A 57,671-nucleotide genomic window follows, 5' to 3' on the forward strand; every position below is an offset into this window, starting at 1 on the left:
TCACGCTCGCGACACCTGCCGCCAGCCGCCATCGGGGAGACCGCCAGACAGGAGGGGGGAAGGAGAAAAAGAAGGAGGGAGAGAAGGAGATAGAGACGGAAGTACAGGCATGAAAAAAGGCACACGGGATACCCCGTGTGCCTCTTCATGTCAGGCTCGCGCCGAGGCGCGGCGAGACTTACTCGGCGACGATAACGACGCGCACGCTGGATGCCACTTCGGCATGCAGCTGCAGGGCGATGTCGTATTCGCCGGTCTTGCGCAGCGGACCTTCCGGCATGCGGACTTCGCTCTTGGCGATGTCGATGCCGGCCTGAGCGATGGCTTCGGCCAGGTCGCGCGGACCGATGGAACCGAACAGCTTGCCGTCTTCGCCAGACTTGGCGACCAGCGAGAGCTCGATCTCGGCCAGCTGCGCGGCGCGCGCTTCGGCTTCGGCCTTGCGCTCGGCGGCCTGAGCTTCGAGCTCGGCACGCTGGGCTTGGAAGGCTTCCAGGTTTTCCTTGGTTGCCGGTACGGCCAGGCCGTAAGGCATCAGGTAGTTACGGCCGTAACCGGGCTTGACGGTGACCTTGTCACCCAGGCCGCCCAGCTTGCCAATGTTGTCGAGCAGAATGACTTCCATCTCGTGAACCTCTTGTCAGACGCTGCGGGCCAGACGCGTGCGGAAGTCCGCAAACGTATCGATCAGAGCCAACAGCAGCACAATCAGAATCGTGGGCCAGGTAGTGATCAGTAGCGCATAGAAAGCCACCAACCAGAGCCCCTTCATCCCCTTGAGACCAATAATTCCGTGAATCAGCGCAATGCCCGCGATCAGCAGGGGACCCCAGGCGAGAATCGCCAGCCCCGGCAGCGCCAGCAGCGAACCGAGGACACCCAGCACCACCAGGGTCACCAGCTCCCGCGGCGCAAGACGCAGGACGTGGAACTCCTCGCGGAAGCCGCCGGGATTATAGAGCCCGGCCTGCCAGCTGCGCGCCATGGCCAGGCAGGCGACGCCAAGCAGCAGCACGATGATGCCGCTGACGCCACCGACGACCAGGGTCGCGAGGGCCTCGGTGGAGATGCCCTGACGGGTCAGCTCCTCCAGCATCCGCTGTGCCTCCGGCGAGCTCTGGCGCAGGGCCTCGAGCAGTGCCTCGCTGCCCCCGGCTGGCATGAAGACGCCCAGCTGGACCAGCGCGGCGCCGCCAAGGGCGCCGCCGATCAGCGCCTCCGACCAGCTCAGGCGCTCTCTCAGCACCACGGCCATCAGCGTCACCAGCAGCAGGGTTGCCAGCGGGATCACATCCCCCTGGACCCACCACCAGCCGGCCGGCAGCCCCGCAGCCAGGATCACCGGCAATGCCGATGCCATTCCCTGGCGCAGGGTCACCAGACCCGCAATGGCGGCGCTCAGCCAGAACAGCCAAGGCACCAACCCCGCCAGCGCAACACCTCCGGCGGCGTAGGGCAGTCCCCGCATCATCCAGCGGGCAATCGACAGCATCACGCGAACGGCTTACTGGTGGCTATCGGAGTACGGCAGCAGAGCCAGGTAGCGAGCGCGCTTGATGGCGCTGGACAGCTGACGCTGGTAGCGTGCCTTGGTACCGGTGATGCGGCTCGGAACGATCTTGCCGGTCTCGGTGACGTAGGCCTTGAGAGTGTCCAGATCCTTGTAGTCGATCTGCTTCACGCCTTCAGCGGTGAAACGGCAAAACTTACGGCGACGGAAAAAGCGTGCCATGTAAAATCCTCCTGGCGGTGCGTATCAGTTAGCTTCGGCGGTTTCGGTACGTTCGCGCGGCTTGTCTTCGCGACGCGGACGCTTTTCTTCCGCCGGCTTCATCATCGGTGAAGCTTCGGTGATGGCTTCCTTGCAACGCACGACCAGGCTACGGATGATCGCGTCGTTGAAGCGGAAGATGTTCTCGATTTCTTCGAGGGTCTCGCCGCTGCACTCGACGTTCATCAGCACGTAGTGAGCCTTGTGGATCTTGTTGATCGGATACGCCAGGTGGCGACGGCCCCAATCTTCCAGACGATGAACGCTACCGCCGCTCTCGGTGACGAGGCTGGTATAACGCTCGACCATCGCCTGAACCTGTTCGCTCTGGTCCGGGTGGACCATGAACACGATTTCGTAATGACGCATAGTGTCTCCTTTCGGTTTGACAGCTTCCATAGGGCCATCGCGAAGCTAAACCTTCACGGCACCTGGGGAAGCAAGGAGTGATTAAACGGGTGTGGTGTCTGGCCGCAGTCCGACCAAGCCGGACAATTGTAGTGACCGGCCGGCTAGCTTGCAAGCTGGCGCTGTCGCAGGGCCTCGAACAGACAGATGCCGGTGGCCACCGAGACGTTGAGGCTCGACACGCTGCCTACCATCGGCAGCTTGACCAGGTTATCGCAGGCCTCGCGAGTCAGCCGGCGCATGCCCTTGCCCTCGGCTCCCATCACCAGCGCACAGGGCACGGTGAAGTCGCCATCGAAGACGCTGGCCTCGGCCTCGCCGGCGGTGCCGGTGATCCAGACGCCCTGCTCCTTAAGCTTGCCCATGGCCCGCGCCAGGTTGGTGACCTGATAGACCGGCACGCTCTCGGCGGCCCCGCAGGCGACCTTGCGCACGGTGGCATTGAGCGGCGCGGCCTTGTCCTTGGGCACGATGACGCCATCCACACCGGCGGCATCGGCGCTGCGCAGACAGGCACCGAAGTTGTGCACGTCGGTGACGCCATCGAGAATCAGCAGCAGCGGCGGCGTGTCCTTGGTCCAGCCCTTGAGCCTGAGCCACAGAGACTCCTCGCCCTCGGCGGCCAGGGGCGGACAAAAAGCAATCACGCCCTGATGGGCCGCGCCCTGCGCCAGCGCATCGAGGGCATCGCGAGGCTGAGACTGAACGCGGGAGCCGCGGCCACGAGCCTCGTCGATCAGGTCGGCGAGCCGCGTGCCCGCACTCCCCTCCTGCACCCAGAGTTCGCGGGGTGCTTCGCCCCGCGCCAACAGGGCGCGCACCGCGTGCACGCCATATACCGCATCTAGGCCAGCAGGCGCCTTGGGCCCCCGCTGACCGGGACGTCGTTTCATGATCGGCTATTCCTGATATATCAAAGCATGCCGGCGCCGGGGCATTCACCCCGGCGCCCGATCTCAGCGCTTGTTGCCACCGCCGCCTCGCGGCTTGCGGGGCCCGCGGCGACGGCCCTTGGGCTTTTCAGACTGAGGCTTGTCACCTTGCGGCTTGTCGGCCTTCGCGGCGGCCTGCGCCTGAGGCTCGGTACCCGGTTTGCGGCGCGGCGCGCGCTTGTGGCGGGGCTTCTCGTCGACCAGATCGAAGTCGATCTTGCGGTCGTCGAGATCGACCCGTGCCACCTGCACGGTCACACCGTCGCCCAGTCGATAGCTGACGCCAGAACGCTCGCCCTTGAGGCGATGCTTCTCGGCCTCGTAGTGGTAGTAGTCGGAGGGCAGCGAGGTGACGTGCACCAGGCCCTCGACGTAGACCTCGTCGAGGCGTACGAAGATGCCGAACTGGGTGACCGAGGCGATGGTGCCCTCGAAGACATCGCCGACCTTGTCGGACATGAACTCGCACTTGAGCCAGTCTTCCACGTCGCGGGTGGCATCGTCGGCGCGCCGCTCGGTCATCGAGCAATGCTCACCGAAATGCACCATCTGCTCGAAGGAGTACGGCGACCAACGGCTGGGCGGTTCCACAGAGGCGCCCTCGGCCCGTAGCACGGTCGCGGTCTGGCGCGGCCCGCGGATCACCGAGCGGATGGCGCGGTGCACCAGCAGGTCCGGATAGCGACGAATCGGCGAGGTGAAGTGGGCATAGGCCGGGTAGGCCAGGCCGAAGTGACCGTCGTTCTGGGGCGAGTAGACCGCCTGGTTCATCGAGCGCAGCATCACCGTCTGGATGATGTCGGCATCCGGACGGTCCTTGATGACCTCGCGCAGCGCCTGGTAGTCCTGCGGGGTCGGCTCGTCGCCGCCGCCCAGGGACAGGCCCAGCTCGTTGAGGAACAGGCGCAGGCGATCCAGTCGCTCGGGCGTCGGCGGCTGGTGGATGCGGTACAGCGCCGGCAGGTCGTGCTTGTCGAGGAAGCGCGCGGTGGCGACGTTGGCCGCCAGCATGCACTCCTCGACGATCTTGTGGGCGTCGTTGCGCGAACGCGGCACGATGGCATCGATCTTGCGCTCCTCGTTGAAGAGGATCGCCGTCTCGGTGGTCTCGAAGTCGATGGCCCCGCGTTCGCTGCGCGCCGAGCGCAGGATCCCGTAGAGCTCATGCAACTGCTCGAGCGACGGCACCAGCGAGGCGTGCTCCTCCCGCAGCGCCTGGCCCTCGGGGCTCTCCGGCTCCTGCAGGATCTTGCCGACCTTGTTGTAGGTCAGGCGGGCATGGGACTGGAAGACCGCCTCGTAGAAGCGATAGCGGCTGATGGCGCCGGTCTTGGAGATGTTCATCTCGCAGACCATGGCCAGCCGGTCGACCGCCGGATTCAGCGAACACAGGCCGTTGGACAGCAGTTCCGGCAGCATCGGCACGACCTGACCGGGGAAGTAGACCGAGTTGCCGCGTGTCAGGGCCTCCTGATCCAAGGCGCTGCCGGGGCGGACATAGTGCGAGACGTCGGCGATGGCGACGAGCAGCTTCCAGCTGCCCGACTTGGTCTGATAGGCGCAGATGGCATCGTCGAAGTCCTTGGCGCTCTCGTCATCGATGGTCACCAGCGGCAGGTGGCGCAGGTCGATGCGATGCGCCTTGTCGTCCTCGGCCACCTCGGCGGACATCGAGGCGATCTGCTCGTCCACCTCGGGAGGGAACTGATCCGGGATGTCATAGCTGCGGATGGCGATGCCGATCTCCATGCCCGGGTCCATGCGCTCGCCGAGCACCTCGATGACCTCGCCCACTGGCTGCTTGCGGGTCTCGGGCTGCTGGACGATGCGCGCCGAGACGACCTGGCCGTCCTGGGCGCCACCGCTGGCGCTATGGGGAATCAGCACTTCCTGAGAAATGCGGCTGTTCTCGGGAATCAGCACCGCGAACTCGTCATTGTTCTGACGATAGATGCCCACCACCGTCTGGGTGTTGCGGGCGATGACCTCGGCGATGGTCGCCTCGTCACGGCCGCGGCGATCGCGGCCGCTGACCCGCACCAGCACATGATCGCCGTGGAATACACGGCGCATCTGTCGCGGCGGCAGCACCAGATCCGGCTTCTTGCCGTCATCGCGCAGGATGAAGCCGAAGCCGTCACGGTGCCCGAGCACCTTGCCCTTGATCAGGTCGAGCTTGTCGATCAGCGCATAGGCGCCACGACGGTTGCGCAGCACCTGACCGTCGCGCTCCATGGCCGCCAGGCGGCGACGCACGGCCTCCTGCTGATCCTCGTCGTCGAGGCCCAGCAGCCGACTCATGTTCTCATGAGTGATCGGCTTGCCCGCCTCTTCGAGGCGGCGCAGCAGGTATTCGCGGCTGGGTACCGGATTGTCATACTTGTGGGCTTCACGTTCCGCGTGGGGATCGTCGCTGAGCGTCCACTGAGTCATACGCAAGGCGTCCTTGATAAGGGAAAAACGATGCACCACGGACGTGAGGCAAGAAATCGCATCTTCATTAACATCGCGCCAGTATAGCGTCGCAGCGAGCCCGACCCAACCATAACCGTGGCCGCGCCTCAAGTCGCCCGGGGTGGCCGGCCGGTGCCGCCGGCAAAGAAAAATCCGCGTGCCACCGGGCCCAAGTCTTGCATTGTCTCATGGAATCGGTATTATACCGCTCACGTTGCCCGGGTGGCGGAATTGGTAGACGCGCTAGCTTCAGGTGCTAGTGTCCGTATGGACGTGGAGGTTCAAGTCCTCTCCCGGGCACCAACGATGATTTAAGGCTCTCGCCGCGATCATCACGGGATGCAAATCCCATCGGCAGCGACCTGTCGAAAGAAGTACCAGCAGTACCCGTTGATCATTCAGCGGCACAATATGGCTCGTGTTCGCCCAGGTGGCGGAATTGGTAGACGCGCTAGCTTCAGGTGCTAGTGTCCGTAAGGACGTGGAGGTTCAAGTCCTCTCCTGGGCACCATCGATAATGTCTTTTTCAAGACGGACTCGATGACCCGGCAAGCGAACACCGGCCAGCATGATGCGCCCGGGTGGCGGAATTGGTAGACGCGCTAGCTTCAGGTGCTAGTGTCCGTATGGACGTGGAGGTTCAAGTCCTCTCCCGGGCACCAATTCGCATCATGTAGTATCACCTTCCCGAGACGCCGGTTCCGGCGAACCCGCTGCCCAGATGGCGGAATTGGTAGACGCGCTAGCTTCAGGTGCTAGTGTCCTTATGGACGTGGAGGTTCAAGTCCTCTTCTGGGCACCATCGGTTTTCCCCGCTTTTCCCTGTTTTTTCGTACTATTCCCCATCGCTCTAACATCTTGCACGCCTGGCCGAAATGGACCGCACCAGCCGCTCTCGCCTGCGGGTATTCTGCGTGCTCCTGTTACGCGGCTTGCTTCTGACCGACCCTGTCTTCTCGTCGTACGGCCATGTCGCCGCGCCTTGTCGTGCGCGCTCGCCAGGATTCCAGGAATGGGATTACTGGAAGCGACCGGGGCGCCGCGCCACGACCTGTAGCGCCCAGCCATCATCGCTGATACCGCCTTCGAGACGCGCCGCCACCGACGCTGGCAGCTGCGGGAAGAAATCCAGGCCGGTGCGAGCCTCGATCTCATCGACGCTGGCCAGGAAACGATCCAGCGGCTCGTTCCCGCTGACATCCTGGGGCATGATGAAGGCCAGCACTCGCGGCGATTCGGACGGCACCACCAGGATCTTGTAGAAGGCCTCGGGGACCTGGGTGAAGCCCACCCGGCGAAAGACGCCGTCGAGAAAGTCATCGGCGTAGATAGGGCCGGTGATGACCTGCAGGGTGCCGAAGCGCGGCACGAAATGATCCATCACCGCCTCCTCCAGCCGCTGCCAGAGCTGGCGGTTGAGGTTGGGGCGCTGCGGCGACATGTTGCTCATCAGAAAGGTCTGACGCTGCGCCTCGCGGCCGTGCACGGCCGCGATGGCATAGTTGGGCGCCAGGTGGCCGCGATCATAGCCGCTGCCTCGGTAGCTGTCGGTGGTCACCGGCCACAGCGTTCGCCAGTCGCGCTGAAAGCCCGGGCGGTCGCCGATGCGCGCCGCCCCGTCATCGGTGAGCCAGTAGCTGGCCCACAGCGGGTTGACCCGCAGGTCGGACCAACCCACCAGGAAGCCGTCATTGCGCAGCACCCGGTGCAGATTCAGCGGGCTTGGGGTTTCCCAGGTCGTCACGCCCATCCAGCTCAAGCGATTGCGATACTCGGCCTCCTGGCTGTACCAGAGCCCCGTGGCCACTACCACGAACAGGCCCGAGATCATCAGGCGGCGCAGCCCGCTGCGCCCCATCGACAGCAACTTCCCCATTCACTCCCCCGTCACGGCTCTCGCCCGATCCTCGCCAAACCGCCCATGCCGGCCGCCCCGGCACTGCGGCCTTAGGCGGCGGAGTATACCAGCGGCGGACCGAGCGCACAGGCGACACCGCGCGTGCGGCCGATTGCCGCGCGCGGTGGTCTCGATTCCCTGTACTCATCGCCATGCACTAAAATGAGTGACGAACTCCGCACGCCACCGCCGGTCCCAAGAGAGGCAACGCGGAAACGAAGCAGTCGCCGCGAGTCCCGCCATTCGGCCTCGCGCAAACCAGAGGCGGCCGAAGCCGCCCGATGACCGTGATACGGGCCCAGTCCCTGGCAGGACATCCTTGGCAGGACAATCGAGGGGCCCGAAAAAGAAGATCAACCCGAAGGAGACACCATGGCTAATCAGAGTCGCCGCGACTTTATGCGCAACAGCCTACTGGGCCTCGCGGCCCTGCCGCTGGGTGCCGGCATCCTGTCACGTCAGGCCCTGGCGCAGGACCTGCCGCGCCTGGACCCGGAAAACCCGCAAGCCAAGGCCCTCAACTACGTCGTCAAGGCAAGCGATGCCAGCGATCACCCGGCCTATGCCGAGGGCGAGAAGTGCTCCAACTGCATGTTCTACAACGCCGACACTCAGGGCTGCCAGCTGTTCCCACAGAACAGCGTGGAAGCCGAAGGCTGGTGCCAATCCTGGACCGCCGCCTGAGCCCGCCTGCCGCCTCGGCGGCAGGCCCCTAACGACACAACCCGCCATGAAGGGCGGGTTGTGTCGTTAGGGGCTGGTAAAACAGCGTCGCTTGCGCATGCGGTCGGACCCGCATCGTCCTATTTTCCTCCTCTCCCTCTCCCTCTCCCTCTTTCCCACCTTCACGCTTCACCCATCATCGAATATGGGCGAACACTATTTCCTCCTAGGCTTCACCTCAGACTTCGCTCCAGGCGCCGCGCTGATACCCAGCCTACGGCTTCTCGTCTTCGGTCAACTATCGCGTCACTCCTGCCCGGTTTCATTGGGCAGCGGCCACTGATAGCGACGCGCCACTTCGTCCTCCTCGATCGACTCGAGGCGAACCGGGAAGCCCCACAGCTGATGCAGGTGGCGCATCACCGGATAGACGCTCTTTGCCAGCGGCCGACGGCGGTCCTGGACGTGGCGCAGGGTCAGCGAGCGATCCCCCCGGATATCGGCCGCGTAGACCTGGATGTTCGGCTCACGGACCGACAGCGCGTACTGCACCGACAGCGCCTCGCGAATGCGCCGATAGCCTCGCTCGTCATGAATCGCCGCCACCGTCAGCATCTCGTCCTGATCGTCATCGATCACGTTGAAGAGCTTGAGATCGCGAATCACCTTCGGTGACAGGAACTGCTGGATGAAGGACTCGTCCTTGAAATTCCGCATCGCGAAATGCAGCGTCTCGAGCCAGTCACTGCCGGCAATATCGGGGAACCACTCCCGGTCCTCGGCGGTGGGGGACTCGCAGATGCGGCGAATGTCGGTAAACATCGCGAAGCCCAGCGCATAGGGGTTGAGGCCGTTGTAGTAGGGACTGTCGAAGGGCGGCTGATTGACCACGGCGGTGTGCGATTGCAGGAACTCGAGGATCAGACCCTCGTCGACGAGCCCCTCGTCGAACATCCGGTGCATCAGGGTATAGTGCCAGAAAGTCGCCCAGCCCTCGTTCATGACCTGGGTCTGGCGCTGGGGATAGAAATACTGGGCCAGCTTGCGCACGATGCGCACGATCTCCCGCTGCCAGGGCGCGAGCAGGGGCGCATTCTTCTCGATGAAATAGAGCAGATTCTCCTGCGGCTCCGGCGGGTAGCGGCCGGCCTGGTGAAGGTCCAGCGGATCGTCATCGTCCATCCGGTCGCCGGCCACCTGCTCCTGCTCGGCCAGCGGAATCGTCCGCCACAGCATGTTCACCTGCGCCTGCAGGTACTCCTCACGCTCGGCCTGGCGAAGCGCCTCCTCCTCGGGGGAGATCGGCGAGGGCCGCTTGTAGCGATCGACCCCATAGTTCTGCAACGCGTGGCAGGCATCCAGCAGCTGCTCCACCGCCGCCACCCCGTGACGCTCCTCGCACTCGGCCACGTATTTCCGCGCGAACACCAGGTAGTCGATGATCGAGCCGGCATCGGTCCAGGCGCGAAACAGGTAGTTGCCCTTGAAGAAGGAGTTGTGCCCGTAGCAGGCATGCGCCATCACCAGCACCTGCATCATCAGGGTGTTCTCTTCCATCAGATAGGCGATGCAGGGATCGGAGTTGATGACCAGCTCATAGGCGAGCCCCATCTGGCCACGACGATAGGCCTGCTCAACGGACAGGAACTGCTTGCCGAAGGACCAGTGATGGTAGCCCACCGGCATGCCCACGCTGGCGTAGGCATCCATCATCTGCTCCGAGGTGATCACCTCGATCTGATTAGGATAGGTATCGAGGCGATATTCATCGGCGAGTCGGGCGATCTCGCGCTCGAACTCGGCGAGCACCTCGAAGTTCCAGTCCGAACCGGTGGCGAGGGGAGTCTGTCGGGTCTTGCTCATGCTGCCTCCTGGAGCCGCTCAGGCCTCGACCTTGCGAAACAGCTCACGAAAGACCGGATAGATATCTCCCGGCTCGACGATCTGGCGCATGGCGAATCGAGAAGGAAACTCCTGCTCGACGGCCTCATACTCTTCCCACAGCGCCTGATGGGCATGGGGCGTGATCTCGACATAGGTGAAATAGGCGAGCCGCGACATCAGCGACTGGGACAACAGCTCCCGACAGGTGGTGGAGTCGTCGTCCCAGTTGTCGCCGTCGGAGGCCTGAGCGACGTAGAGATTCCAGTCGGCGGGCGGGTAACGGTCACGAATGATCTCGTCGACAAGGGTCAGGGCGCTGGACACGATGGTGCCGCCGGTCTCCCGGGAATAGAAGAATTCCTCCTCGTCCACCTCCTTGGCCGCGGTATGGTGGCGCACGAAGACCAGCTCTACCTTCTCGTAGTTGCGCTCGAGAAACAGGTAGAGCAGCAGAAAGAAGCGCTTGGCGATGTCCTTGTGGGACTGGGTCATCGAGCCCGAGACATCCATCACGCAGAACATGACCGCCTTGTTGGATGGCGTGGGCTGATTGACCACGTTGTTGTAACGCAGGTCATAGGTGTCGATGAAAGGCACGGCTTCCAGACGCTTCTCCAGGCGCTCGATCTCGGCCTTGAGCTCCTGGATACGCGAGGGGTTGCGCAGCACCGGGTCCTTGCGCTCCTCTTCCGCCAGAGCCTCCACGGCCTCGCGCAGGGCACGGCGAATCGGGGCTCGCATGGCGATGCGCCTGGCCTGCGCCTCGCGCATCGAGCGCACGATATTGATCCGCGACGGCACGCCGTCGCGGGTGATGCCGGCCCGCACCGGCTTCACTTCCTCGAGATCCATCAACTGCTTGCGCTCGAGATGAGGCAGCTCCAGGCCATCGAAGACGAAATCGAGAAACTCGTCACGGGTCAGGCTGAAGGCGAACTCGTCCATGCCCTCCCCCTGATTCGACGCCCCTCCCTCGCCGCTGCCGCCACCGCCCCCACCGCTAGGCCGACGCAGCCGATCCCCCTCGTCGAATTCGCGATTGCCGGGACTGACGATGGAGCGATGACCGCCCTGGCCGTGCTGAAAGACCGGCTCGGAGATGTCCCGGGCCGGAATGGAGACCTTCTCGCCGTGCTGCATGTCGGTGATCGAGCGCCGATTGACGGCCTCCTCCACCGATCGCTTGATGTGGGTGCGATAGCGATCGAGGAAGCGCTGCCGATTGACCGCACTCTTGTGCTTGGCATTGGCTCGTCGATCGATGAAATAGCTCATGCTGCCCTCCCGGCGCCTCGCGCCGCTGGCCGGGCCGTCTTCCGGCCCGGCAATACGCCCCTCGGCGCCGCCTCCTCCCGTGTTGCGTGGCGGAGGCCTACTGCGACTTGCGCACCCGCAGGTACCACTCCGACAGCAGCCGCACCTGCTTCTCGGTGTAGCCGCGATCGACCATCCGGGCCACAAAGTCCTCGTGCTTCTTCTGATCCGATTGAGACGCCTTGGCATTGAAGGAGATCACCGGCAGCAGCTCCTCGGTATTGGCGAACATCTTCTTCTCGATCACGCCCCTGAGCTTCTCGTAGGAGCCCCAACTGGGGTTCATGCCGTTGTTCTGCGCTCGGGCCCGCAGCACGAAATTCACCACTTCGTGGCGGAAATCCTTGGGATTGGAGATACCCGCCGGCTTCTCGATCTTCTCGAGCTCCTCGTTGAGCGACTGGCGATTGAACAGTTCGCCGGTCTCCGGGTCGCGGTACTCCTGATCCTGAATCCAGAAATCCGCGTAGGTGACGTAGCGATCGAAGATGTTCTGGCCGTACTCGGAGTAGGACTCCAGATACGCGGTCTGAATCTCCTTGCCGATGAAGTCGACGTAGCGCGGCGCCAGGAACTCCTTGATGAAGCGCAGATAACGCTCGAAGACTTCCTTGGGCAGCTGCTCCTGCTCCAGGCGCTGTTCCAGCACATAGAGCAGATGCACCGGGTTGGCGGCGATCTCGTGGGTATCGAAGTTGAAGACCTTAGATAGGATCTTGAAAGCGAAACGGGTCGAGAGACCTGTCATGCCCTCGTCGACCCCGGCACCGTCGCGATATTCCTGGATCGACTTGGCCTTGGGATCGGTGTCCTTGAGGTTCTTGCCGTCATAGACCCGCATCTTCGAGTAGATACTGGAATTCTCGGGCTCCTTGAGCCGGGACAGCACCGTGAATTGCGCCAGCATGCGCAGGGTGTCGGGCGCACAGGGCGCCTTGGACAGCGAGGAATGCTCCAGCAGTTTCTGGTAGATCTTGACCTCTTCGGTCACCCGCAGGCAGTAGGGCACCTTGACCATATAGACCCGGTCGAGGAAGGCCTCATTGTTGCGGTTGTTGCGGAAGGTCTGCCACTCGCTCTCGTTGGAGTGCGCCAGCACCACCCCGTCGAAGGGGATCGCGCCCATGCCTTCGGTGGGGTTGTAGTTTCCCTCCTGAGTCGCCGTCAGCAGCGGGTGCAGCACCTTGATCGGTGCCTTGAACATCTCCACGAACTCCATCAGGCCCTGGTTGGCCTTGCACAGCCCGCCGGAGAAGCTGTAGGCATCCGGATCATCCTGGGAGTAGAGCTCGAGCTGGCGGATGTCGACCTTGCCGACCAGCGAGGAGATATCCTGGTTGTTCTCGTCGCCGGGTTCGGTCTTGGAGATGGCGATCTGGTTGAGGCGCGACGGGAAGAGGCGCACCACCCGGAACTGGGAGATATCGCCGCCATACTCCTTGAGGCGTTTGGAGGCCCAGGGCGACATCACGCTCTTCAGGCAGCGCCTGGGAATGCCGTATTCCTTCTCGAGCAGCTCGCCGTCCTCCTCGGGGGAGAACAACCCCAGCGGCGACTCGAAGACCGGCGAGCCCTTGATGGCATAGAAGGGCACCCGCTCCATCAGGAGCTTCAGGCGCTCGGCCAGAGACGATTTCCCGCCCCCCACCGGGCCCAACAGGTAGAGGATCTGCTTGCGCTCCTCGAGTCCCTGGGCGGCATGCCGGAAGTAGGCCACGATCTGCTCGATGGCCTCCTCCATGCCGTAGAACTCGGAAAACGCCGGGTAGCGCCGAATCACCTTGTTGGAAAAGATACGGGACAGCCGGGAATCCTTGGCAGTGTCGATCACCTCGGGCTCCCCGATCGCCACCAGCATGCGCTCGGCAGCCGAGGCATAGGCGGTGGGATCGCTACGACAGAGCTCCAGGTACTCCGTGAGACTGAGTTCCTCCTGTTTCACGCGTTCGTAGCGATTCTGGACATGATCGAAGATGCTCATCGAAGCCTCCTTAAGCACGATACCTCGACGATGACGGGACCTGTCAGTTCGAGGGGGCACATCTATCAGCGTAGACAGATTTAGTTGCCTGAGACTTCCGGCATGCTTCAACGCAACGACCTTCCCACGCTTCTGCTCAATAAGAGCCCATAAGCGTGAGCAAGGTTCGTTGAATGTCGATGGAATTTTGAACGCTAGGAGACAAGACGCCGACCACCGGGAAGCGACGGTCGGCAGGAACGCGGTCGGACCAGGCCAGGATACGGCTCAGGCCTGGCCCAGGGCGTCGCGAATATCGCTAAGCAAGGCGTCGAGCAGCTCGGTAGTGGTATTCCAGGAGCAGACGAAGCGCGCCCCGCCGGCACCGATGAAGGTATAGAAGGTCCAGCCACGCGCCTTGAGGGCAGCGATCGCGGCCGGCGGCAGGCTGACGAAGACGCTGTTGGCTTGGGTGGGGAACATCGCCTCGACCCCGGGCAGCCCGATCAGACCATCGGCCAGATAGCGGGCCATGGCGTTGGCGTGTTCGGCATTGGTCCGCCAGGCGCCACTCTCAAGAAGCCCCAGCCAGGGGGCGGCGATGAAGCGCATCTTGGAGGCCAGCTGACCCGCCTGCTTGCAGCGGTAGGCGAAGTCCTCGGACAGATCCCGATTGAAGAACAGGATCGCCTCCCCCATCGCCATGCCGTTCTTGGTACCCGAAAAGCACAGCGCATCGATGCCGACCTGCCAGGTCAGCTCGGCGGGCGACATGTCCAGTGCCGCACAGGCGTTGGCGAAGCGCGCGCCGTCCATGTGTAGGCGCAGGTCATGCTTGTCGGCCATGGCGCGGATCGCCCGCAGCTCCTCGAGGCTGTAGAGGGTGCCGACCTCGGTGGCCTGGGTCAGCGAGATCACCCGGGGCTTGGGGTAGTGAATGTCACTGCGCTTGGTGACCAGTGCCTCGATGCCCTCGGGGGTCAGCTTGCCATGGTCGCCCGGCGAGGTCAGCAGCTTGGCGCCGTTGGAGAAGAATTCCGGCCCGCCGCACTCGTCGGTCTCGATATGGGCGAGCTCATGGCAGATCACGCTGTGATAGCTGCGCCCCATGGCGGCCAGGGTCAGCGAGTTGGCGGCGGTGCCATTGAAGACGAAGAAGACATCGCAGTCGTAGTCGAAGAGTTCGCGGAAACGATCGGTCGCCCGCTCGGTCCAGCGATCGTTGCCGTAGGCGAGATCATCGCTGCGATTGGCCTCAAGCAGGTATTCCATGGCCTCTGGACAGATCCCGGAGGTGTTGTCACTGGCCAAGTAGCGCGGAGTGCAGTCGGGTTCCATCTGAGGTGTCCTTACACACAGTATTCACGAAGGCGCATTGCGACGGGGTCATCGCAACACCCTGGCAGTCGGCGTGGATGGCACGCTAAAGCCAGTCTACCACCCTCGCGAGAGGCTGCACCTGCTGGCTCCCATCGCCCATTACACGGCAAGACCAGGGGGGGCACGGCAACGCTAGAGACGCGCTGCCAGCCGCGTACCCTGGTCGATGGCCCGCTTGGCATCGAGCTCGGCGGCCTCGTCGGCACCGCCGATCAGATGCACGGCCACCCCTGCGGCCTCGAGCGGAGCGAAGAGCTCGCGCACCGGCTCCTGGCCGGCACAGACCACGATGCTGTCGACCTCGAGCAGCCGCGGCTCGCCCGACACGCGCATATGCAGCCCGGCATCGTCGATGGCCAGGTACTCGCAGCCGGCCAGCATCTCGACGCCGCGATGGCGCAGCGAGGCCCGATGCACCCAGCCCGAGGTCGTGCCGAGTCCCTTGCCCGGCTTACTGGCCTTGCGCTGCAGCAGGGTGACCCGCCGCGCTGCCGGCGGCCGCTCCGGGTCGGTGAGCCCGGCCCCCTCGCGGGCCGCGAGATCGACGCCCCACTCCCGGCACCAGCCGGCCAGCGCCTGACCCGGCGCCTCGTCCTGCCTCACATGGGTCAGCAGCTCGGCGACGTCGAAGCCGATACCACCGGCACCGATGATCGCCACTCGCGCCCCGATCCGCTCGGGGTGGCGGATTGCCTCGGGATAGTCGAACACCTTGGGGTGCTCGCCGCCCGGAAGCGTCAGCGGGCGCGGGCGTACGCCGCTGGCCAGCACCACGGTGGCGAAGCCCGCAAGCGCCTCCAGGTTCGCCTCGGTGTTCAGGCGCACCTCGACACCATGCTTGTCGAGCATCACCCGGAAGTAGCGGAGCGTCTCGTCGAATTCCTCCTTGCCGGGAATCCGCCGGGCATGGTTGAACTGCCCGCCCACCTCGCCCGCCCGCTCGAAGAGTACGACCCGGTGGCCGCGACGGGCGGCGGTGACGGCCGCCGCCAATCCTGCCGGGCCGGCGCCGACCACCGCGATATCCTGCGGCACTTCGGCCGGCGTGATCGCCAGTTCGGTCTCGTGGCAGGCCCGCGGATTGACCAGGCAGGAGGTCAGCTTGCCCTGGAAGGTATGGTCGAGGCAGGCCTGGTTGCAGGCAATGCAGGTGTTGATCTCGTCACGACGCCCCGCCCGGGCCTTGGCCACCCAGTCGGGATCGGCCAGGAAGGGTCTCGCCATCGACACCAGGTCGGCATGGCCCTCGGCCAGCACCCGCTCGGCGACCTCGGGCATGTTGATGCGGTTGGTGGTGATCAGGGGCACCGACAACTCGGCCTTCATGCGCCGGGTCACCTCGGTGAAGGCAGCTCGCGGCACGCTGGTGACGATGGTCGGCACCCGCGCCTCGTGCCAGCCGATGCCGGTGTTGATCAGATCCACGCCGACGGCCTCGAGGGCGCGCCCCAGTGCCACCACCTCCTGCCAGCAGCTACCCTCCTCGACCAGGTCCAGCATCGACAAGCGGAAGATGATCAGGAAGTCCGCGCCCAGCGCGGCCCGGATGCGCCGCACGATCTCCACCGGAAAGCGCATGCGCGCGGCGAAGTCACCGCCCCAGCCATCCTCGCGCCGGTTGGTGCGCCGGCACAGGAACTGGTTGATCAGATACCCCTCCGAGCCCATCACCTCGACCCCGTCGTAGCCCGCCTCCCTGGCGAGGCGAGCGCAGCGCACATAGTCCTCGATCTGTGCCTCGACCTCGTCGCCCTCCAGCGCCCGCGGCGTGACGGCGTTGATCGGGGCGCGGATCGCCGAGGGAGCGACCGGCGCGGAGGAGTAGGCATAGCGCCCCGCGTGCAAAATCTGCAGGCAGATCCGCCCGCCCTCGTCATGCACCGCCTCGGTGACCGGCCGATGGGCGGCGGCCTCCCGCGCGTCGGTAAGCTTGGCGGCGCCCTCGAACACCGCCCCTTCGGCGTTGGGCGCGATGCCACCGGTGACGATCAGCCCCACCCCGGCTCGTGCGCGTTCGCCGTAGAAGGTTGCCAGGCGGGCGAAGCCGTCGGGCGCCTCCTCGAGATTGGTGTGCATCGAGCCCATCAGCACGCGATTGGGCAGGGTCAAGTTACCCAGCGTAAGCGGCTGGAAAAGATGCGGGTAGGTGGTCACGGCGAGTCCTCGCAGGGTGCACGGCTGGATTTCAAACAACCGTATGACAAGCCCGACCGGAGCCGCAAGACGGCCAAGGTCGACCATCGGTGGCATGGCGCGACAGATCCAGAGCACAACAGGGGCGAAACAGGGGCGAAACAGGGGCGAAAGGAGGGGAGACAGGCGCCGAGAGGCGCGAAGAAAAACGGAGGGCTAGAAACGACAAAACCCCAAGCGACAAGGCTCGGGGTTAATATCGGGTATCGAAATGGCGGACCGGACGGGACTCGAACCCGCGACCTCCGGCGTGACAGGCCGGCATTCTAACCAACTGAACTACCGGTCCGCGTGGTGGGTGATACTGGACTCGAACCAGTGACCCCCAGCATGTGAAGCTGGTGCTCTAACCAACTGAGCTAATCACCCACATATTCGACAGGCTGCATGCACTTGAATGATCGATGGCGGACTGGACGGGACTCGAACCCGCGACCTCCGGCGTGACAGGCCGGCATTCTAACCAACTGAACTACCAGTCCATCGAACAACAAAACAACATTTGCCTTGGTACTGCACTTGCAAGGGTACTGCCAATAAGTACTGCGTGAGAAAAGTGGCGGACTGGACGGGACTCGAACCCGCGACCTCCGGCGTGACAGGCCGGCATTCTAACCAACTGAACTACCAGTCCACATTTTTCTCGACGTCTCCAGGGCATCTCGACGAGATGGTGGGTGGTACTGGGCTCGAACCAGTGACCCCCAGCTTGTAAGGCTGGTGCTCTTCCAACTGAGCTAACCACCCTTGGGGACGTGGCGCTGCATTCTACAGGGCGCCGGATCAAAGTCAACGCCTGCCGCGCAAATAATTCACTCGATGCGGGTTCGAATTTCACAGGGCATTCATCGACTTGCGCGCCTCATGGGCCACAGCCCCCGTCAGCCGTGGGCGCCAGCCCTATCGACATGGATTGTCCCCTTCCGCCGACCGGGTCGCCGCATAAGCCTACGACGAGGCGAGAACCATTCGTTCGGCGATCACCCGGGCCGCTGCATGGATCAGGTCGGCCTGGGTCAGGCCGCTGCGCCGGGTCGGCAACCAGTCATGATCGCCCGCCTCCAGGAAATGCACCTCGGCGCAGCCAGGCAGCGTGTAGCCTTCCACCTCGTCGCGGCGCCCGAAGGGGTCTCGCGTGCCCTGCAGCACCAGCGTCGGACAGTTAAGCGCCGGCCAATGCGCCAATCGCGTCTTTTCGGGCTTGCCCGGTGGGTGGAAGGGGTAGCCACACAGGGCCAGGCCAGCAATGCCGGGGGCCTCGTCCTGCCCGCCTCCTCGCTGGGCGGCCAGCAGGCTCGCCACGCGCCCGCCCATCGACTTGCCGCCGAGCCAAGGCGCGGGCAGCCCAGCCTGCGTCAAGGTGTCGCACCAGCCGGCCAGTTCGTCCACCAGGTGTTCGATCTTCGGCGGCGGCCGCCGGCGCCCCTCGCGGCGCATCTGCTGCATATAGGCGAATTCGATCGCCAGCACCTGGACGCCGGCCGAGGCCAGCGCCTCGCGCAGCGCGACAAGAAAGGCCGAATCATGACCCGCGCCGGCCCCGTGCGTCAGCAGCAGCCGACCATGGCGAGGGGACCCGCTCACCTCGACCGGCCCCCGGCCCTCGACCCACCAGGAGCCCGTCTGCCCTTGGGCAAGGCAGCGCCCGAAGGCGGTCGGCGTGAGCAACGAGGTGCTGGCATCTATGGGGTAAGCCACTTACCCTCCTTATTAATGACTAACATGTGGACGAGCTTCGTGATGCGGGGGTCGCGAGCGCTGGGCTAGAATCACGCCCGGACTCTTGACCTGCATCATTATGGCGGCGACATGCCTCGGGCACACTGCGGCCGGGAACGTCTCCCCAACACCGCGTTCGATGGGAACCTGACATGAACACAGCATTTGAGCACCCGACCTACAACTACAAGGTGGTTCGGCAGTTCGCGATCATGACCGTGGTATGGGGCATCGTCGGCATGAGCCTGGGCGTGATCATTGCCGCGCAGCTGGTCTGGCCGGAACTCAACCTGGGGCTGCCCTGGACCAGCTTCGGCCGCCTGCGTCCGCTGCACACCAACGCGGTGATCTTCGCCTTCGGCGGCTCGGCCCTGATGGCGACTTCGTACTACGTGGTGCAGCGCACCTGCCAGGTTCGCCTGTTCTCCGACCGGCTCGCCGCCTTCACGTTCTGGGGCTGGCAGGCGGTGATCGTCTCCGCGGTCATCACCCTGCCGCTGGGGTTCACCACCTCCAAGGAGTATGCCGAGCTCGAGTGGCCGATCAACATCCTGATCGCGGTGGTCTGGGTCAGCTACGCCATCGTCTTCCTGGGCACCATCAAGCAGCGCAAGACCTCCCACATCTACGTGGCGAACTGGTTCTATGCGGCCTTCATCCTGACCGTGGCCGTGCTGCACATCGTCAACAACGCCGCCATTCCGGTCGGGGCCTTCAAGTCCTACTCGATCTACCCCGGCGCGGTCGACGCCATGGTCCAGTGGTGGTGGGGCCACAACGCCGTGGGTTTCTTCCTGACCGCCGGCTTCCTCGGCATGATGTACTACTTCGTGCCCAAGCAGGCCGAGCGGCCGGTCTATTCCTATCGCCTGTCCATCGTCCACTTCTGGGCGCTGATCACCACCTACATGTGGGCCGGCGCCCACCACCTGCACTACACCGCCCTGCCCGACTGGGCGCAGTCGGTGGGCATGATCATGTCGATCATCCTGCTGGCGCCCTCCTGGGGCGGCATGATCAACGGCATGATGACCCTGTCCGGCGCCTGGCATAAGCTGCGCACCGACCCGACCCTGCGTTTTTTGGTGGTGGCGCTTTCGTTCTACGGCATGTCGACCTTCGAGGGGCCGATGATGGCGGTGAAGACCGTCAACGCCCTGTCGCACTATACCGACTGGACCATCGGTCACGTCCACTCCGGGGCCCTTGGGTGGGTGGCGATGATCACCATCGGCTCCATGTACCACCTGATTCCGCGACTGTTCGGCGAAACCGAGATGCACTCGGTCAAGCTGATCGCCGTTCACTTCTGGCTGGCCACCATAGGCACCGTGCTCTATATCGCCGCGATGTGGGTCAACGGCATCCTGCAGGGCCTGATGTGGCGGGCGGTCAACGCCGACGGCACCCTGATGTACACCTTCGTGGAAGCCCTCGAGGCCAGCCATCCCGGCTACGTGGTTCGCTGGATCGGCGGCCTGTTCTGGGTCGTCGGCATGCTGCTCATGGCCTTGAACGTCTACCTGACGATCAAGCGCAGCAACGTCGAGCGCCAGCCGCTTCCTCAGACCGCCTGACTACAGGGAACCTGCACCGATGAGACACGAGATAGTCGAAAAGAACGTGGGCCTGCTCGCCGTGCTGATCCTGGTGGTGATCAGTTTCGGCGGTCTGACAGAGATCGTGCCGCTATTCTTCCAGAAGGAAACGACCCAGCCGGTGGCCGGCCTCGAGCCGTTGACGCCGCTGGAGCTCGAGGGCCGTGACATCTACATCCGTGAGGGCTGTGTGGGCTGTCACTCGCAGATGGTGCGCCCCTTCCGCGCCGAGACCGAACGCTATGGCCACTACAGCGTGGCCGGCGAATTCGTCTACGATCACCCCTTCCTGTGGGGGTCCAAGCGCACCGGCCCCGATCTGGCGCGGGTCGGCGGCCGCTATTCCGACGACTGGCACCGGGCTCACCTCTACAACCCCCGTGACGTGGTACCGGAATCCAAGATGCCGGCCTATCCCTGGCTGTTCGACAACACCCTCGACGGCGAGGCCACCGAGACCAAGCTGCGCGCCCTGCAGAGCATGGGCGTGCCCTATACCGACGAACAGATCGCAGGCGCCGGCGACGAGGTCCGCGGCGAACAGGAGATCACCGCCCTGGTTGCCTACCTGCAACAGTTGGGCACCGTTCTCAAGGACTCGCGCTGATCATGGACATGGGCACCTTTCGGGGCATCACCACCCTGCTGATCCTGATCGCCTTTCTCGGCATCGTGGCCTGGGCCTACTCCAAGCGTCGCCGCAAGGACTTCGACGAGGCGGCCAACCTGCCCTTCGCCGACGAGCAGGATGACGCGACACCTGACGACCGCGCCTCGCCGGGCGAGGTACATTCCCGACAGGACAGGGGAGACAAGAACACATGAACAACCTATGGGGCGACTCCCTTTCAGGCTTCTGGAGTGGTTGGATCATCGTCATCACGCTGGGCACCATTGCCTTCTGCTGGTGGATCCTGTTTGCCAACCGCAAGACCGACAAGGCGCCGGATGCCGAGGGTAATGTCGGCACCACCGGTCACACGGCCGACGGCATCGAGGAATACGACAACCCGCTGCCGCGCTGGTGGTTCATGTTGTTCGTCGGCACCATCATCTTCTCGCTGGGCTATCTCGCCCTCTACCCCGGGCTTGGCAACTATGGCGGCCTGCTGGGCTGGACCCAGGAGAACCAGTGGGATCAGGAAGTGGCGCGCGCCGAAGAGCGCTACGCCCCGATCTTCTCCCAGTACAACGACGTGCCGGTCCCGGAGCTTGCCAAGGACGGCGAGGCCATGCGCGTCGGCGAGCGCATCTATCTCAACAACTGCGCGGTCTGCCACGGCTCCAACGCCCAGGGCGGCTATGGCTTCCCCAACCTGACCGACGACGACTGGCTCTACGGCGGCGCCCCGGAGAACATCAAGACCACCCTGCATCAGGGACGCAACGGCCTGATGCCCGCCTGGCAGCAGCTGGGCGAGACCAACATCGACAACGTGGCCCAGTACGTGATGTCGCTGTCCGGCGCCGAGCATGACGCCGAGGCCGCCGCCCAAGGGCAGCCGATCTTCGCCGCCTCCTGCGTGGCCTGTCACGGGCCGGAAGGCAAGGGTAACCAGGCGCTTGGCGCCCCCAACCTGACCGACACCATCTGGCTGTATCGCCAGCCCGGTCAGGCCCTGGGCGATGCCATCCGCCAGACCCTGCGCAACGGCCGCAACGGTCATATGCCGGCTCAGGCCCCCTACATCGGCGAAGACAAGGTGCACCTGGTCGCCGCCTACGTCTACAGCCTCTCGCACTGATCCCTCGACCGCCGGGTGCGTCTCGCCGTCGCACCCGGCCATCCACCGGGTGAACCACCGCTACAATGGCGATGAGCCCGGTGTCCACCGGGCCTTTGAGGGCCTCGAGCCGCTGCGGTGATGCCATGTCCGACAGGATTCCGACCCAAGACGTCAGCGCCGACCATCGCGTCGGTCACCATGACCCCGCCTCATCGACGCAGACCGACATGTATGAAAGCCGGCGTCATATCTATGTGCGCGAGATCAAGGGCGTCTTCCAGCGACTGCGGCGTGCCGCCAACTGGGTGCTGATGGGCCTGTTCTTCGGTCTTCCCTGGCTGTCCTGGGGGGACCGCCCGCTGATCCTGTTCGACCTGCCCGCCCGTCAGTTCCATATCTTCGGCGGCACCTTCTACCCGCAGGAGTTCATGTTGCTCTCCTGGCTGCTAATCATCTGCGCCTTCGGGCTCTTCTTCATCACCGTCTTCGCCGGCCGCGTCTGGTGCGGCTATACCTGCCCACAGAGCGTCTGGACCTGGCTCTACATCTGGGTCGAGAAGATCACCGAGGGCCGTCGCAACCGCCGCATCAAGCTCGACCAGCAGTCCATGAGCCTCGACAAGGCCTGGCGAAAGGGCGCCAAGCATCTGCTGTGGCTGGTGATCGCCTTCGCCACGGGGTTGGCCTTCGTCGGCTACTTCACCCCCATTCAGGGGCTGGTCACCGACCTGACACGCCTCGAGCTGGGCGGCTGGGCGCTGTTCTGGATCGGCTTCTTCACGGTCTTCACCTACTTGAACGCCGGCTGGCTTCGGGAGCAGGTCTGCATCTACATGTGTCCCTATGCCCGCTTTCAATCGGTGATGTTCGACAGCGACACCCTGATCGTCTCCTACGACAGCGCCCGCGGAGAACCACGCGGCCCGCGCAAGAAGCGTCTCGGCCACGAGGAATCCCGCGCCGCTGGTCACGGCGACTGCATCGATTGCGACCTGTGCGTGCAGGTCTGTCCCACCGGCATCGATATCCGCGCTGGTCTGCAGTACGAGTGCATCAGTTGCGCGGCCTGCATCGATGCCTGCGACAGCGTGATGGACAAGATGGGCTACCCCCGGGGCCTGATCCGCTACACCACCGAGCATGCCCTGGAGGGCGGCAAGACCCATCTCCTACGGCCACGCCTGATCGGCTATCTGGTGGCCCTGGTGGTGATGATCGGCCTCTTCGGCTGGGCGGTGAACGACCGCCCGACCCTGGAATTCGACATCGAGCGCGACCGCAACCAGCTCTATCAGATGACCCAGGACGGACGCATCAGCAATGCCTACACCCTCACCATCCGCAACCTAGATGACCGGGAACACCGCTACCACATCGCCATGGAAGGCCTCCCCGGCATCGAGCTGATCGGCAACGAGGCCGTCACCATCGCCGCCGGCGACAGCCGCCTGGTCACCCTGCAGGCCGCCGTCGCCGCCGAGGCCATCAGCCGCCCCAGCCACGAACTGACGGTGATCCTCGAGGCCCGCGATGATGGCATCCGCGAGGAACGTGAGACCCGCTTCATCGGACAGATCAGGAGATGACCGTGAACCGCCAGCCGACCCACCCCTGGTACAAGGAATTCTGGCCCTGGATGATCCTGGCCGTGCTCGCCTCCTCGATCATCGCCGGCACCACCTTCCTGGTGCTGTCGATCACCAGCTACGACGGCATGGTCGAGGACAACTATTACAAGACGGGACTCGCCATCAACCAGGTCATCGCCCAGGATCACCGCGCCACCGAGCTTGGCATGGCGGCCGCGGTGCGCCTCGACGACCTGACCGGCGACATCAATGTCGAGCTTTCCGGCGAGGCCCGCCCGGAGCGGCTGCTGCTGACGCTGATCTTCCCCACCCGCGATGATCGCGACCAGCAACTGATCCTCGAGCGGGTCCGCGGCAGCCACTACGTCGGCCAGGCGCCGCGCCAGCTCGAGCACCGCTGGTACCTGCAACTGGCCCCGGATGCCCAGGCCCCCGACTGGCGCCTGCGCGGCGAAGCGACCTTCCCCAGTGAGGATGCCTTTCGCCTGACGGCCCAGGCCAAAGACGAGACGCCCTGATGCCCAAGGCAAGGATGCAGGGCCCACCCCGCACGTCGCCCGCCTCATGAGCGTGATGGAGCAATCACCGGCGAGCGTTGCGATCGGCTGCTACCACTGTGGCAACCCGGTACCCGACGGGGCGCCCTGGCGACTGACCCTCGACGAGCAGGTGCACCCGCTATGCTGCCCCGGCTGCGAGGCGGTGGCTCATGCCATCGTCGCCGGCGGCCTGGCCGGCTACTACCGCTTTCGCACCGAACTCCCCGAGCGGCCCGACGAGGCCCAGGCCCGGGCCGAGACCTGGCAGGTCTTCGATGATCCCGCGCTGCAGAGCGAGTTCGTTCACGCCGACGGCGACGAGCTGACCGCCACTCTGGCCGTGGATGGCATCACCTGTGCCGCTTGTGCCTGGCTGATCGAGCACCGCCTGAACGCCCTGGACGGCGTCACCTCAAGCGCCGTGAACCTGAGCCACCACCGATTGCAGGTCGGCTGGGACCCGGCGCGCATTGCCCTCTCGCAGCTGCTCGCCGAGCTGGCCGCGATCGGCTACTCTGCCCAGCCCTACGAGCCCGACCAGGCGGCGCAGCGGCTCAGGCAGGAAGAGCGCATGGGCGTGCGCCGGTTGATCGTCGCCGCCGTGGCGATGATGCAGGTGATGATGTTCTCGGTGCCGATCTACGTCAGCGCCCCCGGCGAGCTGTCTGCGAACTTCCTGGCGCTCTTCCACTGGCTGTCCTTCGCCCTGGCGACCCCGGTGGTGCTGTTCTCGGCGGCCCCCTTCTTCCGCAACGCCCTGCGCGACCTGCGTACCCGCACCCTGGGCATGGACGTGCCGGTCTCTCTCGCCATCGGCGGCGCCTATCTCGCCAGCGGCTATGCGGTGCTCTCGGGCCAGGGCGAGGTCTACTTCGACTCGGTGTCGATGTTCACCTTCTTCCTGCTGTTCGGGCGCTACATCGAGATGCGCGCCCGGCGACGCAGCGGCCACAGCGGCAATGCCCTGGCCGGGGTGCTGCCCGCCTCGGCGGTGCGCCTCGAAGCCGACGGCGCCGAGCGCGTGCTGCCCGCCAACCGCTTGGCGCCCGGCGACCGGGTGCTGGTCCGGCCCGGCCACGGCGTGCCCGCGGACGGCATGATCGAGGACGGCACCTCGAGCCTGGATGAATCGATGCTGACCGGCGAGGCGCAGCCGGTGACCCGAGGCGTCGGCGACGCCGTGACCGGCGGCAGCCACAACGTCGACAGCCCCCTGGTGGTGCGCGTCACCCATGCCGGGCGCGAGGCGCGCGCCACGGCGATTCTCGACCTCACCGACCGGGCCTTCGCGAGCCGCCCCCGCATCGCCGAGCTGGCCAGCCGCTGGGCACACCTCTTCGTGCTGCGCCTGCTGGTGGTCAGCGCGGGAGTGGCCATCGCCTGGACCTTCATCGACCCCTCACGGGCACTGTGGGTGACGCTCTCGGTACTGGTGGTCACCTGCCCCTGCGCCCTGGCCCTGGCCACCCCCACGGCGCTGACCGCTAGCCACGGCCGCCTGCGGCGGCGCGGCGTGCTGATCACCCGCGCCCACGCCCTCGAGGGCCTCGCCCAGGCGACCCGCGTCGTCTTCGACAAGACCGGCACCCTGACCACCGGCCGCATGACGCTTACCGAGACACGCCTCGTCGACGCCGCGGGGCCCGCGGCCGATGACGCCTGCGACGCCAAGCGGGCGCGCGCCATCGCCGCGGCCCTGGAGGCGCACTCCGAACATCCCATCGCCCGTGCCTTCGCGCCTCACCGGGACTTGGCCGTTCACGCCGAGGCACTGCTCAGTCGCCCCGGCGAGGGCGTGGAGGGCCGCCTCGCCGGCCGCACCTGGCGACTCGGCAAGCACGCCTTCGCCGCCGGCACCGAGGCCCCGGCGCCCCCCGATGCGGGCCGCTGGCTGCTGCTCGCCTGCGAAGGGCAGCCGCGGGCCTGGTTTGCGCTCGACGATGCCCTGCGCGACGATGCCCTGGAGAGCGTGCAGGCCCTCAGGCGCCTGGGGCTTTCGGTCGAACTGCTCTCCGGCGACCAGGCCCCGGCCGTCGAAGACCTGGCCCGTCGCCTCGGCATCGATGACTGGCGCTCAGGCGCCAGCCCCGAGGATAAGCTCACCCATATCGAGGCCCTGCAGTCGCAAGGAGAATCGGTGGTGATGGTCGGCGACGGCATCAACGACGTGCCGGTGCTCGCCGGCGCCGAGGTGTCGATCGCCATGAACGGCGCCACCGACCTGGCCCGCACCCGGGCGGATGCCGTGCTGCTCAGCTCACAGCTGACGCGTATCGTCGAGGCCATCGAGGTCAGCCGCGCCACGCGCCGCATCATTCGCCAGAATCTCGGCTGGGCGCTGTGCTACAACCTGTTCGCCCTGCCCCTGGCCGCCTGCGGCCTGGTACCGCCCTGGCTCGCCGCCATCGGCATGTCGGCAAGCTCGCTGGTGGTGGTCGGCAACGCCCTGCGACTAGGCCGCGCCCGTCGCGGCGTGCTGGATGAGGCGACAGCGCCACTCACTCCTCCCGTGGAGGCCCCATGAGCATTCTCTACCTGCTGATTCCGCTGTCCCTGATCCTGCTGTCCCTGGCCGTCTGGGCCTTCTTCTGGGCGGTCAAGAACGACCAGTTCGAGGATCTCGAGGGACCGGCGCATCGCATCCTTTTCGACGATGACGAGAATGACCTCTCCCCGGCCGCACGACAGCGCCAGCAGAAGCGCGGGATACACACGGCCTCCGCGCCCGACGACGCGACCACCGAGCCCGACACGGCTCAGGCGCGGCATGACGACCACAGGAACGGGCCGCCATGAACCCGACCGGCCTCGATCTGCCCCCGCTGGCCGCCGCCTTCGTCTTCGGCCTGCTCGGCGGCGCCCACTGCATCGGCATGTGCGGCGGCATCATGAGCGCGCTGAGCTTCGCCGTGCCCCCCAGCATGCGTCATCCGGCGCGACTCACGGGCCTGCTGCTCGGCTATAACCTGGGCCGCCTCCTGAGCTACATGACCGCCGGCGCCCTGGTGGCCGGGCTCGGCACCCTGATTGGCGGGCTCGCCGGCGGCGTCCGCCTGGCGCTTTCGACGCTATCCGCCGTGATGCTGATCCTGATGGCGCTGTATATCGCCGACTGGTGGAAGGGTCTGCTCAAGGTCGAGGCCCTGGGACGACGCCTGTGGCGCCATCTGGAGCCCGCTGGCCGACGCCTAATGCCGGTGGTGAGGCTGCCCCAGGCCGTCGCCCTGGGGGCGGTCTGGGGCTGGCTGCCCTGTGGGCTGGTCTACTCGATGCTGGCCTGGAGCCTGGCCACCGCCGAGCCCCTGGCGGGGGCCGCCCTGATGGCGGCCTTCGGGCTCGGCACCCTGCCGGCGCTGCTAGCCACCGGGCTCGCCGCCCGCTCGCTCGGCAACCTGATCCGCCACCCGGCGACGCGCGCCCTGGCGGCGACGCTGATCATCGCCTTCGCGCTCTGGCAACTGGCGAACACCTGGCTGCCCGGCGCCGGGCACGGCGGCGAACATGGCGCCGTGACGGGCCATTTTCACGGGTCTTGACCTGACGCAAGGGCAGGCAGCGGGGGCGGCACTAGACTGGAGACATTCTCATCCAGTGGAGTGACGCCCGATGTCCAGTTCCACGCCCACGACCAGGCCCGCCCCATCATCGTCTCGCGCCTGGGATCCGGCACTGCTCAAGCGTTACGACATCAACGGGCCACGCTATACCTCCTACCCGACCGCGCCCTCCTTCCACGACGATTTCGGCGCCGAGGACTATGAAGCGGCGCTCTCGCGCAGCAACGCATCCCATCGCCCGCTGTCTCTCTACGTACACGTGCCCTTCTGCCGGCGCATCTGCTTCTACTGCGCCTGCAACAAGATCGCCACCAAGAACACTCGGCTGGCCGAGCCGTATCTGTCCCGGCTCGATCGCGAGATGGTGCTGACCAGCCGCCAGCTGGACACCTCCCGCGAGGTCACCCAGCTCCACTGGGGAGGCGGTACGCCGACCTTCCTGACGCTTGGCCAGATGAGCGACCTGATCGACCGCCTGGAGGCGCGCTTCGGGCTCAGCAGCTCCCCCGAGCGCGACTATGCCATCGAGATCGATCCCCGGGAGGCCGACGTGCTGACCCTGCGCCACCTTCAGGCGCTGGGCTTCAACCGCCTGAGCCTCGGGGTTCAGGACCTGGATCCGACCGTCCAGCGGGCCATCAACCGGGTCCAGCCCCGGGTGCTGACCGAAACCCTGATCGACGAGGCCCGGCGGCTGGGGTTTCGCTCGCTGAACCTCGACCTGATCTATGGCCTGCCGCACCAGACGCCGGCGAGCTTCGCCGCCACCCTCAGCCAGGTCATCGAGATGGCCCCGGCTCGGCTGTCGGTATTCAACTATGCCCACCTGCCGAGCCATTTCGCCCCCCAGCGGCGCATTCGCGAGGCCGATCTGCCGGACAGTGATGCCAAGCTTGCCATGCTGCAGGCCACCATCGAGATGCTCGAGGACGCGGGCTATGCGCACCTCGGCATGGATCACTTCGCACGGCCCGACGACAGCCTGGCCCGTGCCCAGCGCCAGGGCACCATGACTCGCAACTTTCAGGGCTACTCCACCCACGGCGACAGCGATCTGGTGGGGCTCGGCGTTTCGGCCATCAGCCGCGTGGACGACGGCTACGCCCAGAACCCCACGGCGCTCGCCGACTACGAGACGGCGCTGGACGCCGGACGGCTTGCGACCGCCAAGGGCATACGGCTGAGCCTCGACGATCGCCTGCGCCGCCGGGCCATCGAGCGACTGATGTGTGATCGGCACCTCGATCTCGCAGCCCTGGGGCGCGAATTCCAGGTCGATGCGACCACCCGGCTCGCTGATGCCCTGGCTCGCCTGACGCCCGCCTTCGAGGACGAGCTGATCGAGCAACACGGCCACCGACTGACCGTGACCCCGCGCGGACGGCTGCTGATCCGTCATCTGGCGATGGCCTTCGATGCCCACCTGCCCCAGCAGACCACGCAGCGCTTCTCGCGCATTCTCTGAATCATTCGTTCTGCCCGCTTCCGGCATGAGGCCCCCCGCCAGGCGCCCTCATGCAACCGAGCGCCGGACGCCTGCACCCGGGACACTTTGTCTCAGCGAGCCCTTTGTACCATCGAAGCCCTTTGTCTCGGCCGGGCTCTCTTCCATAATGAAGCCACTCAATGGACTAGACTGTGCAGGGACGCCGACAAGGAGATGGAGATGCCCGCTAACGCGCTCGGCCAAGGCGCTCGCCTGACCGAAACCCGCTGCCAGACCTGCAGTCTCAGTTCGCTGTGCCTGCCCCTGGCGCTGGAAGTGGAGGACATGGACCGCTTCGATGCCATCATCCGGCGGCGCCCGCCGCTGAAGAAGGGCGAGACACTGGTGCGCCAGGGCACACCGTTCTCCAGTGTCTACGCGGTGCGCTCCGGCAGCCTCAAGCAGCTGAGCAGCGAGGGCAGCGGGGATGAACAGTTGACCAACTTCTACCTGCCCAGCGAACTCGTCGGCCTGGATGGCATCGACGAGGAATGCTACCCCGGCACGGTGGTGGCGCTGGAGACCACCACCGTCTGCGAGATCCCCTTCGACCGCCTCGACGGGCTGTCTGAGCACCTGCCGGAACTGCGCACACAGCTGTACCGCAGCCTGAGCAAGGAGTTGCGCGACGACCGGCGCATGCTGCGTCTGCTCTCCCGCAAGACCGCCGACGAGCGCCTGGCGAGCTTTCTCGTCAATCTGTCGTCGCGTTTCCGCCGTCGCGGCTACTCGCCCTACAGCTTCCGGCTGTCGATGTCCCGCGCCGACATCGGTAACTACCTGGGCCTCGCCGTGGAAACTGTCAGCCGCATCCTGGGACGCTTCCAGCAGCAGCAGCTGGTGGCCGTGTCGGGTCGCGAGGTCAATATCCTCGATCTCGAGATCCTGGCCGAGCGCGCCCAGGACGGCTGCTCGCAACACGGCTAGCCGCCGACCGTCGCCCCGGCAGGACGCGCCACCATGAAAAACGCCAAGCCCGGAGGCTTGGCGTTTTCTTGTGCTGCAGAGGAGAGCGCGTCGGTGCGGGCTAGGCCTCACGGCCCAGATCGAGGGCATCGATGCGACTCTCGCGGCGGCGCGCCTGTTCGGCTTCGAGCCCCTTGAAGTCAAAGAGCTCGCGATCGGCAAGCTGAGACGGCGCCACGTTGGTCACCGCCTTGAACATGCTCTCCAGGCGCCCGGGATGCTTCTCTTCCCACTCGGCCAGCATCTCCTTGACCACCTGGCGCTGCAGATTGGGCTGCGAGCCACACAGGTTGCAGGGAATGATCGGAAACGCCATGCGCTGGGAAAACTCCTCGATATCGGCCTCGCGGCAATAGGCCAGCGGGCGAATCACGATGTTCTTGCCATCGTCGGAGAGCAGCTTGGGCGGCATCGACTTGAGACTGCCACCGAAGAACATGTTCAGGAACAGGGTCTCGAGGATGTCCTCGCGATGATGACCGAGCGCCACCTTGGTGGCGCCGATCTCCTCGGCGAAACCGTAGAGCGAGCCGCGCCGCAACCGCGAGCACAGCGCGCAGGTGGTCTTGCCCTCCGGGGTCTTCTCCTTGACCACCGAGTAGGTGTCACGCTCGAGAATGTGGTAATCGACACCGATACCATCCAGGTATTCCGGCAGCACATGTTCGGGGAAGCCGGGCTGCTTCTGGTCCAGGTTGACCGCCACCAGCGAGAAGTTCACCGGCGCATTGCGCTGCAGGCTCCTGAGGATCTCCAGCATGGTGTAGGAGTCCTTGCCGCCCGACAGGCAGACCATGACCTTGTCGCCCTCCTCGATCATGCCGTAATCGATGATGGCGTTGCCGACCTGACGGCGCAGGCGTTTCTGCAGCTTGTTGAACGCGCGCTTGTCATTGGCTGCGGCATCGGCCGCCGCAGCATCGGCTGCCGCAGCATCGTGGGCAGAGACAGCGGAGACGGTAGAGGGGGAGGTCACGGCAGTATCGGTCATGATCGCAGCAAAAGTGGACGGAAATGAGGCACCATCTTACCACTCGCGCCCGATCCTAGCGACCGGGCGCGACAGTCAGCCTGCGTCAAGTGCGCGGGCATGGAGACCTGCCAACGGGTCATGAGCCCGACGCCGAACCGCAGCCGTCTGATAGCTGAACAGCGCATGGGCCTCGCCATGGCGGCGGGGATCAGGCCGTAGCGCGACTGGCCTTGTTCAGGCGCACGTACATCAAGGCGGTGGTGACGGCGTCACCGAGGGCCGTGTGTCGGCCCATGACCGGCACACCCAAGGTGTCGGCAATGGCCTCGAAGCGCAGGCTGGGCTCGAGCTCGGGGCTTGCTCGGCGCACCGCTCGGGCATAGCGCTGGGCGATATCGACGGTGGCATTGGGCAGATCGAAGCCGAAGCGCGGACGCAGCTGGCGGTTGATCATGGCGACGTCGAAGGCCACGCACCAGCCCAGCAGCGGCCGGTTGCCGACGAAGTCCAGCAACTGCTCGAGGGCATCCTCGATGCTTGCCCCCCCTTCCAGGTCGATGCCACGCAGGCCATGGATGCGGATCGAGTCGCCGGTCAGGCGAGCCGGACGCGTCAGGCGCAGGTCCAACGACTCGCTGGTCAGCACCCGATCGCCGCGTACCTTGACCGCGGCGATCGACACCAGCTCATCGCGACGCGTGTCGAGACCGGTGGTCTCGCAGTCGATGGCCACCATCTCGTCACCGGTATAGGGATTGAACAGCCAGCCGTAATCGCCGTTGGCCTGACGACGACGATCGGTCACTCGGCGCCACGCTCGTATCATCTCGCCTCCTGCCATCAGTATTCCAGATGAAAGCGCTGGGTCAGGCGCTGCTTGAAGTCCTTGACGATATGCAGCGCCTCACGCAGCAGGTCACGCTCCAGCGACGACAGCTCCTGGACCACTACCCGGTTCGGATCGCGTTCGGCATTGATGCCGTCCAGGTGCTCGAGCTGCTGCTTGAGACGCAGCTCGGTGAACAGCGACAGGGCCTCGCCCAGATCCTCGGCGAAGCGCGCCTCCAGCCGGCCATCGGCCACCAGGGCATCGAGGCGCTCCAGGGTCGAGGTGGGGCGGATGCCGCGCTCCAGCGCCAGGGTGCGGACCCCATGCACGATCGGGAAGATGCCGCCCTTCTTGATGTCGATGCCGTGCTGGGGCTTCTTCAAGGTGCCGAACAGGCTCAGCGGAGTGGAGAACTGCAGCGCCGCCCGGGCGAAGTACGTCAGCAGCAGTTCGTTGCCATCGCAGGCCTCGAACAGGGCGTCGCGCACTTCGTCGAGCAGGGCGGTGTTGCCGCCCACCGCATGGGCATCGAGGATGATCGCCAGCTTCATCAGGCTTTCCCCGTCGCGCCGCTCGACCCAGCGGACGATGCGCGCCCGCCAGTCCCTGACCCGCCCCACCCAGGCCGGGTTGGAGACCATGATGTTGCCCGGGCAGCGCGGGTAGCCCAGCGCCACCAGGGTCTCGGTGAAAGCGCTCATCTGGTCGCCACAGTCGGGCCAGTCGGCGTCATCGGCGAGGATCAGGCCATTGTCCTGGTCGGTCTTGAGGATCTGCTCGCCACGGCCCTCGCTGCCCATCACCATCAGACAGCTCTGATGCTGGTGTGCCGCCGCGATCCGAAAGCCCCAGGCCTTGTGCATGATGCGACCGTTCAGCGCGGCCAAGAGATCCATGGCGAAGCGCAGCTTGACCCCCTGCACCATCAGCGCCTTGACCAGTTCCGGCGTGCGCGCGCTAGCCGCGGCGAGCTCCTCGAGGCTCTCCGCCTGCTCGACCTGCAGACTGACCACGTAGCTGCGACTCGAGAAGTAGCTCAGCACGTCGGTGAGCTCGACCACCCCCACCGCCTGACCGCCCTCGATCACCACCACCCGCGCCACCTCGTGGCGAGTCATGTCGACCAGCGCCTCGAACAAGTACTGATCGGGCCGGGCCGTGACCAGGGAGAAGTGCGCGATCTCGATCACCGGGCTGTGTTGCTCCCGGCCATCGATCACCAGGGCATTGAGCAGGTCGGTCTTGGTGACCATGCCCAGACGCGCCTCCTGGCGCACCAGCACGCTGTCGGCGCGACTGTCATTGAGGGTGCGGACCGCCGCAGCGATGCTGGTGTCGGCCTCGACCAGCAGCGGCGGGCGCATGCACTCGGCGATCCGCGCCAGCATGAAACCGGCCATGCTGACGCCGCCCTCGGCCCGTCGCTCGGTCATCAACCGGGTCTTGTCGGAGAGGCGCTGACGGAAGAACTCGGCGAAGGCCGGGAAGCGCTCGCACAGCCGCTCGAAGACGGCGCGCGGCAGCAGATAGCACAGGCATTCCTGCTCGGCCTTGAAGCGATAACGGCTCTTGCCGTTGAGGATGCTGATCGCGCCGAACAGATCCCCCGCCGTGTAATGCCCGATGCGGGCCGAAGCGCTGGGCTCGGAGGTATCCAGCTCGGCGACCTCCCCCTTGTGGATCAGATAGACGTACTCGCCGGGCTGACCCGCGTCGAGCAGCACCTCGTCGCTGTCGTAGTAGGCGAGATCGACGCCACGCCGCACCAGATCACGCCCGTCGTCATCGAGCAGGGTGAAAGGCGCTTGGGAGAGATCGATATCGACCATGGCGATGACCTTGTTGTGCGGCGGCCATGTCGCCACAGATGGCTACGCCCTCCACCCGCCGCATGGCAAGACCTAAGTCTTATCTCCGACAGAGGAGTCAACAACGCCCTGTTCTTCAATGCCAGGGGCGCTGATTGAACGGCGCTCTCGAAACAGCATTTGACTGTCAGTCAGCATAGCAACAGCCCCTCGAGAACCGACACCTAGACCATCGTTCAACCTGCCTGCACCGGACATGATGTCGGTCAAAAAACGAGGTATACCATCGTCCTAATTCCGCCACCCATGGCAGCGACAGACACTCCAAAGTCTTTCATAACAACCTGAATTTAAATGTTTTTAAAAAAACCTTTTGCCAACAACGCGCCGCTTGATACCAAAGTCTGGGATTATTTTTCCGGGGTTATTGACCAGTATCAGGGTTGGCGAATGCAGTGACACACGCCAGCATTCCACCAAAGTCAAAGCAACAATAAACCAAGGTCTTATCGAGGCACCGAGCGAGGGGCGATGATGAGGCACATTCCGACGTCACCTCACCCGAAAGGCACGCTCTCCTCCCGGGAGCACAACGGGATTCGGGATGAAACGCAAGGAATGACCACCCTGATGCATCGCCGCTGAGATCGGTACAACATCCCCATCCTGGAACATCCGGAGAGCAAGACTATGGCAGATGACAAATCTAACGCTGCTGCTTACTGGTCGGCCAATGTGCGTCTGATCACCGGCTGCCTGATCGTCTGGGCGCTGGTGTCCTACGGCTTCGCCATCCTGCTGCGCCCGCTGCTGGCAGGCATCCCCGTGGGCGGAACCGACCTGGGCTTCTGGTTCGCTCAGCAAGGATCGATCCTCACCTTCATCGGCATCATCTTCTTCTACGCCTGGAAGATGAACCGCCTCGACCAACAGTTCGGCCTCGGGGAGTAATCGCATGAGTCAATTTGCCATCAACCTGCTATTCGTGGGCGCATCCTTCGCCCTCTATATCGGGATCGCGGTCTGGGCCCGAGCGGGTTCCACCAAGGACTTCTACGTCGCCGGCGGCGGGGTCCACCCGGTCACCAACGGCATGGCCACAGCCGCCGACTGGATGTCGGCGGCCTCCTTCATCTCCATGGCCGGCCTGCTGGCCTCCGGCGGCTATGCCAATTCCACCTTCCTGATGGGCTGGACCGGCGGCTACGTCATCCTGGCGATGCTGTTGGCGCCCTACCTGCGCAAGTTCGGCAAGTTCACCGTGCCGGACTTCATCGGTGACCGCTTCTACAGCAACACCGCACGCCTGGTAGCGGTCATCTGCCTGATCGTGGCCTCGATCACCTACGTCATCGGCCAGATGACCGGGGCCGGCGTCGCCTTCTCGCGCTTCCTGGAAGTCAGCAACACCTGGGGCATCTGGATCGCCGCCTTCATCGTCTTCCTGTATGCGGTCTTCGGCGGCATGAAGGGCATCACCTACACCCAGGTGGCTCAGTACGTGGTGCTGATCATCGCCTACACCATCCCGGCGGTGTTCATCGCCCTGGAACTGACCGGCAACCCCATCCCGGGGCTCGGCATGTTCAGCACCCATACCGAGTCCGGTGTGCCGCTGCTCCAGAAACTGGATGATGTGGTCAACGCCCTGGGCTTTCGTGACTACACCGCCGATGTCGACAACAAGCTGAACATGGTGCTGTTCACCATGTCGCTGATGGTCGGTACCGCCGGCCTGCCCCATGTCATCATCCGCTTCTTCACCGTGCCCAAGGTCGCCGATGCGCGCTGGTCCGCCGGCTGGGCGCTGGTGTTCATCGCCCTGCTGTACCTGACCGCGCCGGCCGTGGGTTCCATGGCCCGCCTGAACCTGATGACCACCGTCTATCCGGACATGGCAGGCCAGGTCGAAAGCTACGAGGACGCCGCCAACAATCCGATCCTCTATGCCGACCGGCCCGAGTGGATCAAGACCTGGCAGGAAACCGGCCTGATTACCTTCGACGACAAGAACGGCGACGACCGCATCCAGGTCTACAACGACAGCAACCCCGACTTCGCCGACACCGCCGCGGCGCGTGGCTGGGAAGGCAGCGAGCTGTCCGTCAACAACGACATCCTGGTACTCGCCAACCCGGAGATCGCCAACCTGCCCGGCTGGGTCATCGGCCTGATCGCCGCGGGCGGCATCGCCGCGGCCCTGTCCACCGCCGCCGGCCTGTTGCTGGCCATCTCCTCGGCGGTCAGCCATGACCTGATCAAGACCATGATCAACCCGAAGATCAGCGAGAAGGGCGAAATGCTGGCCGCACGCATCTCGATGGCCGGCGCCATCCTGCTGGCGACCTACCTCGGCCTCAACCCGCCGGGCTTCGCCGCCCAGACGGTGGCCCTGGCCTTCGGCATCGCCGGCGCCTCGCTGTTCCCGGTGCTGATGATGGGGATCTTCTCCAAGCGGATGAACAACCGCGGCGCCGTGGCCGGCATGCTCTCGGGCCTGGTCGCCACCCTGCTGTACATCTTCACCTACCTGGGCTGGTTCTTCATTCCGGGCACCAACACCCTGGCCAACACCCCGGATAACTGGATCCTGGGCATCTCGCCGCTGTCCTTCGGTGCCGTGGGCGCGATGATCAACTTCGCCGTGGCCTTCAGTGTCTCCAGCGTCACCAAGGCGCCGCCGCAGGAAATCCAGGACCTGGTGGAGAATGTCCGCTATCCCAAGGGTGCTGGTATGGCCGTGGATCACTAAGTCATAATGCACGCCTGACTGCGCCAACCGGCGCCACGGCATCACCCCGATCGGGCTTCCAGCAGGAAGCCCGATTGCTTTGAGGAAACCAAACTATGATGTGGCACCTGATCGCGGCGGTCTTCGCCGGCCTCGGTGCGGCGGGCATCGCCCTGCTGCTGCGAACGCTCAGCGGCAAGCGGCTACCGCGCTGGATCATCCCGGCCGTCGGCGGACTGGGCATGCTGGCCTACCAGATCCATGCCGAATACACCTGGTTCGAGCACAAGCAGCAGCAACTGCCGGCCTCGGCCCAGGTGGTGGCAAGCGAGCGAGGCGAGGTGTTCTGGCGGCCCTGGACCTATCTCTTCCCGATGACCATAGCCTTCGAGGTCATCGATCGGGAGAGCCTGATCGGCCGCCAGGTCGACGATCAGCGGCTGGTCGAGTTCATCCGCTACCGCTTCGAGAAACAGGCCATGGATCGGGTCACCACCCGCCCCTACCTGATGAACTGCACCACCCGCGAGCGGCTGCCGCTTAACGAGAGTACCGGCGAGCCGCGCCTTGACGAGCTCGAGCGTCTCGACGCCGATGACCCCGTCTTCACCGCGGTGTGCCACACCTCCTGAGCCGAATGTCGCGCGCTACGGCCTTGAACCTGCCTTGAAGGCCTAGCCGGGGCCTTCTCCACGCTGACCGGCGGCCACCCCGCCGTTCTTCGTATCACCTTTCTTGAGCGGCCGGGCCCCTTAGCCTGGCCGAGACACCTCGTCGACCGCTGGCCTCACCGACGGGGGTGCCTGACCCGATCCGATGCCCCTCACCGGCTGCCTTCCGGGGCGCCATTGCCCTAGAATGGGCCGACATCCGAGGGAGAGCAGGCATGTTTCAAGGCTGGCTACTGATCGCCATATCGCTTCTGTATATCGTCGTCCTCTTCGCCATCGCCTGGCGCGGCGACCGACATGCCAAGCAGCACGGGCCGAGCCAGCGCCGGCCGGTGATCTACAGCCTGGCGCTGGCCATCTACTGCACGTCCTGGACCTTCTACGGCGCGGTGGGCGAGGCGGCCACCTCCGGCTGGTCGTTTGCCAGCATCTTCGTCGGCCCGATCCTCACCTTCCTGCTGTTCTGGCCGGTGCTGGCCAAGATGATCCGCGTCGCCAAGCACCAGAACGTCACCTCGATCGCCGACTTCATCGCCTCCCGCTACGGCAAGACCCAGTCGCTGGCGGCCTTTGCGAGCCTGGTGGCGCTGATCGGCACACTGCCCTACATCGCCCTGCAGCTGAAGGCGGTGGCGGCCGCCTTCCAGGTGCTCACCGACAGCACCGACATGACCCGCGCGCCGCTGTTTGCCGACACCGCCTTCTACGTGGCGGCGGTGATGGCACTGTTCGCGATCCTCTTCGGTACCCGCCACACCGACGCTACCGAGCACCACGAGGGCCTGATCCAGGCCATCGCCTTCGAGTCCCTGGTCAAGCTGGCGGCCTTCCTTTTGCTCGGGGCCTACGTCACCTGGGGCCTGTTCGACGGCCTCGGCGACCTCTTCGCCCGCGCCGATGTCCAGCTCGAGCTGCAGCGCCAGCTCGCCGAGCAGGACTTCGGCAACAGCTTCTGGGCGCAGACCCTGCTGGCGATGCTGGCGGTCTTCTGCCTGCCGCGCCAGTTTCACGTCGCCGTGGTCGAGAACACCCATCGCGACGATGCCAGAAGGGCCCGCTGGCTGTTTCCCCTCTACCTGGTCGCCTTCGGCCTCTTCGTGCTGCCGCTGGCTGCTGCCGGGCTCACGCTCTTCTCCGGCACCGGCGTCGAACCCGACACCTATGTGCTGGCCATCCCCATGGCCGCCGGCAACGTACCGCTGACCCTTCTGACCTTCATCGGCGGCTTCTCGGCGGCCACCGGCATGGTGATCGTCGCCACCGTGGCGATCTCGATCATGATCTCCAACGAGATCGTGATCCCGCTGTTGTTCCGGCTGCGCTGGTTCGACACCAAGGCCCGGGACTACGGTCGCCTGGTGCTACGCGCCCGCCGCATCACCATCGTGATGATCCTGGGACTGGCCTACGGCTTCTATCAGCTGACCGCCGAGTTCAGCACCCTGGCCTCGACCGGCATGCTGTCGTTCGCCGCCGCCGCCCAGTTTGCCCCGGCCCTGATCGGCGGCCTGTACTGGAAACGTGGCAATCGCCTGGGCGTCATCGCCGGCATGAACATCGGCTTCGCCATCTGGGCCTACACCCTGCTGACACCTGCCCTGATCCAGGCCGGGGTACTGCCCGGCGACTGGCTGGCCGGCGGCCCGCTGGGCATCGGCTGGTTGTCGCCCACCGACCTTTTCGGCTTGAACGTCGGCGACCACTTCACCCACGGCGTGATGCTGTCGCTGGGTCTCAACCTGTTCGGCTACATCTTCGTTTCCCAGATGACCCCGCAACGGGTGGTCGAACGCATCCAGGCCTCGCTGTTCGTCGACAGCGTCGAGACGCGCCAGACGCCGGTCAACCGCCCCTGGGCCGGTGCCACCACGGTGGGCGATCTCAAGGTGCTGTGCGAACGCTTCCTCGGTGCCGACCAGGTGGAGCGCGCCTTCGACGACTATGGCCGTCGCAACGGCAAGAGCCTCGAGAACACCCAGCGCGCCTCCATCGACATCATCCAGTTCACCGAACGCTTCCTGGCCTCGGTGCTCGGCGCCTCCTCGGCACGCATCGTCGTCAACTCGGCGCTGCAGGGTCGGGGCATCGGCATCTCGGACGTGATCTCGATCGTCGATGAGGCCTCACAGGTGCTGGAGTTCAACCGCGCCCTGCTGCAGGCCACCATCGAGAACATCAACCAGGGCATCAGCGTGGTCGACCAGAACCTGCGCCTGGTGGTATGGAACCAGCGCTATCTGGAACTGTTCCGCTTTCCCGACCACCTGATCCGAGTCGGCGCCCCCTTCGATAAGGTACTGCGCTACAACGCCCATAACGGCGAATACGGCCCAGGCGATCCCGAGGAACACGTCGACCTGCTGGTCGACAACATTCGCGAGGGGCAGCCCCATCGCTATGTCCGCTATCGTCAGGACAGCACCGTGCTCGAGGTGCAGGGCATGCCGATGCCGGGTGGCGGCTTCGTCTATACCTACCAGGACATCACCCGCCAGAAGCGCACCGAGGAGGCCCTGATCCGCTCGGAGAACAACATCCGCATCTACACCGACAACGTGCCGGCGCTGATCGCCTACTTCGACAAGGAATGCCGCTACCTCTTCACCAACCGCGCCTACGAACAGGTCTTCGGCATCGATCGCAACGCCGTGATCGGCGAGCGCTTCGAGGACGTGATGCCACGGCACCTGTCCAACGAGGGCCTGCCCTGGATGCGCCGGGCGCTGGCCGGCGAGCGGGTCAGCTTCGAGATCTCCCAGCGTGACGACGAGAGCGGCACCCGCTACCTGCTGGTCACCTTCACGCCGCACTTCGGCGACAGCGGCACCATCCTCGGCTTCTTCGCCCTCTATCAGGACATCACCGAGCGACGGCTGGCCGAGATCGCCCTCAAGGAGACCAACGAGAACCTCGAGGAACGGGTGCGCGAACGCACCCAGGCGCTCTCGGAGGCCAACGCCGCCCTGCGCCAGGAGAACCGGGTGCGGGCCGAGGCCGAACAGGCCCTGCGTCAGGCCAAGCAGGTCGCCGAGGACGCCAACGCCTCCAAGACCCGCTTCCTGGCCGCGGCCAGCCACGACCTGCTGCAGCCCCTGAATGCCGCGCGGCTGTTCACCTCGGCGCTGGCTCAGCAGGACGACGCCGAGGACCTGACCCGCACCATCGGCCATATCGACAACTCGCTGCAGTCCGCCGAGGAGCTGCTCAGCACCCTGCTCGACATATCCAAGCTGGATGCCGGCGCCCTGACCCCGCGGCGCAGCCACTTCGCGCTGGCCGAGATCTTCCGTCCGCTGCGCGCCGAGTTCGAGGTCATGGCCGAGGAACGCGGCCTCGACCTGGTGGTGGTCACCACCGGCCAGTGGGTCGACAGCGATGCCCAGATGCTCAGGCGCATCGTGCAGAACTTCCTGTCCAACGCCATCCGCTATACCCAGCAGGGCCGGGTGCTGCTGGGCTGTCGCCGACGCGGCGAGCAGCTGACGATCGAGGTCTGGGATACCGGTCCCGGCATCCCCGAGGCCAAGCAGGCCGAGATCTTCCAGGAGTTCCGCCGCCTCGATCAGGCCTCGCGCCACAAGGAAAGCGAGAAGGGGCTAGGCCTCGGGCTATCGATCGCCGACCGCATGAGTCGGGTGCTCGATCACCCGATCCGGGTGCGCTCCTGGGAAGGCGTCGGCACCGTGTTCTCGGTGGCCGTGCCGACGGTGGCCGCCCAGCAGCAAAGCGTCGAGGAGAAGGAGGCCACGCCACGGCGCGCCGGCAACAAGCTGGCCGGCACCCGCATCGTCTGCATCGACAACGAGACCCTGATCCTCGAGGGCATGAAGGCCATGCTCACCGGCTGGGGCTGCGAGGTCTTCACCGCGACCTCGATCGGCGGCGCCAAGTCGATCCTGCGCCACCTGGAAAGCGACCCGGACGCCATCCTGGCCGATTATCACCTGGACAACGAGGTCACCGGCCTGATGGCCCTGGAGGCCCTGGCCGAGCGATGCGAGGGGCCGGTACCCGGCATCGTGATCACCGCCGATCGTACCGAGGAAGTCGCCGAGGAGATCAAGCGTGCCGGCTACCAGCTGCTATTGAAACCGGTACGTCCCGCCGCCCTGCGCGCGCTGCTGACCCGCACCCTGCAGGCCAACCGCGCCACCAGCCGCCACGAGAGCTGACCGGCGCCTCCTTGCTTGCGCCCGAAAACGAAAGAGCCCGCCATCGGCGGGCTCTTTCATATGTGGGGCATCGTCGGAGGGGCGTCAGACGATCAGGACTCGACCTTGGGCGGCTCGACCTCGAGTTTCTGGGCGGCGATCACCGCCTGGGTGCGGGAATGCACGCCCAGCTTGCGCAGGATCGCGGTGACGTGTGCCTTGATGGTCGCCTCGGAAACGTTCAGCTCATAAGCGATCTGCTTGTTGAGCAGCCCCTCGGTGAGCATGTTGAGGACCCGGAACTGCTGCGGCGTCAGAGAAGCGATGGCCTCGGCGAAGCGCGACTCCTCCTCGTTGGCCTCGCCGAGGACATCGGCCATCTCGGCGGGCAGCCAGACCTCTCCCTCGAGGATCTCACCCACCGCCTCGGCGATCAGTGACAGCGACGACGACTTGGGGATGAAGCCCGAGGCGCCATAATCGATGGCCCGGCGCACCACGTAGGGCTCGTCGCTGCCGGAGACCACCGCCACCGGCACGTCGGGGTTCTGGCCTCGCAGCTGAATCAGGCCGGAGAAACCATGAGCCCCCGGCATGTGCAGATCCAGGAGGATCAGGTCGGCATCCGGGTGGCGAGTCACCACCTCGGTGGTGGCCTCCATGGTATCGGCTTCCACGATCTCGGCCTGAGACGCCAGCTGTCTCAGCGCCTGGGTGAGGGCAGCGCGGAACAGCGGATGGTCATCGGCGACGATGAATTTCTGGGCATAGGCCATTGAGATTCCTCCGGATCCTCTTGTCAGCGACCGACGCACCGAGTGACGCGGGTGAGCTCGCCGTTGTATTACGGCATGTTACCCCATGGTAGCGGGGATTCCCAAGCCTAGCGGGTAATTGTCGACACTCAGCGGAAAAGACACAAAAAACCGGCCGCAAGGGCCGGTAGAAGACGGGAAGGAGCGCCGGGCTGGCGTGCCCCCTGGCCCCCGCAGTCGCGGCGGGTGACGCCCTCTCGGGCGCTGCCCTGCCGGCTGCCGGCGTCGGATCGGCGCTCCTTCCCTGGTACAGCAAAGGCGCGATGGCTTACACCGCGCGGTTGGCGATCAGCTCCTCGACCACCGAGGGGTCGGCCAGGGTCGAGGTATCGCCCAGGCCATCGGTCTCGTTGGCGGCGATCTTGCGCAGGATACGGCGCATGATCTTGCCCGAGCGGGTCTTGGGCAGCCCCGGCGCCCACTGAATCACATCCGGCGAGGCGATCGGGCCGATGTCCTTGCGCACCCACTGGGTCAGCTCCTTCTTCAGGGCGTCACTGGGGTCGATGCCGTCGTTCAGGGTCACGTAGATGTAGATACCCTGGCCCTTGATGTCATGGGGGAAGCCGACCACCGCGGCCTCGGCCACGGCGTCGTGCGCCACCAGCGAAGACTCGATCTCGGCGGTGCCCATGCGATGCCCGGAGACGTTGAGCACGTCGTCGACCCGGCCGGTGATCCAGTAGTAGCCGTCCTCGTCGCGGCGACAGCCGTCGCCGGTGAAGTACATGTTGTCGTAGGTCGAGAAGTAGGTCTGCACGAAGCGCTCGTGGTTACCCCAGATCGAACGTGCCTGGCCCGGCCAGGAATCGAGGATCACCAGGTTGCCCTCGGTGGCGCCTTCCAGCAGATGGCCCTCGTTGTCGACCAGCGCCGGGCGCACACCGAAGAAGGGGCGTGTGGCCGAGCCCGGCTTGAGGTCGGTGGCCCCGGGCAGCGGCGAGATCATGATGCCGCCGGTCTCGGTCTGCCACCAGGTGTCGACGATCGGGCACTTGGAGTTGCCGATCACCCGGTAGAACCACTCCCAGGCCTCGGGGTTGATCGGCTCGCCCACCGACCCGAGCAGGCGCAGGCTGTCGCGCTTGCTCGAGGCCATCACGTCGTCGCCGTGGGCCATCAGGGCGCGCACCGCGGTGGGGGCGGTATAGAGGATGCTGACGTTGTGCTTGTCGACGATATCGCCCATGCGCCCGTGGGTCGGGTAGCTGGGCACCCCCTCGAACATCAGGGTGATTGCGCCGTTGGCCAGCGGGCCGTAGACGATGTAGCTGTGGCCGGTGACCCAGCCCACATCGGCGGTGCACCAGTAGACCTCGCCGTCCTGATAATCGAAGACGTACTGATGAGTCATGGCGGCGTAGGTCAGGTAGCCGCCGGTCGTGTGCTTGAGACCCTTGGGCGTGCCGGTGGAGCCGGAGGTGTAGAGGATGAACAGCGGATCCTCGGCGTGCATCTCCTCCGCCGGGCAGTCGGTGGACTGGCCATCGACCCGGTCGTGGAACCAGACGTCCCGGCCCTCGTGCCAGTCGATATCGCCGCCGGTACGCTTGACCACCAGCACCGACTCGGCCACCTCGGCCCCTTTGCGTGTCAGGGCCGCATCGACATTGTCCTTGAGCGGCACCTGCTTGCCACCGCGCACCGACTCATCGGCGGTGATAACGAGCTTCGACTCGGCGTCGATGACCCGCTGCGCCAGGGCGTCCGGGGAGAAGCCGCCGAACACCACCGAGTGGATGGCGCCGAGACGCGCGCAGGCCAGCATGGCCATCGCCGCCTCGGGAATCATCGGCATGTAGAGGGTGACCACGTCGCCCTTCTTCACGCCCAGCTCCTTCATGGCATTGGCCAGCTGACAGGTGCGCGCATGCAGCTCGCGGTAGGTCAGGGTCTTGGACTCGTTCGGATCGTCGCCTTCCCAGATGATTGCCGGCTGGTCGCCGCGGGTCTCGAGATGACGATCGAGGCAGTTGCTGCTGACGTTGAGGGTGCCGTCCTCGTACCAGCGGATATCGACGTTGTCGCGGGCGAAGGAGGTATTCTTGGCTCGGGTCGGCGCCTTGATCCAGTCGAGTCGTTTGGCTTGCTCGATCCAGAACCCTTCCGGATCGTCTACCGACTGCTGATACATGGCCAGGTATTTGGCATTGTCGGCCCAGGCGTTGGCGGCGATGTCATCGCGCACCGGATGGACATGCGGCTGTTCGGTCATGGAGGAACCTCGTCCAGAAGAGTGCCAGAAATGGGGTGTCGCCGGCCGCGGTTGACCTCTCGCCGCCGACCCGGAAAACCATTCCAGCATATACCCGGGCCAGCAGCTGCGCCTTTTAGACATTGGTAGACACTCAATCCTATTGCATAACAATGGCTTACTGGCTTTTTCCGGACACCTCCGTGGCTTGATAGACCAAGGTCTGGGCACATTGTCGACAGCGATATGCCTGACCACGCACCGCCCGGCGGTGCCGGCGCACGCTGAAGAAGTGCTCCTGACAGCCACAGGCATAGCGATAGGGCGCCGGGCTCACCCGGGCCACATCGAAGCGGTGCGTGGTGCTGGGCTCAAGCCCGAACAGCTGGCGCATCACCGTCTGCCACTCGCGGCCGTGGGGGCGCAGGCGAGGCCCCTCGTCCAGGTGCCAGACCAGCCAGTGCGCCATCTCGTGGGGCACCACCTCGACGAGGAAGGCCTGGCGGTTCTCGGCGTAGAGCTGGGCATTGAAGCGCAGACCACCGCGGCCGAAATGCGCCTGCCCGGCGCTCTTGCCGCGCAAGTCGAGCCACACCTGCGGCCGAGGCAGCGCGGGATGGACCTCCTGGCACAGTCGCCAGGCGGCCTCGACCCGCTGGTGCAGGCAAGCCTCGAGGGCGGCGGCATCCAGCGCCTCGAGCGCGTCGGGGGCCGGGGTCGGAAGAGCGGGGACAGGGAAGGCTGGCGTGGTCATGGGATGCTAGAATGGCGCGCCATGGCAGGCGCGTAAAGCGCCCCTTCCTTCTCCCTGGCGAGACCGACGACGAGATTCCCGATGTCCGAGACCCCCGTTCCCACGCCCCTGATCGATGACGAGGCCCTCGACCGCCTCGATGACTTCCTCGACTCCGAGCGCGTCGATGCCGACGCCCTGGACGTGATTGGCGCCCACGGTTTCCTAGTGGCACTGGCCGTCTCCCCCCGCGAGACACCGGCCACCACTTGGGTCGGCGAACTATTCCACGGCGAGCCGGACTTTGCGGACAGCGCCGAGCGCGACGAGATCCTCGGACTCCTCGAGACCCTAAAGGCCAACGCCATCTCGACCATGGAGCAGGGCGGGCTGCCGGAGCTGCCCTTCGACCTGGAGCTGGGTGGCATCGCCCCGGCGGAAACGCCGATCGGAGATTGGTGCGCGGCCTTCATGGAAGCGGTGTTCCTCGACGAGACCGCCTGGTTCGAGGGCGACGAAGAGAGCGCCGCGACCCTGCTGCTGCCCTTCATGGCGCTGTCGGGGCTGTTTGACGACGAGCCGGACATGGCGGAGCTTGCTGGCGACGAGGCGCGTCTCGAGTCGCTGGTGCGCCAGCTTCCCGAGCTGGTGCTGGATCTCTACCTCAACTACCGGGTCCCGCCGGAGGCGCCCAAGCCGATGCCACGCAAGAAGAAGCCGGCCGGTAAGGGTGGAAAGGGCGGCAAGGGGCGGCGCCGCTAGCAGCAGGCGAACCCGAGACTCAGCGCAGCCGGGTCAGCAGCGCATCCAGGCTGCCCCACAGCCACTCCCGCAGCCGCTGCCACCGGGAGCGGCTGGCCCAGCGCGTCGGGTCGACTTCCCGGCTAGCCAGGAAGTTACGCTCGAACAGCGCGCTCACCTCGGCGGCGAAGCGGGCGTCGTGCACCTCCTGATTGGCCTCCAGGTTCCACTGCAGGTTCCAGTGATCGAAGTTGCAGGAACCGATCGCACTCCAGTCGTCGGCCAGCGAGAACTTGGCGTGGATGAAGCTCGGCTGGAACTCGAAGATGCGCACGCCGGCGCGCAGCATCCGACCATAGAAACGCTGGCCGGCATAGCGGATGCCGGGGTGATCATGGTCTGGCCCCGGCAGCAGCAGGCGTACGTCGACGCCGCGGCGGGCGGCCCGCACCAGGCGGTTGCGCAGACTCAGCGTGGGCACGAAATAGGGCGTACAGATCCACACCCGCCGCTGCGCCGTATCCAGCTGGGCAAGCAGCGAGCGACGAATCGCCTGGTAGTGATAGCCCTGCCCCCAGACCACCCGCCCCCGCATGCCTTGATAGCCCTGCTGCTCCATCGGCGCCACCTTGAGCCCCCGCACCAGGGCCGCTTCGCCCTCGCCGCGGCTCAGCGGCGAATCCCACAGTCTCGAGAAGAGCCGCACCCAGTCGGCGACCACCGGCCCCTCGATGCGCACCGCCACCTCGAACCAGGCGCCGAGGAAGGCATCTACCGCCCCGAAGCCCCCGGTGAAGGCCAGCTCGCCGTCGATCACCAGGAGCTTGCGGTGATCGCGGGTCAGGTTGTGGGCCAGCGACCGCCAGGCCAGAGGGTTGAAGAAGCGCATCGCCACCCCGAGCTCGGTTAGGCGTTGCCGGTCGCGCTCCTCGAGGCCCATGGCGCCGTAGTCGTCGAGCAGCAGCAGCACGGTCACCCCGCGCTTCGAGGCCGCGCCCAGGGCCTCGATCAGGGACTCGGTCAGTCGCCCCGACTCCATCAGGTAGAGCTCGAGGATCACCGACTCCCGCGCCGCCTCGATGGCCCGAAACATCTCGGGAAGAAACTGCTGCGCCTCAGGAAGCAACGTGAAGCGATTGCCCTCGTGCCAGTTCCCTTGCATCCTTATCTCCTTTTCCTGGGCCTTGTCACGCCACGCACTGACGGCGAGTCGCATGTCTTCTTATGTGGCGCCCGTCGCAGCCTCGGCGCCGAGCCAGTAACCCTGCGTGCCCTGTTTGCCCGACGCGTCCTGCGTCACGGACGCTATACTGCCCCCACTCATGCTGCAGGAGGCAAGGGAATGCCCCGGACTTCCGTCCTATCCGGCCTGGTACGCCGCCCCCTGCGGGCCCTGATTCGCGCCTGGGTGCGGGTGCGCCTCACCGAGCCCTCCCCCGCCTCGCTTGTGCTGTCCTCGACGGCGACCACGGTCTATGTGCTGCCGCACCCGGCGCTCTCGGATCGCCTGCTGCTCGAGAGCCTGTGCGCATCCCGGGGGCTGCCCGAGGCGGCGCGCTCCCCGGACGCCCCCGCCCTTAGGCGCATCATTGCCCTGCCGGGCCGACGCCAGCAGGGGCAGGCGCCTTTCCTCGATAGCCTCGCCTGGCTGCACGCTCACCCACAGCAGGATATCGAGTTGCTGCCGGTCAGTGTCTTCTGGGGACGCGCGCCGGGCAAGCGCTTCGGAGTCTGGTCGCTGCTCACCGCCGACGACTGGAAGCTGACCGGACGCCTCCGGCGGGCCCTGGCGGTGCTGGTGCACGGGCGCAGCGTCGAGGTGCACTTCGGAGCGCCGCTGTCGCTGCGTGCCCTGCTCGATACGCGTCCCGACGCCCTCACCAACCGCAAGGTGGCCAGACTGCTGCGGGTGCACTTCAGGCGCCAGCGTATCCGGGTGCTGGGCCCCGACCTCTCTCACCGGCGCACCCTGATCGACGGGGTGGTGGCGAGCCCCGCGGTACGCCAGGCTATCAGCGAGACGGCTCGCGCCGAAGGCCGGCCGCCGGTCCGGGTGAAGGCCCGGGCCCGCCGCTACGGTCACGAGATCGCCTCCAACATGTCCTACCCGGTGCTGAGGCTGCTCGACGGCCTGCTCGAACGGCTATGGACGCGGCTCTACGACGGCGTCGATGTCCACGGCCTGGACGCGGTCAAGGCCCTGGCCGGCGACCATACCCTGGTCTATGTACCCTGCCACCGCAGCCATATCGACTACCTGCTGCTGTCCTACGTCCTCTTTCACGAGGGGCTGATGCCTCCTCATATCGCCGCGGGCCGCAACCTCGACATGCCCCTGATCGGCCCCCTGCTGCGCCGCGGCGGCGCCTTCTTCCTGCGCCGCAGCTTCAAGGGCAACCGCCTGTACCGGGCGGTCTTCCACGAATACCTGGATCGGCTGCTGTCACGCGGTCATTCGCTCGAGTACTTCATCGAGGGGGGCCGCTCGCGCAGCGGCAGGCTACTCGCCCCGCGCCCCGGCATGCTGGCGATGACGCTGCGCTCCCATGCCCTGGGGGTCACGCACCGCGGCCAGCCGGGGCGACTGGCCTTCATTCCCGTGGCCATCGGCTACGAGCGCATCCTCGAGAGCGACAGCTACCAGGCGGAGCTCGCCGGCAAGCCCAAGCGCCGGGAGACGCCGCTTGGCCTGCTTGGGGTGCTCACCCGGCTGCGCCAACCCTTCGGTCGGGTCAGCGTGACCATCGGCACGCCACTACCGCTGAGCCCCTTCCTGGATGCCGAGACCCCCGAATGGCGCCAGTCCGACGACGAGCGCTGGCAGCAGCGGGCGGTACCGAAACTCGGCGAGGCGCTGTCGCAACGCATCAACGCCGCGGTGCCGCTCAATGCCGTCAACCTGGTCGCACTGGTGCTGCTGGCCACCTCCCACCGGGCCATCGAGCGCGAGCTGCTCGAGCGCCAGCTCGGGCTGCTGGTCGATCTGGCCCGTTCGGCCCCGCCGGGCCTGAGCGCGGCCCAGCTTCCCGCCGGCTCCCCCGGAGAGTGGATCGCCCACGCCGAGGCTCTGGGCTTCATCGAGCGCCGCTCCCAGGCGCTGGGCGAACTGATCCTGGCCAGCCCCTCACAGGCCGGCCTGTTGAGCTGGTATCGCAACAATGTGCTGCACCACTTCGCCCTAGCCGGTCTGGTGGCCTTCGCCTTTCGCAACAACGCCCGCTTCAGCGAGGAAGAGCTGCATGCCCTGCTGGCACCGGGATGGCCGGTGCTGGCGCATGAGCTGCATATCGCCCCGACCCGGGACCTGGCCGCCGCCCTGAGTGCCACCCTGGAGCGGCTGGCCGAGGAGGGACTGCTCGAGCGGGACAGCCCGACAAATGAGGCAGAAGATGCAGGAGAGGGCCCAAGGCGCTGGCGGCGCCCCTCGGCGAGGCTCGCCACCCGGGAGCAGCTGCATCTATTGGGTCGGCTGGTGCAGCCCTCGCTGGAGCGGGGCTACCTGCTGCTGGCGAGCCTGCTGCGGCTGCCAAGCGCCAGCCTGACCCGGGAGCAGCTCGCCGAGCAGAGCGGCCGCCTGGCCGAGCGCCTGGCGCTACTGTCGGGGCTAGACGCCCCAGAGTTCTTCGATCGACGGCTGTTCGAGGGGCTGGTGGAGAGCCTCGAGACCGATGGCTGGGTCTGGCGGGACGACGCGGGAAGGCTCGGTTATGGCCCGGCGCTGACGGCGACCGCCGAGCATATCCACACCCTGTTCGACCCGACCCTGCGTCATCGACTTCGGCAACTGGCGGCCCCGGCGCCCACCAACGACTAGACCCGCCGGCCGACGGCGCCTCGTGCATCAAGGAGAGAGTAAGCGCGCCTAGAGATCGCGCAGGGAGCGGTGCACGTAGAGATCGTAGCGGCTGGTCTTGCCTTCGAGGACATGATGCGGGGTGGGGCCCTCGATAGGCGGGGCCTTGCGTGGGCGCTTGACCACCACCCGATGGCTGGCGACATCCAGGGCGGCCTCGAGCAGCCTCGGCGCATCCGCATCGTCACCGGCCAGCTCGCGAAAGAGCCGCATCTCCTTCTTCACCAGCGCCGACTTGTCGCGGTGGGGAAACATCGGGTCCAGATGGATCACCTGGGGGGCATGGCCGCTGTCGGCGATGGCCTGAGCGAGGCCCCGGCTGGCGTCAACGTGAGCCAGCATGAGCCGTGCGGCGATCGGCGCGGTCTCGTCATCGTCCCGGGCCCGCATCAGGGCATCCTCGAGCAGGGCGAAGATCGCCGGCACCCGCTCGAGCATCAGCACCTCGGCGCCAAGGCTCGCCAGCACGAAGGCGTCGCGGCCGAGCCCCGCGGTGGCATCGACGATGCTCGGGAGGGCGGCGCCTATGCCGGCCCCTTTCCCTCCGCCGAGGCCACAGGCCTTGGCGATCAACTGGCCGCGCCCGCCCCCGAAGCGACGCCGATGAGCGGCCTTGCCGGTCACGAAGTCGGCGGCCAGCGGCTTGCCATACAGCCGCTCGTCACCGGCCAGCACCAGGTGGCCATCGGCCTGCATGAGGGTCAGCCGAGGTCCCGGAGTATCCACCAGCGGCAGGCCGAGGCGTAGGGCGAGAGCCGCGAGGCCCTCGCCGCAGACCACCACCGGCGCGTCGACGATGGCCTGCCCCGCCGGGGCCGAATGCCCCTCGCTCATCGGCTCTTCTGCCAGGCCACCTGATCGCGCAGGTAGACCGGCTGAGCCAGATGCGGCGCCTCACCGCCCCCGGCCGCCAAGCGCTCGGCCGCCAGCAGCACCATCTCCTCGGCTGCCGGCTGCATGTCGGGCAGGTGCTGGCTGACGCCGGCCTGAACCGTCACCGGCAGCGTTTCCCACTGCGCCCAGCCGGAGCCCACGCCGACCCAGTCGGCCTCCTCGTGCCCGGCGGGCAGCGTCAGCCGTTCGGGCGACAGCAGCGCCTCCTCGGCGAGCCGGGTCAGCTGGCCGTCGTGGCACCGGTAGGCGGCTGTGTAGAGCTCGCCCATACGGGCATCGATGACCGGCAGCACATGGCGCAGGTGATGCCGGCGATGGCCGGCCAGCGCCAGGGCTTCCAGGGTCGAGACGCCGATCAGCGGCACCTCGAGGCCGAAGGCCAGCCCCTGGGCGACGCCGGCGGCGATGCGCAACCCGGTGAAGGAACCGGGCCCGTGCCCATAGGCCAGGGCATCCATGTCGGCGAGCGTCAGGCCGGCCTCGTCGAGCAGGTCGTCAACCATCGGCATCAGCCGACGCGTATGCTCGCGGGGCGCCAGCACGTAACGGGTCAGCAAGCGGTCGTCATGGCCGTCGCGGCGCTGCAGCAGGGCAGCGGAACAGGCACTCGAGGAGGCATCCAGGGCCAGCAGGGTCGGCATAGCGGTATCGGCGTCAGGAGATGTGGGGCGGCATTATACGCCGCGGCCGGAGCACGGGGAATGGGAGGAAAGGCGGCACGGGAGGGGCAGAAACGACCGAGGGCCCGCCATGGCGGGCCCTCGGGTCACGCGACAGGCTCGGATCAGCCTTCCAGGGCGTCGATCACCTGACGGGTGATGTCGTCGACGCTGCCCACGCCCTCGACCCGGTGATAGGCCGGAGCGTTGTCGGCATCTTCCTTGGCCCACTGCTGGTAGTAGTCGACCAGCGGTTCGGTCTGGTCATGATAGACCGACAGACGGTTGCGCACCGTGGATTCCTGATCGTCCTCACGCTGGATCAGGGCCTCGCCGGTGACGTCGTCCTTACCGATCTCCTTGGGCGGATTGTACTCGACGTGGTAGACCCGGCCGGAGCCCGGGTGCACGCGACGGCCCGCCAGGCGCTTGACGATCTCCTCGTCATCGACGGCGATCTCCAGCACGTGATCGATCTTCACGCCGGCATCCTTCATCGCATCGGCCTGGGGCAGGGTGCGCGGGAAGCCGTCGAACAGGAAGCCATTGGCGCAGTCCGGCTGACTGATGCGCTCCTTGACCAGGGCGATGATGATGTCGTCGGACACCAGGCCGCCGGTGGTCATGATTTCCTTGACCTTGAGGCCCAGTTCGCTGCCTTCCTTGACGGCGGCGCGCAACATGTCGCCGGTAGAGATCTGCGGAATGCCGAAGCGCTCGCAGATGAACTGGGCCTGGGTGCCCTTGCCGGCCCCGGGGGCGCCCAACAGGATCAAACGCATCAGAATGGCTCCTTGAAAGTGACTTCGTGTTAGAGAAAAAGGGTGAAGAGATGATGATCGCAGACAATACCGGGGCCACGCCCGTGAAACAAGCGACGCCCGGTCAGACCGGGACAATGATGACCGGGATCATCCTCGCCGGTCGCCATGGCATTTCCCAATAGCACTTTGGTCGGCCACCGCCGGAGGGCAGCCCCCTCGAGGCCTATGACGGCAAAAAAAAACGGCGCCCGCAGGCGCCGTTTCGGTGGCCGGCCCAGGGGGCCGGCGGGTCATGCAGATCGAATCACATCAACATCCGGCGGATGTCGGTCAGCGCCTGGGCCAGGAAGGCCGTGAAGCGCGCCGCATCGGCCCCGTTGACCGCACGGTGATCGTAGGACAGCGACAGCGGCATCATCAGGCGCGGCTCGAAGGCCTTGCCGTCCCACACCGGCTTCATCTGCGCCTTGGAGACGCCGAGGATGGCGACCTCCGGGGCGTTGACGATCGGCGTGAAGGCGGTGCCGCCGATGGAACCGAGGCTCGAGATGGTGAAGCAGCCACCGGTCATCTCGTCACGCTTGAGCTTCTTGGTCTGCGCCTTCTTGGCCAGTTCCACGGACTCCTTGGCCAGCTCGATCAGCGACTTCTGGTCGGCGTTGCGGATCACCGGGACCATCAGGCCATCCGGCGTGTCCACGGCCACCCCGATGTGCACGTACTTCTTGTGCACCAGGGTCTCGCCATCGCTCTTGAGGCTGACGTTGAACTGCGGGTACTTCTTCAGCGCGAAGGCACAGGCCTTGATCATGAACGGCAGCGGGGTCAGCTTGGCACCCTGCGCCTCGGCCTCGGCCTTCATCGACTTGCGGAAGGCCTCGAGCTCGGTGATGTCGGCCTCGTCGAACTGGGTCACGTGCGGGACGTTGAGCCAGCTGCGATGCAGGTTGGTGGCGCCCATCTTCATCAGGCGACCCATCGGCTTCTCTTCGATCTCGCCGAACTGGCTGAAGTCCTGATCCGGGATCGGCGGGATGCCGGCGCCACCGCTTGCCGCCGGTGCCGCGGCGGGAGCCGCCTTGCCCTGAGACGTGGACATCACCTGCTTGACGTAGCCGTGCACGTCTTCCTTCAGCACCCGGCCCTTGGGTCCGGTCGCCGAGACCCGAGACAGGTCAACGCCCAGCTCGCGGGCCAGCATGCGGACTGCGGGGCCGGCATGCACGCGCTTGCCATCGCTCGGCGCCTCGGCCGGCGCCGCCGCTTGCGGGGCGCTGGGCGCCGCACTCGGCTGGGGCTTGGACGCTGCGGCAGACTGCTGGGATGCTGCAGCCTGCTTCGGGGCGGGCTTGGCACCTGCCACCGGCGTGCCGGCCACCTCGACATAACCGATCAGATCGCCTTCGGAGACGGTGTCGCCTTCCTTCACGGCGAGCTCAACAAGCTTACCCTTGAAGGGACTCGGCACGTCCATCGAGGCCTTGTCGGACTCGAGCGTGATCAACGCATCTTCCTCGTTGATATCGTCACCGACGGCGACCGACACCTCGATGATCGGCACGTTCTCGCTGCCACCGATATCCGGAACCTTCAGCTCCTTGCGCTGAGGCTCGCCTGCCCCGGCGTCCTGCGGCTCGTCGGCTGCGCTCTCGACAGGCGCTTCGGCCGCCGGTGCGGCGGCGGTCTCGGGCTCGCCTTCACCCTCGTCGCCTTCGCCGGCGATTTCCATGGTGCCGATCACATCGCCTTCGGAGACGGTATCGCCTTCCTTGACCGCCAGCGAGACCAGCTTGCCGCTATGCGGGCTCGGCACGTCCATGGAGGCCTTGTCGGATTCCAGGGTGATCAGTGCATCTTCCGCGCTGACCTCGTCGCCCTCGGCGACGGCCAGTTCGATGATCGGCACATTCTCGCTGCCACCGATATCCGGCACCTTGATCTCGACGGTACGCTTGCCACCCGCCGCTTTCTTGGCCGGCTGAGCCTCGCTCTTGGGCGCAGCAGCGGCATCCTGACTGGCCGGTGCTTCCGGCTTCTCGTCGGCCTTCGGGGCCTCGCCACCACCCTCGGCTTCGAGCTCGAGGATATCGTCACCCTCGGAGACGGTATCGCCTTCCTTGACCAGCACCTTGACGACCTTGCCGCCCTTGGGCGCCGGGACATCCATGCTGGCCTTGTCGGACTCGAGAGTGATCATGGTGTCCTCGGCGGCGATTACATCGCCAACGGACACCCCGATCTCGATGATTTCGACATCGGTGCTGCCACCGATGTCGGGAACTTTGATGATTTCGCTGCTCAAGGTCGCGCTCCTTTCCTAATCATGCTCGCCGCAGTCGCAAAATGGCTCGGGAAGCGAGCCACGGGCCGGCCTCATGCCGTGGCCTCGTGGCTCGCCCTTCACCCGATCAACCCGTGACGGATGCCTCAGACATCCACCGGATTCGGCTTCGTCGGATCGATGCCATACTTCTTCATGGCATCCGCAACGACCTTGCGGTCGATCTCGCCACGCTCGGACAGCGCGCGCAGGGCGGCCACGGTGACGTAGTAGCGGTCCACCTCGAAGAAGCGACGCAGCTGCTCGCGGGTATCGGAGCGGCCATAGCCGTCGGTGCCCAGGACGTGGAAGTCGGTGGGCACCCAGGCGCGGACCTGGTCGGCATAGAGCTTCATGTAGTCGGTCGAGGCGATCACCGGGCCTTCACAGCCGTCCAGCTGCTGGACGATCCAGGGCTTCTCGCGCTTGTCGTCCGGCTCGAGGAACTGGTTGCGATCGTAGTCCAGCGCCTCGCGACGCAGCTCGTTGAAGCTGGTCACGCTCCAGACATCGGCGACGACGCCATGCTCGTCGGCCAGCATCTCGGCGGCGGCCTCGACCTCGCGCAGGATGGTGCCACTGCCCAGCAGCTGGACCCGCGGCGCCTTCTTGCTGTCGGCCTTGCCTTCGTGCAGGCGGTACATGCCGCGCACGATGCCTTCCTCGCAGCCCGCGGGCATCTCGGGATGCGTGTAGTTCTCGTTCATCACCGTGATGTAGTAGAAGCAGTTCTCGAGATCCTGGTACATCCGCTTCATGCCGTCCTGCACGATGACCGACACCTCGTGGCCATAGCAGGGATCGTAGGAGCGGCAGGTCGGCACCGTCGACATCAGGATATGGCTGTGGCCGTCCTGGTGCTGGAGACCCTCGCCGTTGATGGTGGTCCGACCGGCGGTGCCGCCGATCATGAAGCCGCGAGCCTGCAGGTCGCCGGCCACCCAGACCAGATCGCCGATGCGCTGATAGCCGAACATCGAGTAGTAGACGTAGAACGGAATCAGGGTCTTGTCATGGTTGGCGTAGGCGGTCGCCGCGGCCACCCAGGCGGCCATGGAACCGGCCTCGGTGATGCCTTCCTCGAGGATCTGGCCCTTCTTGTCCTCGCGGTAGTACATGATCTGGCCCGCATCGACCGGATCGTACTTCTGGCCACCGGAGGCGTAGATGCCCAGCTGGCGGAACATGCCTTCCATGCCGAAGGTACGCGCCTCATCGGGGATGATCGGTACCACCCGCGGGCCCAGCTGCTTGTGCTTGACCAGGCCGTTGAGCACCCGCACGAACGACATGGTGCTCGACACCTCGCGATCGCCCGAGCCCTTGAGCTGGGAGGCGAACATCTTGTCGTCGAGGCCCGGGATCTCGAGGGTCTCGTATTCCGTGCGGCGCTTGGGCAGGAAGCCGCCCAGCTTCTCGCGCTGCAGGAACAGGTACTTCATCTCCGGACTGTCTTCGTCGGGACGATAGTACGGGACCTCGCCGTTCTCGAGCTGCTTGTCGGAGATCGGCACGCCGAAACGATCGCGGAATTTCTTCAGCGCCTCGTGTTCCATGGACTTGATCTGGTGGGCTTCCATGTCGGCCTCACCGCTGCCGCCGCCCATGCCATAGCCCTTGACGGTATGCGCCAGCACCACGGTCGGGCGACCGTCGGCGTTGTGGACCGCCTCATGGTAGGCCGCGTAGACCTTCTGCGGATCGTGACCACCCCGGTTGAGACGGAAGATGTCGTCGTCGGAGTAGTCCTCGACCAGCTTGGCGGTCTCCGGGTACTTGCCGAAGAAATGCTCGCGGGTATAGGCGCCGCCATTGGCCTTGTAGTTCTGGTACTCGCCGTCGACCGCCTCGTCCATGCGCTTCTGCAGCATGTCGTGCTTGTCGCGCTCGAACAGCGGATCCCACTGACCGCCCCAGACCACCTTGATGACGTTCCAGCCGGCACCGCGGAACACGCCCTCGAGCTCGTCCATGATGCGGGAGTTGCCGCGCACCGGACCGTCGAGACGCTGCAGGTTGCAGTTGATCACGAAGATCAGGTTGTCGAGGTTCTCGCGGCTCGCCAGGTGCAGGGCACCCAGCGATTCCGGCTCGTCGCACTCGCCGTCGCCGAGGAATGCCCAGACCTTGCGGTCGCGCATGTCGGTCAGCTCACGGGAGTCCATGTACTTCATGACGTGGGCCTGGTAGATGGCCTGGATCGGCCCCAGTCCCATAGACACCGTCGGGAACTGCCAGTAGTCCGGCATCAGGTAGGGGTGAGGGTAGGACGGCAGGCCGCCGCCCTCGGCTTCCTGGCGGAAGCTGTCCATCTGCTCTTCGGTGAGCCGGCCTTCCATGAAGGAGCGAGCATAGATGCCCGGAGTCACGTGGCCCTGGATGTAGATCAGGTCGCCCTTGTGCTCGCCATCGTCGGCGCGGAAGAAGTGGTTGAAGCCCACTTCGTAGAGCGTCGCACAGGACTGGAAGCTGGCGATGTGCCCGCCCAGGCCCTTGTGTTTCTTGTTGGCGCGCAGTACCTGCGCCATGGCGTTCCAGCGGATCGCCGAGCGCAGCTTGCGCTCGATGAACATGTCGCCGGGGATCTTCGCCTCGCGATGCACCGGAATGGTGTTGCGATGGGGCGTATTGACAGAGAACGGCGGAACACGGCCATCGCGACGCAGGCGATCAGCCAGACGACTCAACAGGTACTGAGCACGCTCCTCGCCTTCCCGATCAACGACCGATGCCAGGGATTCCAGCCATTCCTTGGTTTCGGTCGGATCGAAATCTTCTCTTGCCTCCAGACTCATAGACGTCTCTCCGAATGAAGATATGGTGTCGGTCTGCCCTCACCCGGGAGGAGGGAGGGGCGTGTGGCGCTCTTCAGTGCGGGCGTGACCTTCTATGGATCACGTCTCCAGAATAGTGGGCATGGGGTGGCGTTCATGTAGTAAATTTACAGAGTGATACGCGCAATGCCCGGAATCAGGCCACGAAGATACCGCAAAGCCCAGCCCCTGCCAATTCCAGCAAAAAATGGAACGCATTTCCAAGATGCATATTGCATTGCAGCACAATGGCCTAGCGCATCACCCCCACAAGCCTAGCCGAAAGATCGACTCGTGTAGCCCCGCGACAAACGGCTTTACCAACGCTCACGTTTCCTCGTCGGGCACGGACGAAGACACCGTCAAAGGAACTGGCCGAGACACTGGCGAAAATAGGCCCAGTCGAAGGCAGGGCCCGGGTCGGTCTTGCGCAGCGGCGCGATGCGGGCATGGCTGGTGATGCGTTCGGGGGTGAGCGCGGGATAGTGTGTCAGCAGGTCGCGCACCACCCGCGAGAGGGTGGCGTACTGGGCGGCACGATAAGGGCTCTGCTCGTCGCCCTCGAGCTCGATACCGATCGCGAAGTCGTTGAGTTCCGCGCGCCAGGCCATACCATCGAACCAGCGCGAGCGCCCGGCATGCCAGGCGCGCCGCTCGAAGGGCACGAACTGCACGGCCTCGCCGT

The 57,671-nt window shown here is 65.7% G+C and carries 44 protein-coding genes and 9 tRNA genes (1 of these 53 only partly in view); 22 read left to right on the forward strand and 31 right to left on the reverse strand.

All coding sequences use genetic code 11. The features are described 5' to 3' along the window. Positions 1-178: 178 nt before the first annotated feature. From rplI to rnr, 6 genes are all read right to left on the reverse strand, one after another. A complete protein-coding gene (gene rplI / locus IEJ03_RS12960) occupies positions 179-625 on the reverse strand; it encodes a 50S ribosomal protein L9 (protein WP_192035256.1) in 447 nt (148 codons plus the stop codon). A gap of 15 nt (positions 626-640) precedes the next feature. Next, positions 641-1,492: a hypothetical protein gene (locus tag IEJ03_RS12965; protein ID WP_192037317.1), complete on the reverse strand. Its 852-nt coding sequence runs from the start codon at positions 1,490-1,492 to the stop codon at positions 641-643. Positions 1,493-1,504: 12 nt separating this feature from the next. Further along, the gene (gene rpsR / locus IEJ03_RS12970) at positions 1,505-1,732 is read right to left on the reverse strand and encodes a 30S ribosomal protein S18 (RefSeq protein WP_092523331.1); all 228 of its coding nucleotides are present in this window, start codon (positions 1,730-1,732) and stop codon (positions 1,505-1,507) included. A gap of 24 nt (positions 1,733-1,756) precedes the next feature. Beyond that, positions 1,757-2,140, reverse strand: coding sequence for a 30S ribosomal protein S6 (rpsF, locus tag IEJ03_RS12975; protein ID WP_192035257.1), 384 nt, complete (start codon positions 2,138-2,140; stop codon positions 1,757-1,759). A 143-nt stretch (positions 2,141-2,283) separates the two neighbouring features. Continuing rightward, positions 2,284-3,072 (reverse strand): 23S rRNA (guanosine(2251)-2'-O)-methyltransferase RlmB, encoded by a 789-nt coding sequence (gene rlmB / locus IEJ03_RS12980; protein WP_192035258.1) that lies wholly within the window; start codon positions 3,070-3,072, stop codon positions 2,284-2,286. A 63-nt stretch (positions 3,073-3,135) separates the two neighbouring features. Beyond that, positions 3,136-5,544, reverse strand: a complete 2,409-nt coding sequence (gene rnr, locus IEJ03_RS12985) for a ribonuclease R (RefSeq protein ID WP_192035259.1) — start codon at positions 5,542-5,544, stop codon at positions 3,136-3,138. Between the two features lie 237 nt (positions 5,545-5,781). Between rnr and IEJ03_RS12990 the strand changes: the two genes are divergently transcribed. The 4 genes from IEJ03_RS12990 (at position 5,782) to IEJ03_RS13005 (ending at position 6,367) form a co-directional block, all read left to right on the forward strand. Beyond that, positions 5,782-5,868, forward strand: a tRNA-Leu gene (locus IEJ03_RS12990). A 121-nt stretch (positions 5,869-5,989) separates the two neighbouring features. Continuing rightward, a tRNA-Leu gene (locus tag IEJ03_RS12995) sits at positions 5,990-6,076 on the forward strand. Positions 6,077-6,140: 64 nt separating this feature from the next. Beyond that, positions 6,141-6,227 (forward strand) — tRNA-Leu (locus IEJ03_RS13000). Between the two features lie 53 nt (positions 6,228-6,280). Then, positions 6,281-6,367, forward strand: a tRNA-Leu gene (locus IEJ03_RS13005). Positions 6,368-6,583: 216 nt separating this feature from the next. Here the strand turns inward: IEJ03_RS13005 and IEJ03_RS13010 are convergent. Next, on the reverse strand, positions 6,584-7,441 hold the full coding sequence (locus IEJ03_RS13010; RefSeq protein ID WP_192035260.1) for a DNA/RNA non-specific endonuclease: 858 nt from the start codon (positions 7,439-7,441) through the stop codon (positions 6,584-6,586). 393 nt (positions 7,442-7,834) lie between these two features. On the opposite strand from IEJ03_RS13010, the gene IEJ03_RS13015 reads away from it, so the two are divergent. Continuing rightward, the gene (locus IEJ03_RS13015) at positions 7,835-8,146 is read left to right on the forward strand and encodes a high-potential iron-sulfur protein (protein ID WP_192035261.1); all 312 of its coding nucleotides are present in this window, start codon (positions 7,835-7,837) and stop codon (positions 8,144-8,146) included. A gap of 285 nt (positions 8,147-8,431) precedes the next feature. On the opposite strand, the gene IEJ03_RS13020 is transcribed toward IEJ03_RS13015, so the two are convergent. The 11 genes from IEJ03_RS13020 to IEJ03_RS13070 form a co-directional block, all read right to left on the reverse strand. Then, a complete protein-coding gene (locus IEJ03_RS13020; RefSeq protein WP_192035262.1) occupies positions 8,432-9,988 on the reverse strand; it encodes a SpoVR family protein in 1,557 nt (518 codons plus the stop codon). Positions 9,989-10,006: 18 nt separating this feature from the next. Continuing rightward, positions 10,007-11,284, reverse strand: a complete 1,278-nt coding sequence (locus tag IEJ03_RS13025; protein WP_192035263.1) for a YeaH/YhbH family protein — start codon at positions 11,282-11,284, stop codon at positions 10,007-10,009. A 97-nt stretch (positions 11,285-11,381) separates the two neighbouring features. Further along, positions 11,382-13,304 carry a PrkA family serine protein kinase gene (locus IEJ03_RS13030; protein ID WP_192035264.1) on the reverse strand — a complete coding sequence of 641 codons (1,923 nt, stop codon included), beginning with the start codon at positions 13,302-13,304 and terminating at the stop codon, positions 11,382-11,384. Between the two features lie 267 nt (positions 13,305-13,571). Then, the gene (locus IEJ03_RS13035) at positions 13,572-14,621 is read right to left on the reverse strand and encodes a low specificity L-threonine aldolase (RefSeq protein WP_192035265.1); all 1,050 of its coding nucleotides are present in this window, start codon (positions 14,619-14,621) and stop codon (positions 13,572-13,574) included. A gap of 174 nt (positions 14,622-14,795) precedes the next feature. Next, complete coding sequence (locus IEJ03_RS13040; RefSeq protein WP_242457971.1) at positions 14,796-16,817, reverse strand: NADPH-dependent 2,4-dienoyl-CoA reductase; 2,022 nt, start codon at positions 16,815-16,817, stop codon at positions 14,796-14,798. 251 nt (positions 16,818-17,068) lie between these two features. After that, positions 17,069-17,145: transfer RNA gene (locus tag IEJ03_RS13045), tRNA-Asp, on the reverse strand. Between the two features lie 3 nt (positions 17,146-17,148). After that, positions 17,149-17,225: transfer RNA gene (locus IEJ03_RS13050), tRNA-Val, on the reverse strand. Between the two features lie 36 nt (positions 17,226-17,261). Continuing rightward, a tRNA-Asp gene (locus IEJ03_RS13055) sits at positions 17,262-17,338 on the reverse strand. 75 nt (positions 17,339-17,413) lie between these two features. Beyond that, positions 17,414-17,490 (reverse strand) — tRNA-Asp (locus IEJ03_RS13060). Between the two features lie 37 nt (positions 17,491-17,527). Next, a tRNA-Val gene (locus IEJ03_RS13065) sits at positions 17,528-17,603 on the reverse strand. 201 nt (positions 17,604-17,804) lie between these two features. Next, a complete protein-coding gene (locus tag IEJ03_RS13070; RefSeq protein ID WP_242457972.1) occupies positions 17,805-18,554 on the reverse strand; it encodes an alpha/beta family hydrolase in 750 nt (249 codons plus the stop codon). A 173-nt stretch (positions 18,555-18,727) separates the two neighbouring features. On the opposite strand from IEJ03_RS13070, the gene ccoN reads away from it, so the two are divergent. The 11 genes from ccoN to fnr all read left to right on the forward strand — a co-directional run bounded on the left by ccoN (position 18,728) and on the right by fnr (position 29,998). Then, positions 18,728-20,152, forward strand: a complete 1,425-nt coding sequence (ccoN, locus tag IEJ03_RS13075; protein ID WP_192035266.1) for a cytochrome-c oxidase, cbb3-type subunit I — start codon at positions 18,728-18,730, stop codon at positions 20,150-20,152. Positions 20,153-20,171: 19 nt separating this feature from the next. Continuing rightward, the gene (gene ccoO / locus IEJ03_RS13080) at positions 20,172-20,780 is read left to right on the forward strand and encodes a cytochrome-c oxidase, cbb3-type subunit II (protein ID WP_192035267.1); all 609 of its coding nucleotides are present in this window, start codon (positions 20,172-20,174) and stop codon (positions 20,778-20,780) included. Positions 20,781-20,782: 2 nt separating this feature from the next. Beyond that, on the forward strand, positions 20,783-20,998 hold the full coding sequence (locus IEJ03_RS13085) for a cbb3-type cytochrome c oxidase subunit 3 (RefSeq protein ID WP_192035268.1): 216 nt from the start codon (positions 20,783-20,785) through the stop codon (positions 20,996-20,998). Continuing rightward, complete coding sequence (ccoP, locus tag IEJ03_RS13090) at positions 20,995-21,918, forward strand: cytochrome-c oxidase, cbb3-type subunit III (protein WP_192035269.1); 924 nt, start codon at positions 20,995-20,997, stop codon at positions 21,916-21,918. Before IEJ03_RS13085 ends, ccoP begins: the two co-directional genes overlap by 4 nt. Before the next feature lie 125 nt (positions 21,919-22,043). After that, positions 22,044-23,486, forward strand: coding sequence for a cytochrome c oxidase accessory protein CcoG (gene ccoG, locus IEJ03_RS13095; protein ID WP_242457973.1), 1,443 nt, complete (start codon positions 22,044-22,046; stop codon positions 23,484-23,486). A gap of 2 nt (positions 23,487-23,488) precedes the next feature. Then, positions 23,489-24,007, forward strand: coding sequence for a FixH family protein (locus IEJ03_RS13100; RefSeq protein ID WP_242457974.1), 519 nt, complete (start codon positions 23,489-23,491; stop codon positions 24,005-24,007). 46 nt (positions 24,008-24,053) lie between these two features. Then, positions 24,054-26,552, forward strand: a complete 2,499-nt coding sequence (locus IEJ03_RS13105; protein ID WP_242457975.1) for a heavy metal translocating P-type ATPase — start codon at positions 24,054-24,056, stop codon at positions 26,550-26,552. Further along, the gene (gene ccoS, locus IEJ03_RS15940) at positions 26,549-26,824 is read left to right on the forward strand and encodes a cbb3-type cytochrome oxidase assembly protein CcoS (protein ID WP_242457976.1); all 276 of its coding nucleotides are present in this window, start codon (positions 26,549-26,551) and stop codon (positions 26,822-26,824) included. The genes IEJ03_RS13105 and ccoS overlap by 4 nt, the downstream gene beginning before the upstream one ends. After that, complete coding sequence (locus tag IEJ03_RS13115; protein ID WP_192035272.1) at positions 26,821-27,564, forward strand: sulfite exporter TauE/SafE family protein; 744 nt, start codon at positions 26,821-26,823, stop codon at positions 27,562-27,564. Before ccoS ends, IEJ03_RS13115 begins: the two co-directional genes overlap by 4 nt. Positions 27,565-27,634: 70 nt before the next feature. After that, positions 27,635-29,050 carry an oxygen-independent coproporphyrinogen III oxidase gene (gene hemN, locus IEJ03_RS13120; protein ID WP_192035273.1) on the forward strand — a complete coding sequence of 472 codons (1,416 nt, stop codon included), beginning with the start codon at positions 27,635-27,637 and terminating at the stop codon, positions 29,048-29,050. A gap of 201 nt (positions 29,051-29,251) precedes the next feature. Further along, positions 29,252-29,998: a fumarate/nitrate reduction transcriptional regulator Fnr gene (fnr, locus tag IEJ03_RS13125; RefSeq protein ID WP_192035274.1), complete on the forward strand. Its 747-nt coding sequence runs from the start codon at positions 29,252-29,254 to the stop codon at positions 29,996-29,998. 100 nt (positions 29,999-30,098) lie between these two features. Here fnr and ttcA read toward each other — a convergent pair whose 3' ends face one another. The 3 genes from ttcA to IEJ03_RS13140 form a co-directional block, all read right to left on the reverse strand. Next, positions 30,099-31,028: a tRNA 2-thiocytidine(32) synthetase TtcA gene (gene ttcA / locus IEJ03_RS13130; RefSeq protein ID WP_192035275.1), complete on the reverse strand. Its 930-nt coding sequence runs from the start codon at positions 31,026-31,028 to the stop codon at positions 30,099-30,101. 190 nt (positions 31,029-31,218) lie between these two features. Continuing rightward, a complete protein-coding gene (locus tag IEJ03_RS13135; RefSeq protein WP_192035276.1) occupies positions 31,219-31,836 on the reverse strand; it encodes a 3'-5' exonuclease in 618 nt (205 codons plus the stop codon). 14 nt (positions 31,837-31,850) lie between these two features. Further along, positions 31,851-33,668: a putative nucleotidyltransferase substrate binding domain-containing protein gene (locus IEJ03_RS13140; RefSeq protein ID WP_192037321.1), complete on the reverse strand. Its 1,818-nt coding sequence runs from the start codon at positions 33,666-33,668 to the stop codon at positions 31,851-31,853. A gap of 669 nt (positions 33,669-34,337) precedes the next feature. Between IEJ03_RS13140 and IEJ03_RS13145 the strand changes: the two genes are divergently transcribed. The 4 genes from IEJ03_RS13145 to IEJ03_RS13160 all read left to right on the forward strand — a co-directional run bounded on the left by IEJ03_RS13145 (position 34,338) and on the right by IEJ03_RS13160 (position 41,221). Next, the gene (locus IEJ03_RS13145) at positions 34,338-34,598 is read left to right on the forward strand and encodes a DUF4212 domain-containing protein (RefSeq protein WP_192035277.1); all 261 of its coding nucleotides are present in this window, start codon (positions 34,338-34,340) and stop codon (positions 34,596-34,598) included. A gap of 4 nt (positions 34,599-34,602) precedes the next feature. After that, positions 34,603-36,399 carry a sodium:solute symporter family protein gene (locus tag IEJ03_RS13150; RefSeq protein WP_192035278.1) on the forward strand — a complete coding sequence of 599 codons (1,797 nt, stop codon included), beginning with the start codon at positions 34,603-34,605 and terminating at the stop codon, positions 36,397-36,399. A 95-nt stretch (positions 36,400-36,494) separates the two neighbouring features. After that, on the forward strand, positions 36,495-37,010 hold the full coding sequence (locus tag IEJ03_RS13155) for a hypothetical protein (protein ID WP_192035279.1): 516 nt from the start codon (positions 36,495-36,497) through the stop codon (positions 37,008-37,010). Between the two features lie 254 nt (positions 37,011-37,264). After that, positions 37,265-41,221, forward strand: a complete 3,957-nt coding sequence (locus IEJ03_RS13160) for a NahK/ErcS family hybrid sensor histidine kinase/response regulator (protein ID WP_192035280.1) — start codon at positions 37,265-37,267, stop codon at positions 41,219-41,221. 92 nt (positions 41,222-41,313) lie between these two features. Here the strand turns inward: IEJ03_RS13160 and IEJ03_RS13165 are convergent, their stop codons facing one another. The 3 genes from IEJ03_RS13165 to IEJ03_RS13175 form a co-directional block, all read right to left on the reverse strand. Further along, entirely contained in the window at positions 41,314-41,976 is a 663-nt protein-coding gene (locus IEJ03_RS13165) for a response regulator transcription factor (RefSeq protein WP_192035281.1), read from the reverse strand. 307 nt (positions 41,977-42,283) lie between these two features. Further along, on the reverse strand, positions 42,284-44,230 hold the full coding sequence (gene acs / locus IEJ03_RS13170) for an acetate--CoA ligase (RefSeq protein ID WP_192035282.1): 1,947 nt from the start codon (positions 44,228-44,230) through the stop codon (positions 42,284-42,286). Between the two features lie 157 nt (positions 44,231-44,387). Then, positions 44,388-44,963, reverse strand: coding sequence for a SprT-like domain-containing protein (locus IEJ03_RS13175; RefSeq protein WP_192035283.1), 576 nt, complete (start codon positions 44,961-44,963; stop codon positions 44,388-44,390). A gap of 81 nt (positions 44,964-45,044) precedes the next feature. Here IEJ03_RS13175 and IEJ03_RS13180 point away from each other — a divergent pair, with 81 nt between their 5' ends. Then, positions 45,045-45,704 (forward strand): YecA family protein, encoded by a 660-nt coding sequence (locus IEJ03_RS13180; protein WP_192035284.1) that lies wholly within the window; start codon positions 45,045-45,047, stop codon positions 45,702-45,704. Between the two features lie 19 nt (positions 45,705-45,723). On the opposite strand, the gene IEJ03_RS13185 is transcribed toward IEJ03_RS13180, so the two are convergent. Next, entirely contained in the window at positions 45,724-46,845 is a 1,122-nt protein-coding gene (locus IEJ03_RS13185; RefSeq protein ID WP_192035285.1) for a phosphatidylserine/phosphatidylglycerophosphate/cardiolipin synthase family protein, read from the reverse strand. Between the two features lie 180 nt (positions 46,846-47,025). Here IEJ03_RS13185 and plsB point away from each other — a divergent pair, with 180 nt between their 5' ends. Next, positions 47,026-49,497 (forward strand): glycerol-3-phosphate 1-O-acyltransferase PlsB, encoded by a 2,472-nt coding sequence (plsB, locus tag IEJ03_RS13190; RefSeq protein ID WP_192035286.1) that lies wholly within the window; start codon positions 47,026-47,028, stop codon positions 49,495-49,497. 48 nt (positions 49,498-49,545) lie between these two features. Here the strand turns inward: plsB and IEJ03_RS13195 are convergent, their stop codons facing one another. The 6 genes from IEJ03_RS13195 to ampD form a co-directional block, all read right to left on the reverse strand. After that, positions 49,546-50,370 carry a class I SAM-dependent methyltransferase gene (locus IEJ03_RS13195; RefSeq protein WP_192035287.1) on the reverse strand — a complete coding sequence of 275 codons (825 nt, stop codon included), beginning with the start codon at positions 50,368-50,370 and terminating at the stop codon, positions 49,546-49,548. After that, positions 50,367-51,071 carry a tRNA (adenosine(37)-N6)-threonylcarbamoyltransferase complex dimerization subunit type 1 TsaB gene (tsaB, locus tag IEJ03_RS13200; protein ID WP_192035288.1) on the reverse strand — a complete coding sequence of 235 codons (705 nt, stop codon included), beginning with the start codon at positions 51,069-51,071 and terminating at the stop codon, positions 50,367-50,369. Before tsaB ends, IEJ03_RS13195 begins: the two co-directional genes overlap by 4 nt. A 143-nt stretch (positions 51,072-51,214) precedes the next feature. After that, entirely contained in the window at positions 51,215-51,871 is a 657-nt protein-coding gene (gene adk / locus IEJ03_RS13205) for an adenylate kinase (RefSeq protein WP_192035289.1), read from the reverse strand. Positions 51,872-52,157: 286 nt separating this feature from the next. Further along, the gene (gene aceF, locus IEJ03_RS13210; RefSeq protein ID WP_192035290.1) at positions 52,158-54,155 is read right to left on the reverse strand and encodes a dihydrolipoyllysine-residue acetyltransferase; all 1,998 of its coding nucleotides are present in this window, start codon (positions 54,153-54,155) and stop codon (positions 52,158-52,160) included. Between the two features lie 125 nt (positions 54,156-54,280). Further along, a complete protein-coding gene (aceE, locus tag IEJ03_RS13215) occupies positions 54,281-56,968 on the reverse strand; it encodes a pyruvate dehydrogenase (acetyl-transferring), homodimeric type (protein WP_192035291.1) in 2,688 nt (895 codons plus the stop codon). A gap of 380 nt (positions 56,969-57,348) precedes the next feature. Then, positions 57,349-57,671 carry the 3' portion of a 1,6-anhydro-N-acetylmuramyl-L-alanine amidase AmpD gene (gene ampD / locus IEJ03_RS13220; protein ID WP_192035292.1) on the reverse strand. 238 nt of this gene lie beyond the right edge of the window, so the window shows 323 of its 561 coding nt (coding positions 239-561); its start codon lies off the right edge, out of view; its stop codon occupies positions 57,349-57,351.

Source organism: Halomonas sp. YLGW01 (assembly GCF_014840935.1).
In the GTDB taxonomy this organism is placed as follows: domain Bacteria; phylum Pseudomonadota; class Gammaproteobacteria; order Pseudomonadales; family Halomonadaceae; genus Onishia.

Bases quoted from the DNA above. Each gene is read 5' to 3' on its own strand.
- IEJ03_RS13195 (WP_192035287.1), bottom strand. From the start codon at position 50,370: ATGAGCGAGGGGCATTCGGCCCCGGCGGGGCAGGCCATCGTCGACGCG.
- ccoP (WP_192035269.1), top strand. From the start codon at position 20,995: ATGAACAACCTATGGGGCGACTCCCTTTCAGGCTTCTGGAGTGGTTGG.
- IEJ03_RS13135 (WP_192035276.1), bottom strand. From the start codon at position 31,836: ATGATACGAGCGTGGCGCCGAGTGACCGATCGTCGTCGTCAGGCCAAC.
- IEJ03_RS13145 (WP_192035277.1), top strand. From the start codon at position 34,338: ATGGCAGATGACAAATCTAACGCTGCTGCTTACTGGTCGGCCAATGTG.
- rpsF (WP_192035257.1), bottom strand. From the start codon at position 2,140: ATGCGTCATTACGAAATCGTGTTCATGGTCCACCCGGACCAGAGCGAA.
- IEJ03_RS12965 (WP_192037317.1), bottom strand. From the start codon at position 1,492: ATGCTGTCGATTGCCCGCTGGATGATGCGGGGACTGCCCTACGCCGCC.
- tsaB (WP_192035288.1), bottom strand. From the start codon at position 51,071: ATGCCGACCCTGCTGGCCCTGGATGCCTCCTCGAGTGCCTGTTCCGCT.
- IEJ03_RS13020 (WP_192035262.1), bottom strand. From the start codon at position 9,988: ATGAGCAAGACCCGACAGACTCCCCTCGCCACCGGTTCGGACTGGAAC.
- ccoO (WP_192035267.1), top strand. From the start codon at position 20,172: ATGAGACACGAGATAGTCGAAAAGAACGTGGGCCTGCTCGCCGTGCTG.
- IEJ03_RS13175 (WP_192035283.1), bottom strand. From the start codon at position 44,963: ATGACCACGCCAGCCTTCCCTGTCCCCGCTCTTCCGACCCCGGCCCCC.
- IEJ03_RS13025 (WP_192035263.1), bottom strand. From the start codon at position 11,284: ATGAGCTATTTCATCGATCGACGAGCCAATGCCAAGCACAAGAGTGCG.
- IEJ03_RS13140 (WP_192037321.1), bottom strand. From the start codon at position 33,668: ATGGTCGATATCGATCTCTCCCAAGCGCCTTTCACCCTGCTCGATGAC.
- ccoN (WP_192035266.1), top strand. From the start codon at position 18,728: ATGAACACAGCATTTGAGCACCCGACCTACAACTACAAGGTGGTTCGG.
- IEJ03_RS13160 (WP_192035280.1), top strand. From the start codon at position 37,265: ATGTTTCAAGGCTGGCTACTGATCGCCATATCGCTTCTGTATATCGTC.
- IEJ03_RS13035 (WP_192035265.1), bottom strand. From the start codon at position 14,621: ATGGAACCCGACTGCACTCCGCGCTACTTGGCCAGTGACAACACCTCC.
- hemN (WP_192035273.1), top strand. From the start codon at position 27,635: ATGTCCAGTTCCACGCCCACGACCAGGCCCGCCCCATCATCGTCTCGC.
- IEJ03_RS13085 (WP_192035268.1), top strand. From the start codon at position 20,783: ATGGACATGGGCACCTTTCGGGGCATCACCACCCTGCTGATCCTGATC.
- IEJ03_RS13150 (WP_192035278.1), top strand. From the start codon at position 34,603: ATGAGTCAATTTGCCATCAACCTGCTATTCGTGGGCGCATCCTTCGCC.
- acs (WP_192035282.1), bottom strand. From the start codon at position 44,230: ATGACCGAACAGCCGCATGTCCATCCGGTGCGCGATGACATCGCCGCC.
- plsB (WP_192035286.1), top strand. From the start codon at position 47,026: ATGCCCCGGACTTCCGTCCTATCCGGCCTGGTACGCCGCCCCCTGCGG.
- rpsR (WP_092523331.1), bottom strand. From the start codon at position 1,732: ATGGCACGCTTTTTCCGTCGCCGTAAGTTTTGCCGTTTCACCGCTGAA.
- rlmB (WP_192035258.1), bottom strand. From the start codon at position 3,072: ATGAAACGACGTCCCGGTCAGCGGGGGCCCAAGGCGCCTGCTGGCCTA.
- rplI (WP_192035256.1), bottom strand. From the start codon at position 625: ATGGAAGTCATTCTGCTCGACAACATTGGCAAGCTGGGCGGCCTGGGT.
- IEJ03_RS13010 (WP_192035260.1), bottom strand. From the start codon at position 7,441: ATGGGGAAGTTGCTGTCGATGGGGCGCAGCGGGCTGCGCCGCCTGATG.
- IEJ03_RS13155 (WP_192035279.1), top strand. From the start codon at position 36,495: ATGATGTGGCACCTGATCGCGGCGGTCTTCGCCGGCCTCGGTGCGGCG.
- IEJ03_RS13180 (WP_192035284.1), top strand. From the start codon at position 45,045: ATGTCCGAGACCCCCGTTCCCACGCCCCTGATCGATGACGAGGCCCTC.
- ccoS (WP_242457976.1), top strand. From the start codon at position 26,549: ATGAGCATTCTCTACCTGCTGATTCCGCTGTCCCTGATCCTGCTGTCC.
- aceE (WP_192035291.1), bottom strand. From the start codon at position 56,968: ATGAGTCTGGAGGCAAGAGAAGATTTCGATCCGACCGAAACCAAGGAA.
- IEJ03_RS13105 (WP_242457975.1), top strand. From the start codon at position 24,054: ATGAGCGTGATGGAGCAATCACCGGCGAGCGTTGCGATCGGCTGCTAC.
- adk (WP_192035289.1), bottom strand. From the start codon at position 51,871: ATGCGTTTGATCCTGTTGGGCGCCCCCGGGGCCGGCAAGGGCACCCAG.
- fnr (WP_192035274.1), top strand. From the start codon at position 29,252: ATGCCCGCTAACGCGCTCGGCCAAGGCGCTCGCCTGACCGAAACCCGC.
- IEJ03_RS13165 (WP_192035281.1), bottom strand. From the start codon at position 41,976: ATGGCCTATGCCCAGAAATTCATCGTCGCCGATGACCATCCGCTGTTC.
- IEJ03_RS13015 (WP_192035261.1), top strand. From the start codon at position 7,835: ATGGCTAATCAGAGTCGCCGCGACTTTATGCGCAACAGCCTACTGGGC.
- ccoG (WP_242457973.1), top strand. From the start codon at position 22,044: ATGTCCGACAGGATTCCGACCCAAGACGTCAGCGCCGACCATCGCGTC.
- IEJ03_RS13030 (WP_192035264.1), bottom strand. From the start codon at position 13,304: ATGAGCATCTTCGATCATGTCCAGAATCGCTACGAACGCGTGAAACAG.
- rnr (WP_192035259.1), bottom strand. From the start codon at position 5,544: ATGACTCAGTGGACGCTCAGCGACGATCCCCACGCGGAACGTGAAGCC.
- IEJ03_RS13185 (WP_192035285.1), bottom strand. From the start codon at position 46,845: ATGCAAGGGAACTGGCACGAGGGCAATCGCTTCACGTTGCTTCCTGAG.
- ttcA (WP_192035275.1), bottom strand. From the start codon at position 31,028: ATGACCGATACTGCCGTGACCTCCCCCTCTACCGTCTCCGCTGTCTCT.
- IEJ03_RS13115 (WP_192035272.1), top strand. From the start codon at position 26,821: ATGAACCCGACCGGCCTCGATCTGCCCCCGCTGGCCGCCGCCTTCGTC.